The organism is Pelagibacterium lentulum (assembly GCF_003992625.1).
GTDB lineage: Bacteria > Pseudomonadota > Alphaproteobacteria > Rhizobiales > Devosiaceae > Pelagibacterium > Pelagibacterium lentulum.
In genome coordinates, this window is the sequence record NZ_RZMW01000043.1 from 1 (window position 1) to 57671 (window position 57671).

Genomic DNA, 57671 nt, shown 5'->3' on the forward strand with positions numbered 1-57671 from the left:
CCCGCGGGCTTGACCCGCGGGTCTGTGCCCCCCAAAGCACGCGCTGCAAAGAGAGATCCCCGGGTCAAGCCCGGGGACGATAACGGAGGGGATGGAGCAGAACGTGAGGCGTCGGGCTCCTCGGCTTTGCCTCGTCGGTACGGGCAATTCCAAAATCATCAAGCGCCCAAGGTACCTAGCACCGACCTATCCGATCTCGCCCGCAGACTTGACCCGCGGGTCTGTGCCTCAAGCAAGTGCTCTAAAGAAAGATCCCCGGCTCAAGGCCGGGGACGATAGCGGAGGGGATAGTCGAGGTATTGGCGCAACGGCCATGAGAAGCACAGGGCAATGGCACATTTCGCAGCCTCGCCGTCCCGGTGCAAGGACAGGGATGATGGTGGAGGAGATGAGGCACTGGTGCGCGAGACATACCCCGCACACGCCGAAAACCGTTCATTAACCATAAAATCCCGCGGCGCCAAATCCCACGAAACCGATTTAATCCATTAACCGAAATTTTAAGCCTCGGGGGCCAGTGTCGCCTCACACCTCAGGACGAGGTGACGTTATGAGTAAATCCTAGAAGGGGATTATATATGTCTGATGTAGCACTGTCGAAAGCCGTTCGCACGAACCTGCTTTCCCTCCAGAACACCGCTTCCATGATGGCCCAGACCCAGAACCGCCTGGCGACTGGCAACAAGGTCAACTCGGCTCTGGACAATCCTACCAACTTCTTTACCGCTTCCAGCCTTAACGCCCGTGCAGGCGACATCAGCGCCCTGATGGACGATATGGCCAACGGTATTCAGGTGATCGAAGCTGCTGATAACGGCCTCACCGCAATCACCAAGACTCTCGAATCCATGCAGTCCACGCTTCGTCAGGCGCGTCAGGACAAGAGCTTCGAAACGGCTTCGTATGAACTTACAGCAAGCACTGCCGTAGGTGCAGGGCCGGGTGAACTCGAAGGCGGCACTATCTCCTTTGCAGGCGGCGCAACGACTGGCACTGCTGGCACTCCGGTTGACATCGTTTTCGCGCAAGGCGACACGATCGATGATGTCGTAACCGCCATCAATGACGCCGCCAAAGCGGGCGGTACGTTGGAGGGGGCAGTTCGGGCCTCCAACGACAACGGCAAGCTCCGCATCGAAAACCTTTCGACGCAGGACCTCACAATAACTAACACAGGCGGTGGTGACGGTACAATAGACGGCAACTCCGTTCGTGCCGATCTGACAGCACAGTATAATGAACTGCGCGATCAGCTCGACAAACTGGCTGATGACGCATCGTTTAACGGTATCAACCTGTTGCGTGGCGACAATCTGAAGATCACCTTCAACGAACTCGGCACCTCGGATATCGATATCCAGGCCAAGGACGGTGAAGCGATCAACTCGGCAACGCTGGGTATTCAGACCTTCGTAAACGAAGCCGATTTCGATAGCGATTCCACGATCGATACTTTCCTTGCGGAAGTTAAGGGCGCCATCAACTCTGTTCGTTCGCAGTCTTCGGCTTTCGGCTCATCGCTCTCGATCGTTGAAAACCGTCAGAACTTCTCCAAGAACATGATCAACACCCTGCAGACCGGTGCTGCCAACCTCACCCTGGCCGATGCCAATGAGGAAGCTGCAAACCTTCTGGCTCTGCAGACCCGTCAGCAGTTGTCCTCGACCGCTCTGTCGATGGCTTCGCAGGCTGATCAGGCCGTTCTGCGTCTCTTCTAAGAATAAAGAAGAGCAAATACTTGTGGATTGGGGCAGGCCAGAAGGCCTGCCCTTTTCTTTTTCAGGCGAAAGCGCCTAATTTGCAGCGGACCAGACGGGGAGCGAATCATGGCGTTGAAAGTTGAACTCAAGCCCGGCGAGAAGATGATCATCGGCAATTGCGTAATCACCAATTCCGATCAGCGCACAAAGCTGTTTCTCGAAGGCAGCGCCCCGATCCTGCGCGAAAAGGACATCCTGACCCCGGCAACCGCCGATACGCCAGCCAAGTCCGTCTATCTCGCCATTCAGATCATGTATGTGGATCAATCCACCGAAAAACTGCAGCGCAACTATTTTGAACTGGTCAATGACATCATTCGCGCCGCGCCATCGACGCTCCCGTTGATCGATCAGATCAACAACGAGATTTTAACTGGCGATTTATATAAGGCTCTTAAGATCGCCAAGAAACTCATAGAATACGAACGGGGGCTTCTATCAAATGCAGCATCAGGGAGCGCTGGCCTATCAACAGACGGCTAGGCAAACAGCCGGTCCACGAGACCTCGAAGCGAATTTGCTGACGCGGATGGCGATGAACCTGCAGAAGGTGCGCGACAACTGGGGTGAAAGCACACCGGGCGAACTGACCGATATTCTCAATCGCAATCGCCGGGTCTGGAGCTTTTTCATCGCTGCTGTAACCGACGAAAAAAGCCCCCTCCCCGTCCCTGTGCGGGAAAATGTAGCTAATCTGGGTATCTTCATTATGAGCCAGACGTTTGAGATCATGGCAAATCCCAAGCCGGAAATGCTTGATAGCCTGATCAATATCAATCGTCAGATTGCGGCGGGCCTGAGAGGATCTAATTCCGCTGCCGCTTGACTGCCTTTGGCCCGCCCCGGCGGGCCATTTGCATTTTCATGCGGTAGTATCAGCCTGCACGGGAAAGGCCCCGGAGTTCTCACTCCGGGGCCTTTTCTCATCAGTTCTCATCAACAGCGTGCGCCTGACGCTCTAGCTCAAAAAGTTGACCAGCGACAGGCGATTGACCATCGAAGTAACCTGATAGCTCGCTTCCATGCGCGTAGTGAGCGTTAGAATCTGCATGGCCACTTCCTCGGTCGGCGCTTCCTCGACATCGAAAAGCAGATTCTCCAGTTGCGCCTCGAAATGGGCGTGACGCTCTCCGACATTTTTCAGCGTAACGCTGGAAAGCGCCAGTTCCATCGTGATGACTTCAATCGAACCGGGCATGTTGTTATGGGCATCGGACAGCCGGTAACGCACCTTGTCCGCAATGCTTTCATAGCGGGCGATGGTGGCGGCGTTCTTCTGCTCGTTCTGGGCCTTGACGACGGGGTCGTTGGAATCGGGCGCCAGTTTGAAATCGCCGACAACCATCATCGACAGGCCGCGCATGAGTTCAGCCAGTCCGTGTTCATTGCCCTGAACGCCGAAGGCAACGCGCGTCGCCTCATCGACCTGGCCCACCATGCTCTGACGGGGCACATCGCTGGTCTGCCCGTTATACCAACGGATCGTGTCGTCGTAATCGACGTCCATATAATAGGCAGGTGCCCCAAGGTCGACTCGCTGAACGCCGGCATCGGGATCTGAGGTGAAGAAGGCGTTAGTGGCCTGCTCGACCGTCGCGGCCGCAAGTTCGCCCTTGGCAAAGACGTCGATGGATTTCTCGAGTGCCTCTCCAATCGAGTCCGGATCGCCAATCGTGAACTGGCCCAGACCGGCGGGCGTTTCCTCGGTCGCGCGGAGCTTGATCGTATAGGTCTTGTTGGGATCTTGCGGCAGGCTGACCGTGATGGTGACAGAATCCCCGACTTCGACTGCCCCCTGATCGACGGTGAAGGTATAGCCGGTGGCCGCATCGCCCGTGACGGCAATGGAATCGCTCGCTGTGGCGCCAACAAGCTGAATGCCGAAATCCGCATATGGCGAACCGGCCAGTGTTGCCGAATCCGCTCCCGCAGCGACCGTCATACGGCCGAGATTATCGACCTCATGCGCTTGCTTGTATTCATTGAGCACCGCACGGTAGCCGTCCGGGGCCGTCGCATCCATCAGGTCCTTGAAATCGGGCACCGGCTTGGTGTCGCTCTTGTTGCCCGCAAAGATGTATTGCCCGTTAATCTCGGTATTGAGCAGGTCGATGACTTCATTGAACAGGCTCCGCGATTGCTGTTCGATCACCGTCATATTGACGCCATCGGTGCCATACGCGCTCGGAATCGCCAGTCTGCGCGTTTCCGATTCAATCTCGGAAAGCCGCTCAAGCGCATTGACGTGAAAGTCAATGCGGGTCTGAACCGTTTGCGCATTCGCCTGATAGCCCTGCACCTTGCCCAGCCGGGCATGCAGGTTGAGCGCATGAAGCCGCGCCGATCCCATATCGGCGAGGTTGCCATAACGCTTGCCGGTGCCCAACTGGTTGATGAGCCCGTCCAACTGCTTCTGCATATTGCCAAGCATACGGACATTGCTGGAGATCGGATAAAGAGATTTACTATTGATGTTCATGGTTCATCCTACATCCGCAAGAGGGCGTTCATGAGTTCCTGCACGGTGGAAATAACCCGCGCATTGGCCGAATATGCTGTCTGCAATTGCAGCAGCCGCGCCATTTCCTCATCGATATTGACGCCATACTGCTCCTCCATCCGCATCGTGACCGATTCCAGAGAATACATGGCGGAGCTGGATTTGGACTGGGCATTGGCAACGATGCTGCCCTGATGATTGATCATCTGAGAGACGAGATCGCCCACCCGTCCTGACAGGCGCACCCCGCCATTATCGATGTCCGAAACATGGTCGGAGACGAAATTCATCGTCTTGAGATTGTTGAGCAAAAATTGCGGCCGTGCCTGATCGCCCAGCGAGATGTCCGGCCCGTATTGCACCAGCAAGGTCGGATCGGCAATGACATCGGGATTAAGGCGAATGCGCCCGGCAAAGCCCTGTATATCGTTCTCATCATAGGGATTGGCGCCATCGATAAACAGATCGAGCGCCAGATCGTCATCGGCCGGATCGGCCGCAGTGTTCATGGCCAGTGCCAACGCGGACGCAATATCGTCAAGCTGATGCTGCATATCGACAAGCGTCTTGTCGCGAAGTTCGGCCAGGCCGGCAAGCGAGCCTGACGTCAACAGACCCTGACCGACCAGATCCACTTCAAGGCCCGAGGGTGTACGCAACATCAACTGCCCGACGACATCGGGGTCATTTGCCGAAACGGCTCCAGTCGGCACGAACGAGAATTGCGATGCCGTGTAATCGAGCAGCCCGACCCCATTGGGGGTCATGAGCGAAACCGTTCCGTTGTCGCGATAGTTTACGCTGATCTCCATTTTCTCAGAGATGGAGGCGACAAGCCGATCACGCTCGTCAAGCATTGCGAGCCTTGCAGTCGGGTCCTGCACCTGCCCCTTGAGCTGCGTATTGATATTTTCCAGCGACTTAAGCGCCGTGTTGAGTTCGGACACCGAATTGGACATCTGATATTCGACATCCCGGCGCATTTCCTGGACCTGATTGGTCAGCAGGTTGAGCTGTTCAACAAGCGTCTGTGCAGCATTTATGACCCCTGCACGAGCGCCGAGATCATTGGGGTTGGTCGCCATCGCCTGAAGCGCATTCTCGAATTTCGAGTATAGCGTATCGAGCGATTGCGGATCACCGGGACGCCCCAGCTCGATCTGCATCCGATCCAGATAGCTGGCCTTGACCCCGTAAAATCCAACCGAGGAGACCGAAACAAGATGCTGCTTTTCAAGCGCTGAATCGAAGGCGCGCGATACACTCGCCGGACGAACCCCGGCGCTTGCGCCAAAGCTGGTCTCCTGCAGAACGAGGGACTGCCGGTGGTACCCCGGCGTCCCCTGGTTTGCGACATTGCGCGAGACGACATCAATGCCGCGCTGATTGACATTCATGCCTGCAAGGGCATTGGAAAGTGCCGAACTCAGTCCCATAAATCTAACCTCGTCTCACGCGATAGCGGCCGTTGTTACCGGACCATATTCAGGGCTTCGCGGAGCATTTCGTCGGATGTCGAAACGATACGCGTGCTTGCAGCATAGGCCTGCTGCGTTACGATCAGCTTGGTGAATTCGTCAGAAATGTCCGTGTTCGACGCTTCCAGCGCACTACCGGCAATCCCACCTTCAAGCGAGAAGATTGGCTCGCCTGACTGCGTGGTTGCCGCATAGACGCCGCCATCCAAGCGCTTGAGCATGTTGGCTGCGTTAAAATCGGCGGTGACGAGTTGATAGAGATCCACCTGCTCGCCATTGCTGTAGGTCGCAACAACCCGGCCAGCGTCGCTGATTTCAACGCCCAGGAATGAACCAGCAGGGAACCCGTTCTGGAACAATTGAATGTCGGAAGCGCGCCCACTGGTGTTTGCAAATTGTGTCAGACCGCCTGTGCCAAAATTGAGCTCGACATCGCCAAGTGTCGTTCCGTTGACTTCGATGCCGCCCATAGTAATGTTGGCAACTTGATTTGCACCGATAGGGTCGCCATTCAATGTGGCAAGCGTACCGTTGGCGTTGAATGTCGCCACGGCGTCATCGACGGCAAGCCAGCGCTCCGGGTCGCTTGCGGTTTGATAGTAAAGCTGCCAAGTGTCGGGCGCATCGTCAGTTTTTGCCCACCGCAATTCAACCTGCACTGGAGCACCATTGGATGCAAAAGTTGTGATGGCACCGCCATTCAGACTTGCCTCTTTGAATGGCTCCAAGTCCAGACCCGATATATCCGTCAAACCACCGGTATAAAGGCCAACGGCTGGATCTGCAGGCAGATTCAGGCCGTAATTGATACGACTGGTTTCACGAGCAGGAATAACGCCATTATCGATCTTGATGGTTTCCGGCACAGAACCGATTGGATTGCCAGTCGCTCCGATGGGAACGCCCTTGAGATAGTAGCCAGCACCATTGACCAGATACCCCTCGCGGTCCATCTCGAAATCACCACGCCGCGTGTAGAAGTTCGAGCCGCCGATAATCGAATTGCCGTCGCTCATGCCGGTGCGCTCGCCAACCACGAAAAAGCCTGAACCGGTAAGCGCAACATGGGTGCCAGTGGAGGAATTTATGATGTCGCCGCGCACATCGTTGGTCGAACGCGAATACGCAGACACCGCACCGGCGACCTGCCGCCCGACGGCAGCATCCGTGACCATATCGATGAACCCGGTTTCCATCCGCTTGTAACCGGTGGTCTGCGAATTTGCGATATTGCCCGAGATGTTTTCCAAGGCGAATGCCTGGGCGCGCAGCCCGGAAACGGCAGTCGACAATGCCCCATAGATACCCATTACTACTCTCCGTATCGAAATCGGTGCGAAACGCACCTGCTCGACACAAGTAATGCAAACGCAATGCCAACTTTTTATATCATTGAAATATAATGATTTTTCTACATTCGCACGGTAATTTACAGAGGCAACGACAGGCAAGAACGACCGCTCATCCGGCAATTTCTGCCTCGCCAGGCCCCGCGCCTTGTCTCGATTGGGCCAATAGGCTAATGCCAATCGATACTGCTAGAATTGCAAAAATCCGGAGACGACATGCTTTTTGAAAGCGCCAGCCAATATACCGGTCTTGACCGCAAAGCCGTGACTGTTTTCGGCATGGCAGGCGTTGGCAAGACCCGGCTCGGCAATCTGTTGCGCCGGGCTGAATGGTTTCATTTCTCGGTCGATTTCCGTATCGGCACGCGCCATATGGGCGAATACATCGTGGACAATTTCAAGCGCGAGGCCATGAAAGTGCCGTTCCTCGCCGAATTGCTGCGCTCGGATTCGATCTATATTTCGTCCAACATCACGTTCGACAATCTCGACCCGCTTTCAACCTATCTCGGAACGCCGGGCAATCCTGAACTGGGCGGTTTACCTTTCGCTGAATATCAGCGTCGGCAGGAACAGCATCGCATTGCCGAAGTCTATTCCCTGCTCGATGTGCCCTATTTCATCGAACGGGCAAAAGACCTTTATGGCTATGATAATTTCCTTTGCGATACCGGCGGTTCGCTGATCGAAGTCCTTGATCCGCACAATCGAGAGGACCCGGTGGTGAAGGCTCTGACCGAAAACACGGTGCTCCTTTATCTCAAGGGCACCGATGCGGATGCCGACAGGCTTGTCGAGCGTTTCAAGGCACAGCCAAAGCCGATGTATTATCCGCCCGATTTTCTCATTGCCAAATGGGACGAGTTCAAAAGGACCAACGGCATAGCCCACGACGATGATGTCGACCCGAACGCCTTTGCCGTCTGGGGTTTTGAAGCCCTGCTGGAAGACCGCTTGCCCCGCTATCAGGCGCTCGCGGACAATTTCGGCTATGAAGTGCAGGCGACCGATCTTTCATCGGTGCGCGACGACAAGGATTTTGCCGCCCTCATGTGTAGCGCCATCAGCGCCCGAAAACCCTGATCTAACGCTACACACAGGACTTTGAAAAATGCCAATCCGTATTCCAGATCAACTCCCCGCCCGCAAAACGCTCGAAAACGAGGGCGTGGTCGTCATGGACAAGTCCCGCTCCGCGCGGCAGGACATCCGCCCGCTCCAGTTCGGGCTGCTCAACCTGATGCCCAATAAAGAACGGACCGAAACCCAGTTCGCCCGCCTGATTGCGGCCACCCCGCTCCAGATCGATCTTTCGCTGGTGCGCATAACCGATCATGACTCCAAAAACACCCCGGAAGAATATCTCCAGACCTTCTACCAGACCTGGGAAGAAGTGCGTGAACGCAAGTTCGACGGCTTTGTCGTTACCGGCGCGCCGATTGCCAACCTGCCGTTCGAGGATGTGCGCTACTGGCCCGAGATGGTCGAGATCATGGACTGGACGCAGACCAATGTGCATCACACCATGTTCATTTGCTGGGGGGCGCAGGCAGCCCTGCACCACTTCCATGATGTGAAGCGCTTCCGCCGCGACAAGAAAGCGTTCGGCGTTTTCCGCCACCGGGTACTCGACACCCGCTCACCCTATCTGCGGGGCTTTTCCGACGATCTTGCCGTCCCGGTCTCGCGTAATAACGATATTGACCGGTCCAGCGTCAGCAGCGATCTCGAAGTGCTTATCGATAGCGAGGAGGTCGGCATCTGCATGCTCAACGACCGGAAATATCGCGCGCTCTACATGCTCAACCATCTCGAGTATGACAATCGCTCGCTGGCTGACGAGTATGAGCGCGACGTCAAGGCCGGGCTCGATCCGGAACTGCCTGCCAACCTGTTTCCGGGCAACGATCCGTCACAAATGCCGGAAAACCGCTGGCGCAGCCATGCTCATCTGTTGTTCCAGAACTGGATCAACGAGATTTACCAGACCACACCCTATGATCTGGGCAAGGTCGGCACGGGGGAATGGTAGGCACTGCTATCAGACGTGTGCCGCCCTCGCGGGAGCAGGATACACATGCGACCGAGGGGGCGGTGTCAGTCCAGCTTGGCCGCGGCGCGCAAGGCGGCGTTGATCCGCTCTTGCCAGCCCGGTCCATCGTCCTGAAAATGGGCGAGAACATCCCTATCGATACGCAGCGAAACAAGCTCCTTGCCTGTCGGGACTGGATTGGCTTGCGCCTTGGGTGCGTCGGGCTTGGTCGTTGCGGCCTTGAAGAGAGCCTCAGCGCGCTCTTTACCACTGGTTGGTCGACGCGGAGTGTAGGCCATCGTGATCACCGTGCTCGTCAAAAATGAATGGCCCGGCCAGGAGGTGGAATCTCCGACCGGGCCAAAGTCTTCAGTCGGCGAAGACCGAAGACACAACACCGATAGTCCAGCAGCGTCATATCGGCAAGCGATATCGACACCCGCCTTGCAATCTGATGTTCTCCCCCTACTTTGACCTTGCGTAACCGGAGACCAAGACCCCTGTCCAATCTTCCCACCATATTTGTTGATGAGGTCGGCATAACGCTGGGCAACATTGCCGATGCGGCCAGCGGCGCCATTACCCCGACGTTGCGGATCGGGGTGACGGGGCTTTCGCGCGCGGGCAAGACAATCTTCATCACCGCACTGATCCACAACCTGCTCTCGGGCGCCACCCTGCCCGGCTTTCAGGCCATGACGCAAGGCCGGTTGATTGGCGCACAATTGACCGAACATCCCGACAACGCCACCCCGCGCTTTGCCTATGAAAACCACCTGGCAGCCTTGCTCGGCACGCCGCCTACATGGCCGGAAAGCACGCGCCGCATCTCGCAGGTGCGGCTCACTTTGCGCTATCAGTCCGACCGCTGGCTGAAAAACCGTATGGGTCTTTCCACGCTCAATCTCGATATTGTCGATTATCCCGGCGAATGGCTGCTCGACCTGCCGCTCTTGTCAAAATCCTTCCGGCAGTGGAGCGACGAAGCGCTGGATCTGGCCCAGCGGCCTAACCGGGAGGAAGAGGCAACGCCGTTCCTGGAAGCGCTCAAAGCGACAGACACGATGGCGCAGGCCGATGAAACCGCCGCCGAAACCCTTGCGCTGGCCTTCACCCAATATCTGCGCGCGTCCAAGCAGGATGCCCGCGCACTCTCTACGCTACCGCCGGGGCGCTTCCTTATGCCCGGCGATCTCGAAGGCTCCCCCGCCCTGACATTTGCGCCACTGCCAAAGCCCAGCCACGCTCCCCGCTCCAACAGCCTTTATGCCATGCTGGAGCGCCGTTTCGAGGCCTATAAGACCGTCGTGATCCGACCCTTCTTTCGCGATCACTTCGCGCGACTCGACCGGCAGATCGTTCTGGTCGACGCGCTGCGCGCGCTCAATGCGGGGCCGGAAGCCGTATCGGACCTCGAAAACGCCCTCACCTCTGTTCTGGCTTGCTACCGGCAAGGCCGCGTCAATCCGATCTCGCGCATCCTCAACCGCCGGATCGACAAGATCCTCTTTGCCGCGACCAAGGCAGATCTTCTGCATCACACATCGCACGCAAAGCTCGAAGCCATCCTGAACCGGCTGGTTATGAACGCCACGCGCCGCGCTAGATTTGCCGGAGCGCAAACACAGTCTCTGGCCATTGCCGCCATCCGCGCCACCCGCGAAGGTCGTATCAAGGACAATGGCGACACGCTGGACACCATTATCGGAACGCCTGAGCAGGGCCAGGTTCTGGGCGACACAACCTACGATGGGGAAACCGAAATCGCGTTGTTTCCTGGAGACTTACCGGACAGTCCGGAATCATTGTTCAAAACAGATGAATCGACACCTGAGCTTAATTTCCTGCGCTTTCTGCCACCAACCGACCTTCAGCGCTCCGAGACCGGAGAGCCGATTTTCCCCAATATCCGGCTCGACCGTGCCATCGACTATCTGATCGGGGACAAGTTGCAATGAGAAACCCGCGCGCCATCCCGACTTCCAGCCATGGCAAAACCGACAATAACGCCCGCAGCCCCCGTGCGTTTACTTCCGAGTCTGCCGAGCAAATCGATTACGCTTTCGCTGAGGAACTTGAGGCGCCTGCTGAAATCGCACCCGCGCCGAAAAAACGCTTCGGCTTCTGGCGCGCGCTGGCGCTGGGCACGGCCGGGGCGCTGATCTCGCTTGGGCTTGGACTAGCCGCCGAGCGGCTTGTCCGCGATCTTTTCGCAGCCTATGAATGGCTCGGCTGGGTCGGCCTTGTCCTGCTCGCATTGTTTGTCACCGCCCTTGTGGTACTGATCGGGCGCGAGATTTTCGGCCTCTGGCGCCTGCGCACATTGGATCGGCTACGGGCAAAAGCTGCGTTAGCCTATGTCGATGACGACTTGGTGCAGGCTAAAGTAGCAACTGACGAACTTACGAAACTCTATGGCTCTCGAGCGGAACTGGCACGCGCAAGGCAGAGCTTCGAGAACGGCAAGGCGTCGATACTGGATGGCAAAGAGTTGATCGCTTATGCCGAACGCAGCTTCATGGCACCGCTGGATCGTCGCGCCAAGGCACTGACCGCAGCCAGCGCGCGCCGCGTTGCGCTGGTGACGGCGGTGTCGCCACGCGCGCTGATCGATGTGGCCTTTATAACCTATGAAAGCTTCCGCCTCGCCCGGAACCTGGCGGACCTTTACGGAGCGCGACCAGGCTTTTTCGGTTTCATGCGCCTCATCGGCGCCATTATCGCCCATCTCGCTGTAACCGGCGGACTGGTGCTGACCGACGGGGTGGTCGAACAACTGGTGGGCCAGGGCTTGGCCACGAAACTGTCCGCGCGATTGGGAGAAGGGGTCGTAAACGGGCTAATGACCGTAAGGGTGGGTATCGCAGCAATGAGCATCGTACGGCCGCTGCCCTTCAATACGGAAAAATCACCTGTCGTGGGTGACTTCGTTGCTGATCTGGCAAAACTGAATCCAGAAAAAACATAAGTAAAGCAGCGCCTTTCGGCGCTGCCCTGATATGATCGAAATTAATCGATCAAGCCAGCTTCGCGGCACTCTTCAATGGTAATGGACGCCACATCAAGGCCAGCCATCGGGTCAACACCGCCGATATCGGTAGCGTCATCCTGAATGGTTGCATCGTCGGACACATCACCATTTACATTGGTTTCATCAGCAGCCAGCGCTTCACAATGCGCCTGGACTTCCGCCAGGTCCGCATCGGTCACTTCCTGACCGCCAACCATGGTTTGTGCGGCTGCAGCACCGGTCAGAGCAAGACCGAATGCGAGAGCGATCGGGGAAACAAGAGACTTCTTGAACATGGATTTTCTCCGTTTGACTACATGCGACTTGAACGTCGCCGCATAGAGAACTCATCCACCTTTCAAACGGTTGCCGCCCAATATAGGGTTTTTTAAGGGCACGCGCCCCCTTTTCGCCCTATTTTCTCTGAGAACGCTCTACTGTTTCAAGACGATATAGGCAGCAGCACCAGCCATGGCCCCTGCCGCCCCGCGATTAAGCGCCTTGAGCGCGCGTGGGTTGCGCAGGAAGTCACGCGCCTTGGCTGCAAGCGCGATATAGGGAATGACCACCGCATAAAGTACGATGATGGTGACGACCGAAAGCCACAGGAAATCTTCCAGCGTCACCTCGTCGAGCCGCACGACGGTCGGCAGCAAGGCCATGTAAAATATGATGGTTTTGGGATTACCCAGCGTGACGGAATAGCCGGAGAGCAGCGACGCCCATATCCCGTGCCCCTTGCGGGCCTGTACCTTGTCCGGATCGATCCCGGCGCGCCAGAAGCTCCAGGCCAGATAGGCAAGATAGGCCGCGCCAAGGATTTTTATAACGACGAAAATACCTGAAAACGCCGTTGCGATGGCAGCCAGACCGAGAACCGCAAGGACAAGATAAGTCAGATCGCCGAGGACCAGCCCGTTCATGAAAAAGAAGGCCGGGCGGAACCCGCCCCCAAGGGCTTTCCCGACCGCTGCGGCGATGCCGGGCCCCGGAATTGCTGCAGCAATCGCAAGTGCGATGGCATAGGGAAGATATTGGAGAAGAAACATGGAACCGCCCGAGCATACTGTTGAATACCAGAGCTATCACAAGCCTGAAAAATCAGGAACCCGATTCTTGAGGGGCCAGAATCGCCTCCTTTAACGCAAAGTTCAGGGCAGTTTCTGGCCGGAAACTGCCCTTAAAACATGCCTTGCCGCGATATTGTGTGCGACGCTTTACGCAGCCTCTTCCTGCCGCGCGGAATCGGCAAGAGTGACCTTGAGACCATCGAGGTCCTCGGTCATCAAAATCTGACACGACAGGCGCGAGTTGGATCGCACATCGGGAACCGTGTCGAGCATGTCTTCTTCCTCGTCGGTCGGTGCATTGAGGCGGTCTTCCCATTCCTCATCGACAAAGACGTGGCAGGTCGCACACGCGCAGGCGCCACCGCACTCGGCGCGGATATTGAGATTCCAGTCGCGAATGACTTCCATGACCCGCCAGCCTTCGAGGGCTTCGAGTTCATGCACATTGCCGCTCTGGTCGGTGACGATGATCTGCATCAGGCAACCCCAAGCTTTTTCTGTAACTTAGTGGAGGACGTGGTGTACTGGAAGACCACTTTTTCGTCCGGGTGAACGATACGCTTGGCTGCTTGCGCCATCAGCGCACCTTCATGGAAGCCCGAAAGGATGAGCTTGAGCTTACCCGGATACCAATTAATGTCGCCAATGGCAAAGACGCCCGGCTGGCTGGTCTCGAATTTCTCGGTATCGACCTTTATCAGCGCATTGTCGTGCAGGTCCAGGCCCCAATCGGCAACCGGTCCCAGCTTCATGGTCAGCCCGAAAAACGGCAGAAGCCGGGTCGCGGGAATGGCCATATCACCGCCATCGGTCTTCAGATGCACTTCCGAGAGCATGCCATCATTGCCCTCAAGATGGCTAAGCTGGCCGCGCACGAAGTTGATCTTGCCCTCGGCAATGAGCGAACGCATCTTGTTGACGCTGTCGGCGTGGCCACGGAACTGGTCGCGCCTATGCACCAGCGTCAGCGTGCGGGCAAGCGGTTCCAGGTTCAGCGTCCAGTCGAGCGCGGAGTCCCCGCCCCCGACAATAACGATGTCCTGATCGCGAAATTGCTCCATCTTGCGCACGGCGTAAAAGACGGACTTGCCTTCGTAATTCTCGATTTCGGGAACCGGCGGGCGCTTGGGCTGAAACGAACCGCCGCCCGCTGCAACCACGATAACCTTTGCAACGAAGGTTTCGTCGGCATCGGTGGTGACGCGGAAGCTACCGTCAGCGAGCTTTTCGACATTGGTGACCATCTGGCTATAGTGGAACTCGGCCCCGAAAGGCTCGATCTGCTTCATCAGATTGTCGGTCAGGCCCTGCCCGGAAATCTCCGGGAAAGCGGGAATGTCATAGATCGGCTTTTCCGGATAGAGCTCGGCACACTGGCCGCCGGGGCGATCCAGAATATCGATGACATGGCATTTGAGATCGACAAGACCCAGTTCGAACACCGCAAAAAGGCCCACCGGGCCAGCGCCGATAATCACAACATCGGTAACGATTTCATTTCCGCTCATAAACAGGTCCTATCGGAAAATTTTAGGTTAGAACGTGCGCGGTATAGCTGACACGTCCTATCAAGTATAGTTAGTTCCCGGCGCGCCTCAGAAACGGACGCGTGCCGACCGGCACTTCGCGCCCCTCGCCCACCGGCTGGTAATAAAGGGGCACTTCGGCCAGCGCATCCTTTTCAATCGCTGCGCGGGTCGCTTTGTTGGTGACGACGAACGCGTTGATGCCGCACCGGCGCATGAAGGGAATCTGGTCGGTCAGCACGTCGCCCACTGCCCGCAATTCTCCTTCATAGCCGAACCGCTCACGCAAAAGGCGCGCACTGGAATAGCCGCGCCCATCGGTAAAGGCCGGAAAGTTGATGGCAATCGAGGAAAAGCGTGCCAGATCGTCAGCGACGTCTTCGACCCTCTCGCCGGGATTGACTTGCAGTCCTATCGGATGCGGGCTGGCCAGAAACGCCTCGCGGTTCTCGACAAACACAGTGAGGGGCACATGGACATAACGCACCGCGTCGGGCGCATCGCCTTCCGCCCATGGCTTCCACGGATCGGCCTTGAACGAGCCGTCCTTGAACAAGGTGAGATCGGACTGGCTCATTGGTGCTGCGATTTTTCCGTTAAAGTCAAAATGGATTCCACATTCATTCTTGTTGAGGCCGCGCCAACGTCCGGCGCGAGGGTCCTCGCCTTCGGCGACAGCGCTCGTGCAGGGCGCGCAGCCAATCGATTTGTAGCCCTGACGATAAAGCGGGTGTTCGGGCAGGTCGTGCTTCGCCTTATAAGCCTCAATATCCTCGTGTGAAAAGTAGGCCAAAGGATTGACCTTTATCCGATCGTCGTTTGTCAGCTCGAAATGCGGCAGAACGCCGCGTTCGGCTGTCTGGAACCGCTTGCGGCCCGTCACCCAGCCGCCAAAGCCTGCAACGATCTTGTCGAGCGGCTCGGTCTTGCGGATATGGCAGCACGAATCCGGATCGGTTTCCCACAGTGTGCCATCGGGATCGAAGCGTTTGACATCTTCGGGATCGGGATAGAGCGCGGTTACGTTGGTCAGCCCCAACACGCTCTTGAGCGTTTCGACATAATCCAGCGTTTCGGCAAAATGCTTGCCGGTCTCAAGGAAATAGACAGGCAGATCCTTATCGACCAGCGAAACAAGGTGCAGCAGCACCGCCGAATCCGCTCCGAACGATGAAACGAGCGCAATATCGCCCGGCAGCACGTCTTCGACCGCCTGACGCAGAACGCCCTCGGCATCCATTTCGTCATACATGCCGTTAAGCGCAATGATCCCAAGCTGGCGCAGCTTGTCCCGTTTGGGTTCGGCAGAAACGATGGGGCTAGCCATTGCCATGTGTGAACTCCCCGAAAAAAGCACCTGACAGCAAAAGAACACCCCTCACCCCCGGCCCCTCTCCCTCAAGGGGCGAGGGGGGCTCCTGGTGCAGCGCTTGCGTTCGTCTGCCCTTCTCCCCTTGAGGGAGAAGGTGGCCCGGCAAAGCCGGGTCGGATGAGGGGTGACCAGCCCAAATGCAATTCACCAACCTACCCATTGCCATAAAGCGCCTCCTTGAACGGTGCGTCTCCAAGTCGCCGATAGGCTGCAATGAAGGGTTCGTCCTCGGTTTCACGCTTGGCGATATAGGCATCCACAAGCCGTTCGATGGCAGAGGGAACCTCCTCGGCCACGAAACCGGGGCCGAGAATTTTGCCAACGGCCGCGTCTTCGCTGCCGTCACCGCCAACCGTGATCTGGTAAAGCTCGGTGCCTTTCTTTTCGACGCCGAGAATACCGATATGGCCCACATGGTGATGCCCGCAGGCATTGATGCAGCCGGAAATCTTGATCTTGAGCTTGCCGATTTCCTTTTGCCGGTCGGGCGACGCAAAGCGCTTTGAAATATCCTGCGCGATGGGGATCGAGCGGGCATTGGCCAGCGCACAGAAATCCAGACCTGGGCAGGTGATCATGTCGGTAATCTCACCGGCATTGGCATCGGCCAGGCGAGCCTCGACCAGCCCGTCATAGACCGCCCGCAGATCGGTGAGCGCCACATGAGGCAGAACAAGGTTCTGCTCGTGTGTTACACGCAGCTCGTCGAAGCTGTATTGCTCCGCCAGATCTGCAACCGCTTCCATCTGCTCTGCCGTGGCATCGCCCGGCGCGCCACCGATGGGCTTCAACGAGATTGTAACGGACGTATAGCCGGGCCGCGCGTGGGGAAACGTGTTGTTTTCCAGAAACCGAGCATAGGACGGATCGAGAATCTTTTCCCGCTCGATGTCGACGCTGACAACGCCTGTGTCCTTATAGGCTGGCTGCGCGAAATAGTCGGTAATCCGGTCCAGCTCTTGCTGCGGCAATGTCAGAACACCGCCCCGGACTTCGGCAAACTCGGCTTCGACCTGCCCCTTGATGTTTTCAAGACCTTCCTCATGAACAAGAATCTTGATGCGGGCCTTGTACTTGTTATCCCGGCGGCCATAGCGATTGTAAACGCGCATGATGGATTCGAGATAGGCTAGCAGGTGCTCGTGCGGCACGAACCCGTTGATGAGCTTGGCAACCATGGGTGTGCGGCCAAGGCCACCACCGACATAGACCGCCCAGCCCACATCGCCCGAACCATTGGTCTGCGCCATAAGCCCGATGTCGTGGAACTTGATCGCGGCCCGATCCTGCGGCGCGCCGGTGATCGCGATCTTGAACTTGCGCGGCAAGAAGGTGAACTCGGGATGCAGGCTCGACCACTGCCGGATGATTTCGGCAACCGGGCGCGGATCGATGATTTCATCGGCAGCGGCACCGGCGAACTGATCGGTCGTCACGTTGCGTATGCAATTGCCCGAGGTCTGGATGGCGTGCATTTCAACGCTGGCCAGATCGGCGAGAATATCGGGAATGTCGCGCAATTTCGGCCAGTTGTACTGAATGTTCTGGCGCGTGGTGAAATGCCCGTAGCCCCGGTCATACTTGCGCGCGATATGGCCCAGCATCCGCATCTGCTTTGACGAAAGCGTGCCATAAGGCACCGCAACGCGCAGCATATAGGCGTGCAACTGCAGATAAAGACCGTTCATCAGCCGCAGGGGGCGGAACTGGTCTTCAGTCAACTCGCCGGAAATCCGGCGGCGTACCTGGTCTGAAAACTGCGCGACGCGATCATTTACAAACGCGGCATCAAACTCGTCATATCGATACATGGCCATCCTCATCGAGATGCTGGCGGTCAAAACGCGGGGTGGAGGGACCTTCGGCCCGGATACGTGCGCGAACACGGCTCGGACAAATTACCCCGTTTTCGACCGACACATCTTCGGTCTCAAGGCTGATGATCTTGCCGGTTGCCTTCGTGGCAGCCAGGGCCGCATCGAGATCGTCAGCCTCGTCTTTTGCAAAAACCCGCGCTTTTTGCAGGTCTTCGATCCAGTTGCCGGCTGCGTCGAGATATACGACAGCGCCCGAGAGCAGTTCGTTTCCAGTGAGGATTTGCATATTGTCTTTCTACGCTACTCTGAAATGTTCCGGCGCAATCGCTTCGGCTTGCGCCCAATCGCCCGCAGCCACTGCGTGACCGATAAAAATGATCGCCGGGCCATCGGCAAAGGCGATTTCGCCTGCCGCCAACGCACCAATGGTTCCCGCATAAAGTGCCTTGTCGGCGCGTCCGGCATTGACCACGATCCCGACCGGTACCGTTGCAGCAACACCGTGAGCCATGAGATCGGAGGCCACCTGCCCCGCAATCGATTTGCCCATGTATAGCCCCAGCGTCAACCCGGATCGGGCAAGCGAGGCCCAATGGGCCAGATCGGTATTGTCCGCTCCGTGCGCGGTTGCAAAAACAAAGCCGGACGAGACCTTGCGCAGCGTAACCGGCGTTGCCGTATCGGCTGCGGCAGCCAGCGCCGCGGTAACACCCGGCACGATGGCATAATCGATACCGGCCTTGCGCAGTGCCGCGATTTCCTCACCGGCCCGGCCAAAGACCATCGGATCGCCGGATTTGAGCCGCGCGACCTTCTTGCCCTCGCGCGCAAGGCGAACGATGAGCGTATTGATCTGGGCCTGTGAGAACGAGTGATGGCCCTTGGCCTTGCCTACGGAAATTCGATCAGCATCGCGGCGGCCCATTTCAACCACGGCCGGCGGAACGAGTTGATCGTGAACGATCACATCCGCTTCCTGCAAAAGCCGTTGGGCACGCAGGGTCAAAAGGTCCTCGGCACCCGGTCCCGCACCGATGAGCCAGACAACACCTGCGCCCTGCCCCGCTTTCGCATGGGCATCGAGCAGGCGATGGGCTTCGGCTTCGCCCTGCCCGCTCACCAGCGCTGCATCGACGGCGGGCGAGGTGACAAGCGCCTCGTAATAGCGGCGGCGCGCGGTGCCATCGGAAATCAGCTCGGCCACCTTGTCGCGCATGGCGCCGGCAAGCCCGGCCAGAGCGCCAAGCCGGGGGGAAAACATCGCTTCAATGCGCGCACGCACAAGACGCGCAAGCACTGGCGCCGCGCCTTCAGAGGAAATCGCAATCGAGATCGGCGCACGATCGACAATGGCGGGTGTGAAAAAATCGCAGTTCTCGGGGACGTCCACTTCGTTGGCGGGGACACCGGCCTGCCGCGCCAGTTCGAGCGCGCGGGCGCCTTCAAGGCCATGATCGGCAACAAAGAGCAAAGCGGCATCGGCAAGGTCCCGCGCTTCGAGCCGGCGGGAAACGAGTGTTACGTCAAGCGCCGAAAAATCCGCCTCGAAAACATCGGCAAAAATCAGGACGCGTGCGCTGGTCTTGACCGCGAGTCGGGCCTTGGCCAACGCCTCGTCGTCACCACCGACAATGATGATCGATCGGCCAGCGACCTTGAACGAAACCGGGAATGTGTTCAGCCGTGCCACGGGTGCGCCGTCTCCTGACGATTGCTCAATCTAGGGTTTTGCGGATCAAGGCGGGCTACCATCGGCGGCATTTGCCCGTTCCAAGTGGCCTAGAAAATAAGGGTTTTTATGGGAATCAGCAAGGCAGCAAGACAAAGCCGGTGCTTTATTTCCCTCGGCTTTACACCATTAGAACACCGCATGGGGGCCACTGTGCGCAGGCGCAAAAATTTACGCAAAAGCGGCCCAGGCAGGAAACACTACTCTATAAGTCGGGTTAGCCCTGGCGGCTTGGCACGCGCACGACAAGACCGTCGAGATCGTCGCGAATCTTGATCTGGCACGACAGTCGGCTGGTTTCCTGAACATCGAAGGCGAAGTCGAGCATGTCCTCTTCCATCGAGGATGGACCGCCGGTGGTCGAAATCCACTCTTCATCGACATAGACATGGCAGGTAGCGCAGGTACAGGCACCGCCACACTCTGCAACGATGCCGCGCACGCCATTGCGGATAGCCGTTTCCATCAGCGTCGCGCCGATTTCGGCTTCGACCTGCTGACGCGTGCCATCGGGTTCGATGAAGGTGATCTGCGGCATGGATTGTGAGGCTCCGGGCGGGGTATATCGACGTATCGCGACCGATATAGTCGGCGATCGGGCCGCCGACAACCCGAACCGGACGATTCGTGAGGCGGATCAATCCGCGATCAGATTGAGGATATAGGCGCTGACTTCCGAGACGGCCATTGCCATATCGTCAAGCGTTTCAGGATCAACGCGACCAGCTTCGGCCAGTTCGCGCTCGGCTCCGCGCACGATATCGGCAAGCGCAGTTGCCCCGATGCCCACCGAGGCAGAGCGCAGCGTATGCAGGCCGAGCTCGAGTTCGTAATGATCGTGTGTCGCGCGCAGGCGCTCGAAATAGACGTTGACCTGGCGCTCGAACATGCGAAGCACTTCCTGCTCCAGCATCTGGTCGCCCATGGTCTGGCGCGCAAGATGAACAAGGTCAATCGGCCGGTTTGTCCGGTCGACACGGGCGCTCTCAAGAGAGGGAATCGATACGGATTGCGCCATGATTGACCTTTCTGCCAATGCCGGTTTGACTCATACAGCAGGAAGATTAATGTGACGGGTCTAAAGAGAGCCTTAATTGCTGACAGATTCTTGCTTTTCCTTGCAAAATGACACGAGTGAAAAAGTCGTTAACGAATTTTTAATAAAGATTTCAGCAATCGCGCCTTTCGGTGTATAAAGCTGTGTTACGAGCAGGCGGCGGCGTGGATTTCGTGTTTCGATAAGAGACGCGTCATATCAGAGCACGAACCACAACGGATCGCTTAGGATTGGCAGTGTTTTGGGCCAATCCATGATCCGGTACTGACCGCTCAAAAGCGTGGCGGCGCACGAGTAAAGAGTAGTTGAGAGTATGGCGAAAAAATCGACCCCTCCTAAGGACGATCTGGCAGCATTGGCATTTTCCGCTGTCGAGGACGCACTGAAGGAATCGGTTTTCTCGATGGAAGACAAGCCAGCGCGAAAAACCGAATTCCAACCCAAACGGAGCGAAGGCCGCACCTCAAACGAAAGACTGCGCGCTGCCGACAAGATCGCAGCGCAGGCCTCTACCGTTGCCAATGATGACCGTTCTGCCTCACCATCTGTGCTGTTTGCCGTCCAGAACAAGGCTTCAAACGCCCCGCTCTGGGTTGCCATCATTGCCGCCGCACTCTGGATTGCGGGCGTCGGCGCCATCGCATGGCTGCGCTACGGTGCCCAGTTCGGTGCTGGGCTAACCTTTGGCGAATTTGCCCAGACACTCGATTTTGCAGCGCTTGCCGCCATCATCGCGCTGCCGGTTCTGGCAATGTTTTCCATTGCCTTCCTTGTGCGCCGCGCGCAGGACCTGCGCCTTGCCGCCAATTCCATGACGCAGGCCGCCATCCGGCTCAATGAGCCCGAATCCGCTGCCGCCCACAAGATCGCAACCGTTGGCCAGGCCGTGCGCCGCGAGGTTAATGCCATTGGCGACGGGCTCGAACGCGCCCTTTCGCGTGCGAGCGAGCTTGAGGTGATGGTCCACAATGAAGTGACCGCGCTCGAACGCTCTTATTCCGACAACGAAACGCGCATGCGCCAGTTGATCGAGGAGCTGGGCAACCAGCGTGAATCGGTTGTGACCAATTCGGAAAAGATGCGTGAAGCCATAGCCGCGGTTCATGGCAGTGTCGCATCCGATCTCGAAGTTGCCGGTTCCGAACTCACCGAACGCCTGCGCAATGCGGGCACCGAAGTCACCGCTGCGCTCAACGAACGCGGAACCTCGATTGCATCGAGCATCGAAACCGCCACCTCAGCCCTTGAAACGGCGTTTGACAACCGCTCGCGCTCATTTACCGAGCTGGTCGATGGCCGCACGTCCGATCTTCTCATGGCGCTGGACGACAGCGCCAGCCGCCTTGATGGCACATTGAGCGACAGGGCTAACACGCTGACCAGTGCGATCGATGGGACCACAGAGCGTCTCGAAACCACGCTGACATCCAACGCCGAAGCCATCCAGACTGCGCTTTCAGGCCATACCGATCGGGTTGAAAACGCGCTTTCTGAAACCGGCAATCGCCTGTCCGTACTGCTTGATGAACGCAACGTTGCTTTGGGCGAAACCTTGACCTCCGGTGCGGATCGCATCCAGACCGCCTTTACCGAGCGCACAGACGCTCTGACCAGCGCACTCGATTCACGTGCCGAAGCTATCGCCAGCACAGTCGATGCCCGCGTCGATTCTCTGGTCAATGCGCTGGATTCCCATACGGTGTCCATTTCCGCGGCTATCGAAGACCGTGCCGCTTCGCTTACCGATGTGCTGAGGACATCAAGCGACTCGATACTGCTCGACTTCTCCCAGCGCGGCGAGAACCTTTCGACAGCTTTCGCCGAGATGGGCGAAAAGGTCTCCCACGACATCGCCAATCGCTCCGAGGAGGCGCAGGCCGCGCTCTCGCGCATCACCGAACGGTTGGACGAAACCTTCTCGATCCAGACAAACGCGCTCGATAGCCAGATGCAGACGCTTGCCCTGCAACTTGACAGCGCTTTCCAGGACTCTGCCGATCGCAGCCGGGAGACTGTCGAGCGCGCAGGCAATGAAACACTGGCCCAGCTCAATGCCCGCGTGGACGAGATTTCCGTTGTTCTCGACAGCCGCATCAGCGCGGTCGACACGATTGTCGGCGAAAAGGGCGAGAAGCTCATCACCACGCTCGACAGCCATGCCGACCGGTTCCGCGACAGCGCCAGCCATCTGGAAGGCGTTATCGAGGACAAGAGCACTTCGCTCAATGCCGCGCTCGATGGCCGCGCCGATCGCTTTGCCGGTCTTGTCGACGAGAAGGTCAGCCTGCTCAATAGCCTGCTCGACGACCGCAGCACGGCATTCGCGGTCGCAGTCGAACTCGGCTCCTCACAGATCGTCGATGCCATCGAGTCCCGCGTCGACGGCCTCAGCGCCACATTGGGCGCCCGCGCCGAGGAAATCGACGCAAGCCTCCAGGAACGCACCGCAGACCTGGATTCCAGGCTTGAAGCGCGCGCGGCCCAGATCGATAGCACCGTCGCAGAGCGCACTAGCGCACTCGACACGACGCTGGGCGAACGCACAGCCGCGTTCAGCGGCGCTCTTGCCGAGCGCACGGCAGAACTTGAAACAACCTTCGCGGAACGTTCGGCCCAGCTTGAGGGAACAATCAATCAAAGCACAGTTCACCTCGATTCAACTCTAAGCGCACGCACCATTGAACTGGAAGGCGCTCTGACAGAGCGGACCGAGCAACTGGAAGCTGCGCTCAATGCCCGCTCCAACGAACTCGAAAGCAAACTCGGCGAGCGCACGAGCCAGCTTGAGAACACGATTGGATCGCGCACGGAACAGCTCGAGAGCACGCTCGCCGAACGTACCGAGCAGCTCGAAAACGCCATCGGCAGCCGCACCGCTCAACTCGACAATACGATTGCCGCGCGCACAACCCAGATCGACGACGTTCTGGCCGAGCGCACCGGCGCCATGAACTCGATGCTCGACATCACCGCCAGCCAGCTTACCGAAACGCTGAGCGAGCGCACCAGCTTCCTGGGCACAACCATCGATGAGGCTTCCGACCGTCTCGACCGCCGCATCACCGGTTCGGCCAATTATCTGGAAGCGGCGCTGGACGAAAAGGCCGAGCGCCTGAGCGGAACCATTGCCGAGCGCACGGGCGAACTTTCCGCAGCCATGGACACTTCGAGCGAAAACTTCCGCTCGACCGTCGATGCAAGCCTGGTCAACATCACCGAAACGATGGAAAGCCGCACCAATCAGGTATCGTCGCTCATCGAGGGTAAGGTCGCCGAAGTCAATTCCAATATCGGGCGCGAAATCGATACGGCAATTACCAGAATTGCCGACGCGGAAACCGGCATCACCGCCCGCATCGATTCTGCCGCTCAGACCGTTGGACAGAGCGCCCACGAAGCGGCCAGCCTCGTTGAATCGCGGCTCGGCGAAGCGCGCAATGCCATTACCGAAATGGTCGACGATCGCCTCGGCACCCTGCCCGAAGCCATCACCACCCGCGCCGAAATCACTGCCGAGCGCCTAGCTCATCTCAACGAAGCAATCCACGGCACGATTTCCGATTCCATGCGCGATCTCGAAGCGGGTGCCGACCGGATCGAATCCACCCTCACCTCTTCGATCCACAGCGCTATCGGCCAATCGATACGGGATCTCGAAGGCGGCGCGGACCGCATCGAAAACGTGCTCAACGACAAACTGGCCAACATCACAGCTAATATCGCAACCGATGTCGAGCAGACCGCCATGCGCATGGACGCGGTTGTCCGTAAGGCCATGGAAGAGTTCAAGACCGCCGCAGTCCAGATCGAAGACCTTGTGGAAGTCCGCGCCGTTCATACCGCAGACGAACTCGGTCGCAAGGCCGCCGAACTCAACAAGATCGTCGCCCAGCACACCGATGGCTTTGCCGAGCTTATCGATGCCAAGCAGAACCAGCTTACCAATGCGCTGGGCAGCCAGACCAACCTGCTGCGCGCAGCGCTGGAAGCAAATGCCCGGGAGTCCGAAGAAATCATGGCCGAATCCACAAACCGGATTCAACATGAAGTCACCGAATCGCTGCGCAAGCTCAACGATGCCAACCTGCTGCTCCAGCGCGTTCTGGAAAGCTCAACCGGCAATCTCGCGCGTCTGCAAGGCAGCGTAAACGACCAGACGGCAAGCTACTCCCAGGCCGTGCGCGATGCACTCGAAGGCACCGAACAGGCTGGTTCTCTCGTAGGCAACCACGTCAAGGCTTTGCAATCGACCATCGAAACCATGCTGGAGCAGTTCGGCTCGATTTCCGGCCAGTTGCGTAACGAAACCACGACCTTCACCGACGCAGCGGCCAATCTCGCCGAGGTGGGCAACTCGACCGTTGATACTCTGGAAAATCGCCGAGCGGCCATGGATGCCTTGGCAGAAGGCTTTACCGCCCGCACCGAGGAAATCGACACCCGCCTGCGCGGCTTTGCGCAGAACATCGCGGAAACCGTCAACGCGACCGAGCACAGGCTCATTGCCGCCCGCCGGGCCATGGAAGAAGCTCTGTCCTCGACATCGGATGCCGTTACCGGGCAGATCACCCATATCGGCGACCTGGCATCGGGCGAAGGCGAGCGTGCAAGCAACGCACTGCGCCAGACCCAGGCCGAACTGCTCGCCGACATCGAACGCGCCTATGCCGATGCGACACGCCGCTTCACCGACACAGCAGAAGCAATGCGCATGACCGCCTCCCAGCTTGGCAGCGAACTTGAAGCGACCCGCAACGAATTGCAGCGTTCGGTCCTCGACCTGCCGGAAGAAACACGCGCCAGCGCAGCGGCAATGCGCCGCGTCGTGGCAGAACAGATCGAGGCACTTTCCGAACTCAACGCTATCGTTCGGGCCCAGCCCAACACTCACGAAGTGTCAGGCCGCAGCGCTTCGCGCCCTGCACGCACGCAACAGCCCGCGCCCCAGCGCCGTGTTGAGCCGGCTCCAACTCCCGTCCAGCAGCGTTCGGAACCCGTTCGCCGTCCTGAACCGCCGCGTCAACCCGCGATGGCTGAAGCGCCCCAGGCACAGCCGAAATCGCCGTCCGAACGCCTGAATGAAGCGCTGGCACAATCACGGTCTGCCCAGGCTCAAGCCCCCCGCCAGGAAGCACCTGCCGCCGTGCCGACACAGGCACCCAATCCGGCATCTGCACCCCCGCAACCCAGCCCGAACGAAGCAGGCTGGCTGCGCGATGTGCTGCGCAATGCCTCGGCTAATCAGGCCGGCGGCTCGCGCCAGATCAATCTCTCCAGCCTCACCGATGAAATCGCCCGCGCAATCGACGACCGGGCTCTCGCCGACGCCTGGAACCGCTATCAGGATGGACATTCGGGCGCGTTCAACCGCCGTCTCTATACAATCACGGGTCAGGCGACCTTTGACGAGGTGAAGCGCAAGATGGAACGCGATGCCGAATTCGGCCGCACCGCCACCGCCTATATGGGCGAGTTCGAGCAGCTTTTGCGTGAGGAGGCCAAAGGCCCCAACGGCATGGCAGTCACCTTTGAACTGCTCATGTCCAACCGCGGCAAAGTCTATACCATGCTTGCCCATGCGTCGGGCCGGTTGAACTGATCGGGCTTGCATTAACGGATCAAGTGAACGCGGCAGAGATGCCGCGTTTTGCTTTTTCAGGCAACGATCCGCAGGGGCGCAGCAGCGGGATGCAGATTGGCGGCAAACTGGTCTGCGGCGCGATCCCATGTAAAATTAAGGCTGTGCTTGTACGCCGCGAGCCGCGATAGGCCGAGCGCCCGCGTGACCGCTCTGCCCAGATCCTCATCAAGTGCGCCGGAGGCCGGGTCGGTCAGAACATCGCGCGGCCCCATCACCGGGTAGGCGGCAACCGGCACGCCGCAAGCCAGCGCCTCGATCAAGACATTGCCGAACGTATCGGTGCGCGATGGAAAGACAAAGACATCGGCGCTCTGATAAAGCGCGGTAAGGTCTGAGCCGGTTTTCTTGCCCAGAAAGACCGCCTCGGAATAGTTCCGCTCTAGCTGCTCGCGTTGCGGGCCATCGCCCACCACAATCTTGGTGCCAGGCAGATCGAGTTGTAAAAACGCCTCGATATTCTTTTCCACCGCGACACGACCGACATAGAGCATATGCGGGCCGGGCAAACCGGCAAAACAGGATTTCGGACCGGGCGCGAACCGGCTGGTATCGACCCCGCGCGACCACAGTGCCAGACGGGAAAATCCGTGCATCCTGAGATCGTCTATGGCGCTGGGTGTGGGCGCCATGGTGACTGCCGCAGCCTCATGAAACCAGCGCAGATAGGCGTAGCTCCATTCCAGTGGCACCGGCAGCCGCGCAGCCACATATTCAGGGAAACGCGTGTGATAGCTTGTCGAAAAGGTGAGATCCAAGGCCAGGCAGGCATGGCGGGCTGCAAGCCCGAGCGGACCTTCGGTTGCGATGTGGATATAGTCGGGCGCAGCCCTCACTATATGCTCGCTGACAGCCGCACGAGTCGCAAGCGACAGGCGGATTTCAGGGTAAGTGGGCAGCGGCATCGTCCAGAAGGCGTCGGGCGTGAGATAGTGCACATCGTATCCGCGACCGGACAGGTGTTGCCCCACGCGTTCGAGGGATCGCACAACCCCGTTGACTTGCGGGTGCCATGCGTCGGTGACGATCAGTAATCTGACCATTGGACTTATCTCCTAGGATCGGAGCGAAATCTGCTGGGGAATGTCAATTGGGGTTGGTCGGCGCTTGATCCGTCGACGGGGTTGGGCGGGCAATGTCGAGGGCCAGCGGAGCAACTCGAAGCGTCCGTTAAAATCTTCGACAATGGCGGTGCAGCTTTCCACCCAATCCCCACAATTGAGATAGGTGACGCCAAACCGGTCATGGATGATGGCGTGATGAATATGCCCGCAAACGACACCATCGACACCGGCCTGCCGGGCATCATGGCAAAGGGCCTCCTCGAAGCGGCCAATATAGCTTGCGGCGTTCTTGACGTTGCGCTTGGCCCAGCCCGAGAGCGACCAGTATGGCAAACCGAGCCGACGACGGCCCCAGTTTATCAGGCCGTTGGCGCGCAACGACGCGTTATAGGCCCAGTCCCCGATATGAGCGAGCCAGCGCGCATGACGCACGACCACATCGAACTGGTCGCCATGCAGAACCAGATAAGTTTTGCCATCGGCGCCGATATGGATGGCGCGGTCAATGACTTCGACATCGCCAAGCACGGTGCCGATGTGATCGCGCAAAAACTCATCGTGATTGCCAGGCAGATAGACGATTCGCGTGCCAGCCCTGCTCTTCTCGATGAGCATTTGCACCAGCGCGTTGTAGCTTTGCGCCCAGTACCAACTCTTGCGCAGACGCCAGCCATCAACGATGTCGCCGACCAGATAGATCGTCTCGGCTTCGATCTTTGTGAGGCAATCGATAAGAGCATCGATGCGCATGTCGCGCATACCCAGATGCACGTCGGAGATAAAGAGCGTCCGCACGCGGCGGTTGGAAGCACAGGGCTGCATGAGCGTGTCCCGTTGTCCATCGACAGCGAGACAGCTTCTGCCTGATTTGCACAAAACTTTCGTGACAGCGAAAGAGAAGCGACAGATTCAGCGCTTGGTGCGCATGATTATGAGCGAGGCGAAAATCATCGCCGCGCCGACCGCAGCAAGGGCCGCTGCGGCATAAAAACTCTTGATGCCAAAGATCGCCACCAGCGGACCAAAGACCAGCAGCGCAATAACGTTGGAGACCTGACGCAAAACGGTAAAGAAGCTCTGCGCCTGCGCGGCAATCGATTCTCCGGTCCAGTTGGCGATGAAATTGACAACGCCGAGATAAGCCAGCCCGAAGGTGAACATGTGCATGACCTGCAAAATAGCAAGCTGCCAGACCTCGCTCGCGACCGCCACACCCGACCAACGCACCACGGCCAGAAGGCACGCAGCCAAAAGCAGGTGGCGCGCGGAGAAGCGTCGTGCGATCCGCGCGAAAAACAACATGACGATGACTTCGCCCAACGGTGCAATGCCCCACAACAGCCCGATCGCCTCTTCGGGAATGCCGATGCGCAGCCACAATAGCGCACCGAATGCCATCAGAACGAAATGACTGGCCTGCAACAGCGCCGTGCCGATAAGGGGTAGCAAAAACCAGGGACGGAACACCTGCCGCATGGTGGTCGCGGCATCGGCATCCAGAACCGGGCTGCGGTCGGGGCTGTTGTCCGGCGCTCGAAAGAACGGCAAGGACAGCGAGGCCCCTCCACGCATCAGCGACGCGACGATGAAGAGCGGAACGAAAATCGCAATGCCAACCCAGCCAAAAATAAGCCCTGCAAGAGCAGTTGCAATGATATAGCCAACGGTCCCCCAAACGCGGACAAGTGCAAAGTCCGATCCACGCCGTCGCGTCATGCGCATTGCCGCCGCATCGATCACAGGTTCAAGCGCGAGAAAGGGAATGGTTGCAAGCGTCCAGAACAACAGAATGCCCCAGAACTCATCGACAAAACCAAGGCCGAGGGGAACGACTGCGGCAAGGATTGACCCCGCAACAATGACACTGCGCCAGTCCTTGGCCTTGTCGGCAATACGGCCGACGACGAGATTGAGCACGATCATGGCAAAGATCGGCGCCGCATTGATAATGCCGATCTGCTCTTCGGAAATGCCCTTGGAATCCAGCCAGACGGGCAACAGCAGCGAGGCTACGCCTGCGGGCATGAACATGGTCAGATAGTAAAGCCCGGTCCGCGCTTCAGGCGAAGCGAGCCGGGCGGGCATGATCAGGGCCACAGCGAGGAATCCATAACAGAGGAGTTGAAAGCCTTATAAGAGCGAGGCCAGACTGCGATGAATGACGCGCGCTTGCAAGTTCTAATATGTTACATTTCGGCGACCAGCGCCTAAATGTCAGCCGTTTCATCCTTCCGCCGCCGCCATCTGCGGCGCTTGCGCGGGGCTGAAATATCTTTCCAGCGGATCAGCTCGAACGCGCCATCATGGGTTTCGATAATGGCGGTGCAGCTTTCCACCCAATCGCCGGAATTGAGATAATGGATGCCGAATTTATGGTGCATGGCGGCCTGATGGATATGACCGCAAATAACGCCTTCCACCTTGGAGTTCCGCGCTTCGAGCGCGAGGGCCTCCTCAAAGCGCCCCATGAAGCTGACCGCGTTTTTGACTTTGCGCTTGGCCCAGGCCGATAGCGACCAATAGGAAAGCCCGAGCCGCCGCCGCACCCAATTGACCACGACATTGATCTTGAGCGCGAAGTTGTAGGCCCAGTCACCGATATGGGCGAGCCACTTGGCATTGGCGACGACCACATCGAACTGGTCGCCATGGATAACGAGATAGTCTTTGCCGTCGGCAGTCGTGTGAATGGCGCGGTCGACAATTTCGACGCCGCCGAAATAGGTACCCAGATAATCGCGCAGGAACTCGTCATGGTTGCCGGCGAGATAAACGAGCTTGGCGCCCCTGTTGGCCTTGTCGAAAAAGCTCTGGGCAAGCTGATCGTACTCGGGCGGCCAGTACCATTCCTTTTGCAACCGCCAGCCATCGATAAGATCGCCCACGACATAGATCGTATCGGCCTCGTAACGCTCCAGGAACTGGATCAGCTCGGTAACGCGAATAGCGCGCATGCCAAGGTGAACATCACTGATAAAGAGCGCCCTCACATTGTGGACGGCCCCAGTCTGATCCATGAACGCGTTCCGTATTGAACCCTGCTGTCCAGACCCACGCCCGCGCGAATCCGGCTTCTGTTCATGGCACTTTAGGGAGTGCCGGTCAAATCAGGAACAGGATAACCGAAGCCACCATCAACCCGGCCAGAATCCAGCCCAGAAGATTTTCCATATCGGTGCGGCGCAAGAAGGCAATGAGCCCCTGCCCGAATACCATCCAGGTGGTTGCGGAGAACGGCCCAACGGCAATGCATCCGATTGTCAGCGCCGCAAGGGCCAGCATCCGCCCTTCGCCGCCCGGCACGAAAAGCGCAACGAAACTCACCGCCATGGCCCAGGCCTTTGGATTGACCCATTGGAACAGCGCCGCCTCGTAAAAGCGCATCGGACGTTCCGAACCGCTGGCCGCGCCGATCCTGATGCCCAGCATGGTCCATGCCATCCACAGGAAATAGGCGGCGGCGAGATAGCGCATCACGATATTGATCTGCGGATAGGCAACGAACAACTCGCCAAGCCCGAGCCCCACAACGAACACCATGAGCGGGAATCCGAAAATGATCCCCATGGCATGTGGCACCGTTCGGCCAAGTCCAAACTTGGCACTCGAGGTCATCAGCATGAGGTTGTTTGGCCCCGGTGAGAAAAATGCCGAAACTGCCGCCAGAAGAAACGCTGTGACAAGCGCGGTATTCATCGGAAAACATCCATTATATATGTCAGTATTGCTGACCTTTTAGCAGGAAGACATCTGTCTGCCAAGATGTTTGTTATGACAGCGATGGTGGTGTCAGCCACCCGATTTTCGCATGTACCTACAAGGCCGCAGCAATCTTGCGCACGCAGTTCAGGTTCCGCATCGTACCGGCACCAATACGCCGGCTGCCAAGGGCATTGGCAAGCGGCGTGCCAGCAACCTTATCGGCAAAATGCATCCAGGGATCGCCATCGACAACGACGAGCTTCTCGGTTCCTGTAACCTTGCTGGCCAAATAGGCCCGTGCTTGGGCAGTCAGCGGCTCGCGCATGACGCGGACCCCGATCCGCGACGCTTCACTGTCTGGCAGATCGACAAAAGGATTGGCAGCGGCAAGCCTTTGCCAATCCTTGCCACTGCGTACGATAATGTCGATGCGGCGGCCGAACCGCTCGGCAAAAGCCACCTCCAGCATTGCAGTCAGTTTGGGCGCGCTGCGCGCGGCACTATCGAAAATCAGGTTGCCTGTCGAAAGCACCGTTCTTGGATTTGCAAGACCCAGCCCCTCGGCAAACTGCCGGAACGGCTCCATTTTCAACCGCGCGCCGTCATTAAGACTGATCGAGTAAAGCAGCGCGACGAAACGGGTCATCGGACGGGTGGTAGCTGGCGCTTGAGCCGCGCAATGCGCTCATAACTCTGCGCGATGCGGGCGGCAAAATTCGGATCGGCGCGACCCTCTTCCACAAGGATCGCGTGAATCTGGTTGCCGAGGTCAGGGTCGAAATCGGCGGTATTGGAGAACAGCAGAATATCGTTGCCTGCCATCACCGCGCGCACGATGGTTTCGCGCAGGTCGAAATGCGCACGCACGGCACCCATTTGCATATCGTCGCTGATAACCACGCCATCAAAGCCCAACTGACCGCGCAAGACGCCCTCGATCCAGTCCGGCGACAAGGAAGCGGGCAATTGCACCGCTCCGTTTCCTGCGTAATCTTCGTGAAAGATATGCGCGACCATGACCATATCGACCTCGCCCGCAGCCAGCATGAGCCGATAGGGCTCCAGTTCAACGTCCTGCCAGTCGTCGGTTACATCGACAAACCCCTCATGGGTATCGCCGGTGCTGGAACCGTGACCGGGAAAATGCTTGAGCGCCGTCAGTACACCTGCCTGCCGATGCGCTTCGACAAAGGCGGTGCCGAACGCTGCCACGGCCTGGGCCTCTACCCCAAAGGCGCGCTCATATCGCGCGATGATCGGATTGTCGGGATTGATGTTGAGATCGACGACCGGACCGAAATTGACGTTGAACCCCAAAGCCGCCAGCCGCCTGGCAAGGTCGCCATAGATGGCGAACGCTGTATCCGGATCGGTGCGCCCGATCGCTTCGGCTGAGGCAATTTCCTCAAAGCCCACTTCCGCAGTCAGCCTGCGAATCTGTCCTCCCTCCTGATCGAGCGCAATCAGCGGCGCAAGCCAGGGCCTTGCCGCACGCAAGGCGCCATTCATTGCTCGCACATCCGACAGGCTGGAAATGTTGGTCCGCAGGAACATCACGCCACCGATACGGCCCGCTGCCACCTGATCGCGCACAGCGCGGAAATTAGCATCGGAAGTGGATGCGCCCTGAAACCCCATGAGAATCATCTGACCCGCCATCGTTTCAAGGCTTTGGCTCAAAACGCTCCCGGCATTTGCAAGCGAAAGGCAGACGGCAACGATGGACGAGGCAATAAGGCGATACACTGAGAGCTCCGGCGAAACAGTATTTCGGATCAGGCGCAGTTTTGCACAATTCCCGCGCACTGGTGCCCTCTACCTGTCACCGCAATGGGACTTTTTTCAGCCCATTGCCTCCATCGGCATTTTGTCGGCTTCATCCTCATTGAGCTTAGCCACAAGATCGACTGCCGGACACGGCCTGCCGAAGTAGTACCCCTGCCCTATTCGACAGCCCAAAAGGCGCAGGAGCCACGCCTGATCGACGGTTTCTATGCCCTCAGCAATCACCGATTTGTCCAGTGAATCCGCCAGCATCAGCACGGCCCGGATGATCGCTGTGGAAGCGGCGTTGTCCGGCAAACCGCTTACAAAGCTCTGGTCGATCTTGATCTTGTCGATCGGAAGGCGTCCCAAATAGCTGAGCGAGGAATAGCCTGTCCCGAAATCGTCGAGCGCAACGCCGATGCCACACGCGCGCAACTCTTCAAGCTTGGCGGTAAACTGGGACGTTTCGGTAATAAGCAGGCTTTCTGTGATCTCGACCACAAGCCGCTCTGCCGGCAATCCGGATTCTTCCAGCGCCTCACGCACATCGGCAACGATGTCGCCATGCTCAAATTGCAGCGGAGATACGTTGACCGATAGCTGAACCGGCTTGGGCCAACCCCCAACCTCCATGCAGGCCCGGCGCAGCACCCAGCGGCCCAGTTCGATAATGAGCCCGGTTTCTTCTGCCGTGGGAATGAACTGGCCCGGTGGAATATTGCCCATTTCCGGGTGGCTCCAGCGGATCAGCGCCTCGACCCCTATGACCTCGCCGCTATCAAGCGCGACCTGCGGCTGGTAATGGACCGAGAACTCATCGCTATCCAGCGCGCGGCGCAGGGCAACTTCCATCTCCTGCTTGGATTTGATCCGCTGGTTCATCTCCTCATCGAAGACCGCGATGGCATTGCCAGGCAGATCGCTGGCGCGCGAAAGCGCCATCGTAGCGTGCGCGACGAGCGTTTCGGGGTCAAAGAGCGACAACCCGGTATCGGTCATCCCCAGATTTGCGCCGACGATCGCATGGTGCCCATCGAGATCGTAAGGTGCAGTAATGGTAGCCAGTACCTTTTCGGCAAACGCCTGGGCATCATTATCGTCCAGCCGCCCCGGCACGAGAATGCCGAAACTATTGGTTTCAAGCCGACCGATGCAGATTACATCAAGGCTCGTCAGCCGCTTGACCGCCTGCCGCAAAAGCATATCGCCAAAATCATGCCCGAGCGTGTCGTTGACAGTCTTGAGCCGGGTCAGGCCGACAATCATCACCCGAAGGCCGGTCGCGCGTGCATCGGGCGTAGGCAGATTCGACTCGACAATCTTGAGGAAGCGAGGACGCGACACGGCGCCGGTCAGCGTGTCATGTTCGGCAAGAAAGACAAGCCGCCTTTCGACCTGCCTGCGCTCGGTGACATCGCGGAATGTGAGGCAGGCAACCCGCCCTGCACTTTCCGGGCTGACTTCGCCATCCTCAAGGCTGGAAAGCGTCACCACATATTCGATAATGCGTTCACTGCCATCCCCGCCGGTGATTGTGGTGCCGGTTGTGGTATCCACCACCACGCCGTCATCCAGGGCCGCTGCAAGCACGTCCTGAAAGGCCTGGGGCAACACATCGTGCATCAATCGGCCGCGCAAATCTGTACCGACGATGTCTTCGGCAAGTCGGCTGGCCGCGCGGATGATCTGGCTTTTGTCGACAACGACCACACCATCGAAATTGTCAGCAACGACCCGCGCGAGAATACCGCGCATGGAGTCCCGCTCCAGCGAGGTGGCCGACAGCGACCGCGCCTTGAGGTCGAGTTCGTGCAAGAAGGCAGCGAACACAAAGCCGAGTTGGGCCAGATGTACCCCGGCAGTGTTGAGCAGCAAACCGGAATGCAAATGCAGGGCCAGCGCAAGAGTTTCCAGCAACAGCGAATAGGCCATGGCGCCCAGAACGGCAGAGCGGAGCGCGAGGCGTCGCCGCAATACCCAGAACGTCAGCGCCACGCCCATCACCATCAGGATCGTCGGCCAATGACCCGCGTCAACCAGATTGCGCTGCTGCAGGAGCGTTTCGACCGCGAGCAGTTGCACGCTGACGATATCGATAAGTCCATAGCGCGGAGCCAGGGCCATGTCGCCGGGCGCATGCTGGTCCACGCCGATAATGATCTGCTTGCCGGCAATCATGGCGGGTGCGACATCCCCCGACAGCAGGTCTTCAAGGCCAATGCGAGGCACTGTATCGAGGTCAATGCCGTAATCGATCAGAAATGCCGACCCGCGCGCCGCGCCTTGAGGAACAAGCGCCGTCGCCATCGTTTCCAGAACCCAACCATCATAGACGACCGCCGCGCGATAACGCCGTAGCTTGCCATCGGCATCAGGGAAATTGTCAGCAAAGACAGGGGGCGTTACAGTTATGAAGCGCTCGTGGGGTTGCAGCAGGCCCTTGAGGACATAGGTGCCGCCCTCCTGCGTGCCGCCAAGTTGGTAGGCGGTGGTGAGGACCTTGCCGCCCGCCGAACGCAGCGCTTCGCCAAGGGCAAGATCGTCCATCAGGCCGAGCATACTGCTCAGGTTGACCGCGAGCACCACCTTACTGGCGCCGAGATCCAAAAGCACGTCGATCGCTTCGGCATAGTCGCTGCGGGCCCTGGAATTGGCGACAAGATTGGATGCGCTGAGCGCATTTGCCTGCACGAAAACCAAATCGCCGCTCGCGGCCCGCTGCGCCTGCTCGAAGCGCAGATCGCGCAGCGCATCGTCAACAGGTGTCAGCCAACCGGCGAGGAGCCCGATCACGACGATCAGACTGACTGTTCCTGTTATGAACAGGTGTCGAAAATGCGTCACCGGTTCCTATGCCCCCTGCACACAACATGCCGGACATTTGTCTCAACGCCCGTTCTGATGCCGCATTATGGAAACACCTTGTCCCAGAACAAGAATAACCACTTACATTCACCGCACTCAGACAAGCGAGACAAACGTCCTTTGCCCAAGCTGCAGCCTAATGAGTCAATACCTGCTAAAATGTTGATTTACGGCAAGAGCGCCGCAAGCAATTGTCTGGAGACGGGTTTTCCCAACGGGATTAGCAACGCCAGACCGGAATTAATCCATTTCGAAACAATACCTTAAAGGGCAGGAAGTCACCTCCTGCCCTTTGTCGGTGCCACTAACGATTCTTGCGGTTTTCGATAAGATCGTCGACCACTGCCGGGTCTGCCAGTGTCGAGGTATCGCCTAGCGATCCGAAATCGTTTTCTGCGACCTTACGCAGAATGCGGCGCATGATCTTGCCTGAGCGGGTTTTGGGAAGTCCCGGTGCAAACTGGATATGATCGGGCGAGGCGATCGGCCCGATTTCCTTGCGCACCCAGTTGCGCAATTCCACCGCGAGATCGTCGGACGCAGCCTCTCCCGCCATAAGCGTCACATAGCAATAAATGCCCTGCCCTTTCACGTCATGCGGGAAGCCAACCACCGCCGCTTCGGAAACCTTCGGGTGAGCAACGAGCGCGCTTTCGATTTCAGCCGTACCCAACCGGTGGCCGGAAACGTTGAGCACGTCATCGACGCGCCCCGTAATCCAGTAATAGCCGTCCGCATCCCGACGGCAGCCATCGCCTGAGAAATAGAAGCCCTTATATTGCTGGAAATAAGTTTCCTTGAAACGCTGATGATCGCCATAAATCGTACGCATCTGGCCCGGCCAGCTATCGGCGATGGCAAGCACCCCGGCCGCTTCGGTCTCCTCGATCACCTTGCCGCTTTCCGGCTCCAGAACCACTGGCTGTACGCCAAAGAATGGCTTTGTGGCTGAACCGGGCTTGGTCGGGATGGCCCCGGGCAAAGGCGTAATCATGAAACCACCGGTTTCGGTCTGCCACCAGGTATCGACAATGATGCAGCGCTCGCGGCCCACCTGCTTGTGATACCACATCCACGCTTCGGGATTGATCGGTTCGCCAACCGTGCCAAGCAGCCGCAGGCTCGACAGATCGGCACGGGCCACAAACTCGTTTCCGGCACCCATGAGCGCCCGAATGGCTGTCGGCGCGGTATAAAAGATATTGACCTTATGCTTGTCGCAAACGTCCCAGAACCGCCCCGCATCGGGATAGTTCGGCACGCCCTCGAACATCAGCGTGGTCGCGCCATTGGCAAGCGGTCCATAGACGATATAGGAGTGCCCCGTAACCCAACCAACATCCGCCGTACACCAGAACACTTCACCATCGCGATAATCGAAAGTGAGTTCGTGGGTCAGCGAAGCATAGACGAGATAGCCGCCGGTCGTATGCAGCACGCCCTTGGGCTTCCCTGTCGAACCTGACGTATAAAGGATGAAGAGCGGGTCTTCCGCATTCATCGGCTCAGGTTCACAGAACGGCTCGACTCCCGCCGCAGCCTCATGCCACCAGACGTCGCGGCTGCCTTTCATCGCAACCTCACCGCCGGTATTTTCGACCACCAGCACGTTCCGAACGCCCGGACAATCTTCAAGCGCCTTGTCGACATTGGCCTTCAAGGGCACCGTCTTGCCTCCACGCCTGCCTTCATCCGCCGTTATGACCACAGCACTGTCACAGTCATTAATGCGACCGGCAAGTGCATCGGGCGAAAACCCGCCAAAGACAACCGAATGCACCGCGCCAATGCGCGCGCAAGCCAGCATGGCATAAGCTGCAGCCGGGATCATGGGCAGATAGATCGTGACCCGATGGCCTTTCCTGACGCCCAATTGCTTCAGCACATTGGCAAAGCGGCAGACCTCCGCATGAAGCTCGCGATACGTGATATGGCGCGCTTCAGCCTTGGGATCGTCAGGCTCGAAAATGATCGCGACCTGATCGCCCCTTGTTTCGAGATGGCGGTCGATGCAGTTTGCGGAAACATTCAGCTCGCCATCCTCGAACCATTTGATCGAGATATCGGGCCAGGCAAAGCTTGTATTCTTGACCTTGGTATAGGGCTTGATCCAATCGATCCGCTTGCCCTGTTCGCCCCAAAACCCTTCTGGATCGCTGACCGAGCGGGCATACATCTTTTCATATTTGTCAGCGGTCACATAGGTCTTGGCCACCACATCCTCGGACGGGGCAAACACGGACTGCGAACTCATTATGGTTCCTCCCAGATATGCTTCAGTTCGAGCCTCCTTCTAACCTGCTCAAGCAAGCTCGAGCAAGCTGCGAGCCGACGCCACTACCATCGTAATTCCTGGCTGGTTCCTTGGTGACGTTTTTTTAGGCTAAAGAGGAGACAATACCTGCTTTCGGCAAGACGAGAGCAAACGACATGAGCCAGATGACATCGCGGCCCGCACGGTGGAGCGACATCAATTTGGTCCATCGCGAGCTGATGGAACTCATCGATTCCATGCCTTACTACAACAATCGCTTCAAAACCTACGAGAAGGCACGGCTGGACAAATCCTTCCTGCGCACCCTTGTCGAAATCGATCCATGGCATGTCCTGCTTCTGGAAATGGACGGCCAGACCGGTGGCTTTCTGATCTCGGGGCCTTCCAATGGCACCATATTCCAATACTGGTCTGCCATTTTCCCGCAGTTCCGAGGCACTCCGCTCGGCCGGTTCGGCATGGAGGCTTTCATCTCCCATTGGGACAATTCGCGCTTCCACAAGGCCTCGACCTACACACGGCCCGACAATCGCCCCGCCCTCGCACTTCTCAAGCGCTACGGCTACAAGCAGGTCGCTCACCTCGAACAGCATATCTTTGGCGAAGATTATCTCGTCATGGAACGCAAATTGAACAAAAGCGATCCCGAATATGACAATGGCATGAGCCTGTCGTTTGCAGCACGGATGAAACTGCGCCTGCGCGGAATACTCGATTAGCCCGCTGGCGCGATGCGGAACCGGTTGAAGATCGAAACGTCGACCTTGGCATGCCGCCATGCGGTGAGCCAAAGCGAAACCGACCACAGACTGATGGCGATCAGCGCCGAAATCGCTGCACCCATAAGGCCATAGCCGGGCACAAGCACAAAATTACCAATGACAAGGGCGATGATGCCCAGCGCCACCGAGGGCAGGCTGGCAGCGGGTTTATCATGAATCGAAAGCACAAGCGAAGCCGGGCCGAACATCGCGCGCACCACAAGCGCAAGGCATAGAATACTCATAGGCACGGCACCGGCGCTAAATTCTTCACCGAACAACATCAGAAGATAACGGCCGAACAGCAGGACACCGATAAACAGCGAGGCGGCCAAAAGCGTTGCGACGAAATTGGCTTCCCCAACCCGTTTTTCAAAGGCGCGCCGATCATCGTTTGCATCCGCCTCGAACATATCGGGCAGCGTCATGGCATAGACCGCCACGACACCGAACGACACCAATGCGAATATGCGAGTGCTGACACCGAAGATCGCCAGATCGGTCCGATCCAGCAACCCGGCAAGGAGTAGCAGGTTGATGTCAAAGAAATAGTCCGACGCCAGTGTAATCAGCACCCAGGGCGCAGCGAAACGCCACCATTTGCGCGCTTCATGCGGGCGCAGATCGTCCTGCGCCGGAACCTGCTTTGCAGCGTGGACAACCAACCCGAAATGCACCAGAACCAGCCCCACCATAAAGGCCGAGAACAACCAGAGCATGGCTTCGAGTTCCGGCCCCTGCGCGACACCTGCAATGATTGCAAAGGCGGAAATCAAAAGCATTGGCCGAAACACCATATCGGGCACATAGCCGGCCAAGGGGCGTTTGAGTCCCACAAGAATGGTACAACTGATAAAAGTCAGGGCCGTGGAAACTGCGACGAGGCTTGTGGGAACCCAAAGCGCGAGTAGATGCTCGCCCGGCGCGCCCATCAAAAACGTGACCGGCCAGCCAAAAAGCGTTATAGCCACGCCGATGGCCACAACATGACCATAGGCCCGCAAGAGGAATCGGCGCAGATGCCGCCCCTCCCCATTTGCCCGGTATTCTGCGGCAAAATAAGTACCCACGGTCTGGAACCCTAAAGGCATCACGACCGCGAGCAGATTTGCCGATGCAATCACCAGAAGATAATCGCCCAGCGCTTCCGCGCCCCAGACACGCGCGATCGCTGCCTGAACGATGAAAATGAAGCCGGCCCCACCGACCCGCATGCCGAACATTATGGCCGATTTCGACGCAAGACGCCTGACAATGGACATTGCGCGAACCGCTCCTTATGCCCGGCGCAGCTTACGCATGATCTTGCGCTTAAGATGCTCCATACCATCGCGCGTTTTGGTTGCAAATGCGCGGGCTTCATAGGCTAACGCGCCCCAGAATCTCGCGCGCAGACTGATGGCATAATTGGCCATGGGGGGTATCGGTGCGATGTAGCCACCCTCGCCCACCATGCCGGACTTGAACTGGTGCAACCCCTGAAAACCATCCGTCCCGCCAAGGTCATAAACCTTGGCTTCAGTATTGTCGCGCAGCCAGCGGATGATGTGCCAATGCAAAAAGTATCCCGCACGCAGGTCGAGCGCATCGTCATTGGTCGCGCCGTAAAGATAGGCCGCGGTATGCCCTGCTGTGAAAATCACAGCGCCGGCAACGGTTTCACCCTCATGTGTAACGAAAAACAATTCTGGCCGCGCCGTGCCGCCGGGCATTGCCAGAAAGCTGTCCAATGAATCGATGGCAGAATAATCGGGGAACTGTTTGCGATCGCTCATAGCGTTGTAGAGCACCATGAACCGATCGAGCTGTTCTGGCCCGGCACGCTCGAAGCTCAGCCCGGCCTTGAACGATTTGCGCAGGTGATAGCGCCATTTTTGGCCAAAGCGCGCCATGCGGGTTTCATCATCAAGCCGGACATCGACCACGTAGCGGTTCGGAAACCTGACACCCTGCCCCTTTACGTACCCCTTGGCCATAAGGCGCTGGAAATCGGCATTGGTATCGCCCGGCGCGGTCTTTGCCATAATGGTAACCATCATACCGCGCTCTTTTGCATAGGCCTGCGTGATGTGATCGACCATCTGACCCATCAACCGGTCAGCACCTGAATCCGCGTTATCAGCCAGAATCGGACCCCATTTTGTCAGCGCAATCGACGCGAGTCCCAACGGCAACGGCTGGATCATGACAAGCGCACCGCCCACCGTCTGCCCGTCGCGTGAAAATATCAGCGGCTCAAGCACAACGCCTGGCCAGCGCGCTTGCGCGTAAGCACAAAGCTGCTCCTGGCAGATACCGTCAAATGCCGACGCACGGCGATCCCAGGCATCGGGCGCGATGATTTCAACTTGCAAAGGCTCTACGGCTGCGGCACCGGCAGCCACATGCGCGGTCAGAATGCGCGTATTGACGGCAATGTTGGAAGCAAGGCTCATTGGTCTCTCGGGCACTTTGGAAAAGCCAGTTTCAGCCCAGACTAAGCGTACAGGCTTCCCAAATACTTTCATTGCGCCGATACAGCCACTACAAATCGCCCGATGGTGAACCAATTGCTAAGTAATTCCATAAAATGCAGTGAGAGCGTGTCCAGCAAAAGTGGAAACAGTTTTGCGGTTCGGACAAGCAACAAAACAAAGACTTAGAGCCGGGTTTTGATCCCATCAAAACCTGAACGGCTCTAACTGCTCACACCGCTTCAATGCGCGTTACGCATCTTCGCGCATCGCGACAAGTTTTTCATCCAGTTACCGGAAATGACTTGGAAAATGGTGGGTGTACAAGGACTCGAACCTTGGACCCGCTGATTAAGAGTTATTCGACACTTGTATCACTCAGTTTCTCTGCGTGTCAAGAATCGCCAATTTACGGGCGTTTCTGATAACTAAAGTGTCCGTTAGCATTGCCAAGTTTCGCTTGGTTTCCTATCTTGGTGGCGACATGGTGGCGACACGGAGTTATAAATGCCAGTTATTAAACTCGGACGACGGTCTGTAGGCGGGTTAGAGCGCGGAGTATACTACGATTCAGACCTGAAGGGATTCGGTCTCCGCATCAATGCGTCAAAAACTGGCACCTGGTTCATTGAGTATCGACCGGGCGCCGGCGGTCGGACCATCGCGAAGAAGCGCGTGACCATCGGGCATCTAGATCGCCTTTCTCCCGAACAAGCACGGGAGGCAGCAGCCAAAGCGCTTGCGTCCGTCGAGCTAGGCGCCGATCCTGCTAGTGCCAAAGCTGAAGAGCGTGCCGCGTTGCCTTTCAGGAAAACTGTCGCCGAATACATCGACAAACACGTGCGTACCAAGCGAAAAGAACGAACGGCTCAGTACTACGATTACATTCTCCGTCTTCATATTGATCCGCAGATCGGCTCAAAAAGAACCAACGCCATCACCCGCGCCGACGTCAGTGTGATGCATGGCGCAATCGCCAAATCCAGTGGCAAGTTTGTTGCTAACCGGGCTCTCGCGATCACATCTGCTGTTTTTAACTGGCTCGATCCCGACGCGCCAAATCCAGCAAGAGGAATTGAGCGATTCAAAGAAGATGGCCGAGAACGCTTTTTGACCAACGAGGAAATCGCCGCGATCGGTGAAGCAATGACCGAGGCGGAAACGATCGGCCTGCCTTATCGGCAAGGCGAGTCGAAGCACTCTCCCAAGGCAACCACGCGCCGTCCACCCTTGCCGATTCATGCGACGAATGCGCTGCGGCTGCTCATGCTAACTGGTAGCAGAATTAGCGAGATACTGAACCTCGAATGGTCCCAAGTTGATATGCAACGGGGCCTGCTCTTTCTACCAGATTCAAAAACTGGCCGAAAAACCGTTGTGCTTTCAGAGGCTGCAATCGAGGTTTTGAGAAACACGCCGAGGGTCGGACGATTTGTCATTGCCGGCGAGAGTGCTGGCGAAAAGGATGAGAAACCGCGCTCGGACCTAAAGAAGCCTTGGGCTGCAATATGCGAGCGTGCCAACCTAGATGGTGTGCGACTTCACGATCTACGTCACACGTTTGCATCTGTCGGCGCGGGCTCTGGTCTTGGACTGCCGGTCATAGGCAAGCTGTTGGGGCATGCACGAGCGGCGACTACCGAACGGTACGCCCATTTGGCAACGGACGCATCGAAGCGCGCTGCGGACTCCATTGCCGGACAGATTGCGACGGCGTTGAAAGGGAGTACCAATGGCTAAGCTTCCGAAGCCATTTGATGTCGAAGAGTTCTGGATCCGCAATCTGTTACACCGCGGCCGGCGTGAAGACGCAATTGCGAAGCTGCAAGCAGCAATAGACAGCGGCAACGCTGGCGCGGAAACGCTTGAGTTAGCCGAGTATTTGCGCACGGCGGGACGAGGACGGCAACCATTTGGGGTGAAGCATCTTTGGATTGAGATCGGTGCGCTCTACGAGCAAATGAAAGACGATGGCATTCCGCGTAGCGAGCGTTTCCAGGCTCTGCGCCGTGCGTATCCGGCAAATGACGAAAGCGACTATCGAAAGATGATCGGCAAATACCGCCGAGCAATTGCTATCTACCACAACATCATTAAACAGAATCCATAACCGGATTTAAACCCTCACGACACCCGCTAGCGAATGTGTCTCAATAAAACTCCCGACAACAGGAGTTTATGATGGCCAACATTCGCACCCGCGCCGCCGCCGAGTATCTCGGCCTATCAAAATCTACACTGGACAAGTTTCGCTGCTTTGGCGGCGGGCCTGCTTACGCCAAGCTTGGCCGCGCTGTGGTCTATAATACCGACGATCTCGACGCGTGGCTCAAGGAACGGCAACGCACCTCCTCATGGGGGCCCGCCAACGACAATAGCGCGGCACACCAAGCCGCCTGAACACAAGGAAATCAAAATGCAGATACAGAACCTGCGCCCGATGACGGGCGCGGGAAGCGCTTTGGCACGCTTTGACATCGAGCTTTCGCCGCAGGTGAAGTTGCTCGATTGGACGCTGAAAAGAGGCGGTCGAGTATTTCCACCTTCGCCGCGAAATGGCTCACCGGCTGCCGTCCTGGCGCCGGAACTTATCGCCGAAATCACCCGTCTCGCGTTGGAGGGCGTTGGCCTACATGAAAAATCCCGATAACTCTATTCTCGAACGCGCCCGTGACCTTTGGGGTGGCACGATCAGCCATCCGTGGCTAAAGGGCGCCGTAATTGCCGGTTCTCCTGCAGATATGTTCCTCACTATGGGTGGTGGCGTGTCGGTGCAGCCTATGGACGGGACGCCCAAGAGGGACTTGCAGACGTTTGTTCGGATGTCGCTCGGCCTCACAAACTCGTCGGCACCTACGGCTGCCAACGACAACGCACCAGTTGATCTATGGGCGGAACGAGAGAAGCCGTCCTTGCCGCGAGGTGTTCTCCCCGCCGTTATAGACGACTTCGCTTTCGACATGGCTGAGCAGATGGGTGCTGATGTCGGCGGGCTGGCTATGGCCGCGATAACGGTCTGTGCAGCGGCAATCCCTGACGCAATTACGCTGCAGGTCAAAAAACACGATACCGGCTGGCGAGAGGCCGCGCGTTTATGGACGGCGGTCGTTGGCGCACCCTCGACGAAAAAATCTCCAATAATCTCAACCGCGGCGCGGCCACTGCGCGCCGTCGATGATGGACTTGTTCGGAGCTATATCGACGCACTCGGGCAGTGGGGTGCGCTCGAAAAAGCGCAGCAACGCGAAAAGCCGAAACCACGACAGGCTCGTGCCCGTATTGAGGATGCCACGATCGAGGCAACCCAGGAAGTGCTCAAAGACAATCCTGATGGCGTCCTGCTCATCCGTGATGAGTTGTCAGCGTGGTTCGGGTCGATGGAAAAATACGGATCATCGAAGGCGTCGATGGCAGATCGTTCGTTTTGGCTGGAAAGCTTTAACGGAGGATCATACGCGATCAACCGGGTTGGTCGTGGCGTGTGCCTGATTCCGAATCTTTCCATATCGTTGTTGGGCGGCATCCAGCCCGAACCGATGCGTCGAATTGCAAACGACATGCACGATGACGGGTTACTGCAGCGCTTCCTGCCAGTAGTGCTGTCGCCGGCCGGTGTGGGTCATGATCGCGCAGTCGGCCCGTCCGTTGGCACTTATGGCGACACCGTACGGCGCTTGCGGCGTATGTCCGCGCCTGGCTTGGGGGGTGTTGGCCGGCTGGTCTATTCAGAAGACGCTCAGGCCATCCGTGTCGAGATGGAAGAGCGGCACCACGCGATGGTGCGAGCTTGGGAGGAAATCAATCGAAAGTTTGCCGGTCATCTTGGGAAATATGACAGCTTTTTTAATCGGCTTTGTATCGTTTTTCATTGCATCGAGGCCAATTCGGACGTTGCCCCAAACGAGATTTCCGCCGACGTCGCACGCCGCGTGGCTTCATTCCTTCACGACTTCATTTTTCGGCACGGCCTCGCTTTTTACAGCAACATACTGGGCCTCACCGATGACCACGACGCTCTTTTGGCTACCGCTGGTTATATCTTGAGCCGTCCGACAATGAAGGTGATTAGCGCTCGCGACGTGCGACGCGGCGACCGAATTATGCGGACGCTCGACACCCGCCAAGCGGAGGCAATTCTTGAGAGGTTAGACTCGTTGGGTTGGCTGACTGCCAAACCTAGAGAGAGAAACGAGACTTCGACACATTACCAAGTGTCACCGCTTGTCCGCGAGTTGTTTGAAGACCGTGCCGAAGTGGAATTGGAACGGCGCGCTCGCGTAAGAGCAACAATCGCCCAGTCTTCAGGACGGCGGACAAGTGGTGACAAGTAAAACCTAATAGACCTGAACTTGTCACCACTTGTCCATTGGGCGCGCGAGATAAAAATAATAATAGTCTTTCTCTCTTTTAGAGGGGCAGCCTGTTTTGTTCTTTTCTCGCACGCGCAAGGGCGGAGTGGTGACAAGTAATATTATCAACTTAGAGGAGCCTGAAAGAATGAACCGAATGCTACATTTAGAACCCTTCGACGCCCAGACCGAAAAAGGCCGGCAGGTGCGTGTAGTCGGTATTACCGATCGTCCCGGCGCCGAGCCGCAATTCGTTGCGCTCGACGTCGACGACGACGACAAGATCCGCCCCGTTCTTTTGGATTTTGTTGAGCCGTGCGGGACGAGCCGATGAACCGGCGCGCAAGGCTGTACGTCGGATCGCCGGACTTCATCGACGCCAACCTTGAAAACCGAGCCGGTCGCGGTCGTCGGCTGTCGTGGCGAGAGTTTTTCAAACTCCGGCCAGATCGCAAACCCGCGAATGATAACGCCAAGGCCGAGAAAAGTTGACGATCTGATCGAGAATCGAAAAAGGCAAATTATGCCACCACTCCCTTGCCGCCCGGAGGAACTATGACCGTTACCAATCCAATCGAACTTCATCCAGATCATGCCGCGGTTTCCACGCCGCTGCCCGTGCCAGCCAATGACAATCATCGTTGGTCATGGCCAGCCTATAGCCGCCTCAAGGCCGGTCGGCTCATGCGAACGCCAGAGGACAACGTTGTCGCCCTGTGCGCGCTAGTCAGGCTGCGGCGCGATCTTGAAGCTATTGGTGGCTGTGCGTCGTGGACAACCGATACCCCCGACGCGACAATAAATGAAGACGTGCAAATCGGGTATGGCGCAGACCTCAAGCGTGAGAAGCCAACCGCCGAGCATCTGATCGCGTTGTATATCGCAGGCACGCTGGAATTCCTCCCGACACGTGACGGTGAATTGGTGCCGCACAAATCCGACAACGGCGACGTTTATCAGATCGAGGACAGGTTGCGCGGCCCTCGTGGGCCGGAGTTGCCGGAGTATCCTGATGAAGTCGAGGCCGAACTTAATGGCCGTTATTCCGGCGCGGAGTGGCCATCGGCGCCCAACGCTGCAAAATCAGCTCGACATGTATTTGTCGGCGCCATGATGAAGGCGGCACCAGAGACCCGCACATGGCACTCTCCCGAATCCGGAATGATCAATACAATCTTCGCCGAGAAGACGGTAGTTCACTTGCAGGACGCCCTGCCGAAGGCACTGTGGCGGGTCCTCGAGTCGTCGGTAGATGGTGCGACTGCCGAGGAAATCGGACAAGATCGCGGGCACAGCGCAAAATATGCTCAGACGGTCGGCGCAGAACTGCAGCGCGTCGCCCTTGAGGCACTGGTCGATGCCTATGCCAAATACGATGCGCGGGGCAATGCCACCTAATTCAGCGTTGGTAGCCTTTACTTGATGAAGGGCGCAAAGCGCCTTTTCTAGCGGCGAACCCTGGGCGGCACCTTGGGTTCGCCGTTTTGCTTTCGCCATTTAATCCCCAATTCCACCAGAAAGAGGTGACGACATGCGCCGTTCAGCGCTTGGCGACGTATTGGCACGTCGCCTCAATATCGATCCCGGCCGGGTTGAGCGCCTTGGCCAACGTGCCGCCGACGCCGGATTGCTGCCAGTTACGGAAGGATCGCGTAGGTATCCGCCCGATTTATCGGTAAGCGAGGCGGTCAACTTGCTGCTTGCCGTCCTGACTGACTACGGACTCGGCAAGGTTTCGGCCCAGGTCGAAACGTTTTCCGCTCTTTCCGACAGCCACACCACCTTGCACGCCGCCCTTGCCGGCCTGCTTTCTCATGGTCCCGCGCTGCAGGGCGCCGTGTCCGGCTCCCTTGTGATCCGGCTCGAGCCAGCAAGCGCCGCCCTAACCTTGGCCGGCATTCACTCTCGGTATGGCCCAGAACCGCCAAAAAGCGCCGCCGGCAAACACGTCATCGTACCCGGCCAGGCACTCGCGGCAATCGGATTGGAATTTCAAGGCCACACACCGGCACAAGCAGATGAGTTGGTCGCACTGGCCCGTATTACCGCGTCGGCGAGCGTTGGCCATGCGATGCACCCATTTCCAACAGGATGAATATGACATTCAAACCACTAGCCACAATTGAGGGCAGCGAGTTGTTCGCGCTACCCGATGACACCGAGCAACTGGCAGAGCTTTCTGCTTTCGCCGGAAAGCACTTTGGCTACACCGGCCAAACGCCCCGAAACGCACCAGAACGGGTGAACTTGTGGCGCGCCATCAACACCGAGTTTGCCGTGCTCACGGCCCTCGGCGCCCTAGCCGAACCGGAAAATCCCGGCACGGTCGAAATCACCCGAATCTCAAACGCCGCACGCTCCAAGGCTCGCGCTCAATGCGAAGCGCTGCTTGAGCGCGGCTATCAACCTTAAATAAGGACTGTCTTATGACCACTGCAAACCAACTTACGGCCATCGCTGAGGCCGTCGAGACCATCAAAGGCGAGTATAACAGCCGCCTTAGGGAGCTCGAAATGCGCGCAGCGCGTGAGCCAGACAATGACAATCGCGTTCCGGTTAGCAAATCCCTCGGCTCGCAGGTCGCGGCATCTCAGGATATCAAGGATCTCACGTCCTCATTTCGAGGTAAGGCCGTCGTCCGCCTGACCGGCGAACGCGCCGACATCACCAGCGCCCCTGCCACGGTCGGTAACAACACTTCTGGCACAACGTCCCTTGTCCAGTCTGACCGCCGCCCTGGTATCGTCACGCCACCCGAGCGCAAGTTCACTGTGCGCGATCTGTTGCGCCAGACCACCACGACGTCGAGCCTCATTGAGTGGCCAGAAGAAACCGACTTCACCAACGAGGCCGCACCGGTCGAAGAAAACCCGGACGATCCCAAGCCGCAGTCGGATCTCGAATTCGAAATGCGCTCGGCCCCCGTGAGAACCTTGGCCCACATCTTCAAGGGCAGCCGCCAAATCCTCGATGATGCGCCAGCACTGATTTCGTACATCGATCGGCGAGGCACTTACGGCCTGAAACTGGTAGAAGAAAACCAGTTGCTCAACGGTAATGGCGTTGGTCAGAACGTTCTGGGCATTGTGCCGCAGGCGAGTGCCTATGATACCAGCCGGACCGGAACGGGCGACGATGAGCTTTCGATCCTGAACCATGCTATCGCTCAGAGCGAAGAGTCGGACTACGACCCGGACGGCATCGTGCTTTCAGTTCGCGACTGGCGCCGCCTGCTCGACGTGCGTGGCACCGACGGCCATTTCCTATCCAACGGCGCGTTCGGAACGACCGCGCGTCGGGTCTGGAACTTGCCGGTTGTGCCGTCGCGTGCACTCGCACCGGGCCAATTCCTTGTAGGCTCTTTCGAAATGGCGGCCGAGATATTCGACCGGCAAGAGGTCGAGTTCATGTTGTCCACTGAGAACGAGGACGACTTTGTCCGCAACCGTTGGACGGGCCGTATTGAAGAGCGCTTGGCCCTTGCTGTTTACCATCCGCGTTCGTTCATCATCGGCGACTTCGAACCGGCTGCCAGTTAGTCCCGGTGGTTCCGATTGGCGCAAACCTTAAACAACCCGCGCCAATCGGACTCCGCGTAGTCCAAGGAAATTCAATGAAATATCAACACGTTCTATCCGCGTTCGCCGCGGAACCGTGGGCTATGGAGCGCTCGAAGCTTTCGGTCATTGCCGATTTTCTGGCGTTCAAAGCTGCGGGCGGTGAAGTTGCGGCCGACGAAATGGCAGCGCGGATTACCAAGAAGCAGGACGGGGAGATTGCACGGCGCGAGGGTGCCGTTGCGGTCATTCCGATTCACGGCGTCTTGGCGCCAAAAATGGACATGATGACCGAGATTTCGGGCGGAACGTCCTACATGGGCATTCAGCGCGCACTACACGCCGCACTAGCCGACGAAGACGTCAAGGCTGTTGTGTTGGACATCGATAGCCCAGGCGGCGCTGTACCCGGCGCGCAGGAGCTTGGCGACGAAATCCGCGCCTTGCGCGGCGGCGACAAACCGATCATTGCGCAGGTCAACCACCTTGCGGCCAGTGCTGCATATTGGATTGCCAGCCAAGCGGACGAGGTCGTGGTGAGCCCGAGCGCTCGCGCAGGTTCGATCGGCGTCTATACGGTGCATGAGGATATTTCGGCTGCACTCGAAAAGGCGGGCGTTAAGCGCACGTATATTTCAGCCGGCGATTTTAAAACAGAAGGCAACGAGACGGAGCCGCTGAGCGAGGACGCATTGGCGTTCATCGAGGAGCGTGTTTCGCGGTCTTATGGTCGATTTGTTGCCGCTGTCGCCGAAGGGCGGGGCGTTTCGACTGCCAAAGTCGAAAAGGACTACGGCCAAGGTCGCGTGTTCTTCGCCGAAGAGCTTGTCGAGAAGGGCATGGCCGATCGTATCGGCACGCTTGGCGAGACACTTGCGCGGTTTGGCGCAAACCAGTCGCCAGAACCAATTCGAAAACTGCGTGCGGCAAACAGTCAGCGCGCCGAAGATGCAAGCGTCGATACGGTTCTATTGGCCAAAGTCGAGGCCGCGCTTGGGATTTCGTGATAGCGGACACAGAACATGGCGGCGGGAATGACGGCAAACCCTTGTCGTAGCTAACCAGCGGGCCGCCAATCCTTTCGACCGCTGATTTGCACAGGGACCGGTTGGACAGCGATATCCACTTTTGCAATTGCATCTGCGCTGGCAACCCACTTCGCCCGTCAGCTCCGGCTGGCGGGCTTTTCGTCTAGGAGGAAGGCACCCCCAGGGGGCTTCGAAAGTCCAAAAACTTTTTGTGCCAGGGACCGGCGGGGGGCCAACGCGTGCATTCCCACAATTGAAAATATGGGGGGGTAGGCAAGAAACTTGCGCCGTCTCGGATCCTCTAATCTGCTTTCCGCTGCCCGCTCGTAATCTGCTTCGCCTTTACGGCTGCAAGTCGAGCAGGGCGGACAAACAGCCGATCTAACAAATCTTGCGTGAGGTCCTCGAGCGCCTCAGCTTCGTCTGCTGTATATGGATCGACATCATGAGTGGCGTCATTGCCGTCCAAGGCCGCGACATCTGCCAATTCAACAATGTCAGGTTCGAGAATTTTCATCTCGCCAAGTGACTTGATGCGCACCCGCAGTGCTTGAGCGGGTTGTTTACCTTCAAGCCGATCGTCATGACTATAGATGTGCTTCGTCGCCACATCGAGAGTCTTTCGGTACATTGCGCCAGCCGCCTCGTACCACATCATTTGGCGACACTCGTTTGCTTCGCGGAACAGGTCGGCGATACGAGACGGAACATGCTCTGAAATTTCTATGGCAGTTGTTGCGATTCGAACTGGATGCTTTCCTATTATTCCACTGTTGCCACGCCCTAGGCGACCATCATAGTCCATCGGCGCCGCAGACCCCGGAGCGTCCCACTCGTAGATGGACGATCGTCCACAGGCCATGCAAAATCCCATAATCTCCCAATCGAAAGTGCCATATTTTGATTGGCCGGTTACTTGGTGCTGAACACTTTTCGTCCCGCATCTCACACAGTCGCTGATAAACATCGTCATTTGTCGCCCCTCCTGTTTGCCCCCTATCAAACCAGAGTCGCGCGCTCGAACCCATCCCAAATACACACCTCGCTTCGGCGGGGTTTTTCTTTGCCTGGAGCAAACCATGACACCCCTAGAAATCGCTGGCGCACACATCGACGTCGCCATACTCGACCTATTGAACACCGGATTTAAGACTGAAGATGTTTCAGGCGCCCTCACAGCGGCCGCCCTTGCCATCCTGGTCCTGACAGAGGGCCGGGAAGCCACAGCCCAACATCTCGTCGACATTGCCGCGCGCCTGCAGGTTGAAAGCTCATGAGCAGCACCGACATGGAGCGCCTTGTCGTTCAACTAGACGCCAAGATCACCGGCCTGCAGAACGGCGTGAACAAGGCAATGGGGCTTACGCGTAACATGAGCCGGAACATGGAGCGCAATAACAAGCAGGTTGCGACGTCGTTCCGAAACATGGCCAGCTCCATTGCGCTGGTGCATGGGCCTCTAGGTGGCATTGCCAGCCGGTTTAGCGCGACGGCATCGATTTTCAGCCGCACCAATCTGCTTATGGGTGCCACGGTTATTGGTATTGGTGGCGTGACATTCGCGTTCACCAAAATGCTCGGCGTGGCCCGTGAGGCAATCTCCGAGTTCGACAAACTTGGCAAGTCGGCCCGCACGGTCGGACTGGACACCGACCTCTACCAGTCGCTTGGATTCGCTGCGCTTGAGGAGGGTGTCGACGGACTAGACGGCGCGCTTGAGCAGTTCACGGTGCGCGTTGGTGCGCTGCGGAACGGCCAAGGCGAGTTGGCAACGTTTCTGGACAAGACCAACAAGTCGCTGCTTGAGCAATTGCAGCTCGCCACCACGCAAGAGGAGCGCCTGCGCCTGATAGCCGACGCCGTGGCTAATGCCACCAGCGCTGAGGAAAAGGCAACCATAGCACGGGCGGCGTTTGGTCGTTCTGGCATGGATATGGTCCGCATTCTCAAAGACGGCGCAGACGGTCTGGACGACTTCACTAAGCGCGCTCGCGAAATGGGAATTGTTGTCGATCGGGAAGTTATTGCCCGCGCTGAGGAAATGAATAACGAACTGGGTGTGGCCAACAGAATAATTCGGCATGATTTGATGGTGGCATTCGTTGACTTGGCGCCCGTCGTTATCGAAGCCGCAAGGGCGATCGGTACAGTTGCGCGTGCCATCCGCGACACGGTCGACGCCGCCAAACTGATGAGCGGCAATCTGGACCTTGTGGGCACGGACAACCTTGTTGCGCGTCAACGGGTGCTTGGACAGGAATCCATTGAGTTGGGGAACCAACTCGAAGCATTGCAGTCCAGAAGCCAGTACATGTCTGGCATCGCTGCTGAGGTTCACCAGGCGTCGATCGATCATATCCGCGCGCAACTCGACGCGAACTACGCGCAACAGGCCGAAATCGAGGCCATCCTTACCGGCCGTCGCGCGTCCATAACGGTAACGGCAAACCCGCAAGACACTCAAACCACAGTGCCCGTCGGAAGCGGCGGCTCCAAGTCTTCGGCATTCATGTCGGCGATGGAAGCTATTTCCAATCGCATCGATATGATTAAGGCCGAGACGGAAGCATTGAGAGAAGCCGGCCCGCTTATTTCAGAAATCCAAATCCCGAGGAGGGCCGCAGAATGAGCTGCTATTTCGCAATACGATTTGACGACCGCATCGAAATGATGACCGACGGCGCAGTGTTCAACATAGAAGGCCGGTTTGTCCGCGACAAGAACAAGTCTGGAGTGGCGTTATTCGCGCCAGTTGCCGTTGCGGGTGTTGGCGAAGAGCCCGACATCGAAGTAATGACGGAAGTGGTGCTAACCGCGGCGTTCTTTCTGAGTTCGGTCGACGAGATGATCGAAGTGCTGGGCGAGGAATTGCCTAAGTTCGAGCCAACAATCGGCGCAAGCGCGATCGTGATTGCATGCATATCAGAAACACGCGGGCCGCTGATCCTCACATACAAAAACACCGAGGACCGCCTGGTCAATCGTGGCGACAGCCACGCTTTTGGTCCGGGCCTCGATATCGACGAAATGTTGGCCACGGGTGTGGATTTCTCATTCCCAGACGGTCTGCGGTCGGACGGTGTGCAGCTCTTGAAAGCCATGCGGGCCAAGCCCTGCGAGCAGTTTGCCGGGCTGCCATTGGGCCACTACGTTGGCGGTCACATCGATTGGACTGTTGTGGACCGCAACGGCGCCCGTGTGGAGCGGGTGCTCGATTGGGATGATGTGCCGGGCCAGCCGATTGAGGTGGGCGAACGCGAGAGCTTGCTAAGCTCCCGATGTCATGCGCGCAGGACCCCTTCTGTCGAATCCATGCGGGAAGCTCAGCGGCGCGATGTCGAGGTGACGTCGATGCTGCTTGAGGGCGTCATGCGCAAACACAGCAATAAGGACTAGAACATGGCACTTCTAACGATGCCCTCTGACTACGCAATGGGCACCATAACTCTTGAGAATGGCTCTGACGAGTTCTCTGGCGCAGATACCGCATGGCAACTTATTGGACTACGCGAAGGTGATCTTCTCATCGACGTTGAGGGAGCAACCGAGTTCTGGGCGATTATTGGCGAGATCACGAGCAATGTTGGGGGGCGTCTTACGCGGCCGTGGGCTGGCCCGACCCTTACCGATGCCGCCTATCGTATGCGCTTTACCAGTGACGGTGTGCGTTCTACAGCCCAAGCTGCCATGCTGCGCCAGCAACTCGGCAACGGCAATTTGCAGGCGATGGCGGGGCTCAACGGTGCGGCAAACCTTTTGCCGATGTTTACGGCGCCGGGGGTTCTGACGCTGGTCGCAAAGACTGAACTTGTTAGCGGCGCGAATTATGACATTCAGGTAGCGGATGTACCGGCCCGCGCTTTATACGATGATATGGAGCAGCCTTTTGCTGTGCTGGCCTCCGATGTGGGGAACACCTTCGGACCGGAAAATGCCGGGCGTTCGGCGATCTTTTCCAAGAATAGCAATGCCAGCGGCGATTGGTCTGACCCTGCGTATGTGACCGGGGCAGGATATAGCCTTTCGATTGGCGTTGTTGATGCAGTCCCGTTCGGCGAGTCGCCCAATGTCACGCTGACGCCTGGCGCAGGTGGTGGCGCGCTGAACTTCGAGATTCCGGCTGGCATGATCGTAGAGCCGGGGTCGATCACAACGCTTGCGGCAGATCAGGACGCTGTGTGGGACTGGGTGCCCATCACAGGCGGTTATCAGGTCAACCTCTCGATACCTCGCGGCCCTGCCGGCGATATCGACGGCGTGACGCCATTCTGGCAAACCCGGATCACCAACGATGCCGATGCAGAAGCGGCCCGAACGGGTTTGGGTGCGGTTGGTGGACCGGCATCGGCGGTTGATGACCACATAGCGCTGTTCGATGGGACGACTGGCAAGTTAATCAAAGACAGTGGGTTGAAGCCAGAAGATATTGGTTCGGTTGATGCACTGTTTGAAGAAGATTTACAGAAATCACCGGCTGAACAGGCTGTTGCACGTACCAATATTGGGTTGAATGCCAATGAGCTGATCTGGTTCTCGAAAGCCATTGGCGAGTACTATTCCCATGACGGCACAGTGGGTGCCGCAATCCCGCCTGCTGATCCCGGCGATGGGCTTGGTGTCTGGATTGAGCTAACAGCGGGCCTAACGGGCAGCGGTCAATTTAACGAGGGGAAACTTACAAGCGAGAGCGTTACAGGTTCGGCACCGCTTGTTAATGCGACGGCGGTTGTTGCTTGGGGCGGCAGCCCGATGAATGGTCAGACTATCCGTCTCTTGAACACAGAAGAACGTTATCTCATGCCGCGTTCTGCATCAATTGGCAATGTTGCAAACGATCAAGTCCAGCAAATGACCGGAACCCTGTCACGTGCGGGAAGTAATCGTGTAATCTTCAATGGGGGGAGTGGGGTATTCGATCTCCCATCGGGATCTGATAACTTCATCCCTGCTAGTGCCGGGTCGGCATCCACTTGGAGCGGCAACGTCACATTCGACAGCGCTGGCAGTTCGCGTTCCGGAAATCACACCAACGTCAAACGACAGTATGTCAAAGTGTATCGGAGGATCGCATGACAATTCATTTTGCAATGAATGGGGGCATTGGAACGGATAAAGAACTGCCGGAAAATGCTATTGAGATTAGCGCAGAGCAATACCAAGCAGCTCTTGTCGGCATTCAATCCGGGAAAGAAGTGTTTCTCGAAGGCAATAGCTTTATTCTTCGTGACCAAGCACCGTCCAAAGAACACGCTTGGGAAAATGGTGAATGGGTTGCGCCGCCTGAACCAGAACCACCTATCCCTGACCCAAACTCGCCCTATGCACTCTACAAATCCAACTTCATCGAGCGCATGACGCCCGAGGAGGCCGAGAAGTTCGAGCAGGAGCTGAATGCCTCAGAACTCGCCAAGCTGCGCCTGATGTATCACGCGGTTGAGTATTTCGTCTCTGACGATCCGCTGTTTGCTGTTTTGCATTGGGAGCTAACGCAGGCGTTTGGCGAAGATCGGGCGGATGAGCTATTGGTTAGGCCAGAGTAAATAGGACCGGGCCGCCTGTTGGGGAGGGGCCTAGACGACGGCCCGGTTCAAGCCGCTGACAGGACGTGGCGGCCACGGGAATAGTTGCAGGGAAAATGGGTGACATCAAAAAGAAGCGGGTGACGTTTGGTCTACTAGAGATCGCAAGTCGTGCTCCGTAGCATGGTAATCTCGCTAGAGTCAGTCGTCTTCAGAACGATCCACGGTTAGACTATCGTAAAGCAGTTGCTGGCTCTTATCTGCGCTCGGATGCCAGATACGCCAGTGGCTGAAAACAACTCCGTGCTGCCGACAAATAGTGATCTCACCGCTGTCAACATCGGCACAAACCATGCCATTAGAGCCGGTAGATGCCACGATAAAGTAATGCTGATCCACAAGTATTAGATCGCCGACCATTGGTGTGCGCCGATAATCAGAGGTTGCGGTTGGCAGAACTGCCTCAAGTTGAGCTTCGGGAAGCGAGATGATTGAGCTGGGCGCGTCTCGGACATAGGTTCTAATCCCGTCGATGACGAGACAGCCGAGGCTGCCGTTCCTGCGTAATCCTATTAAACCAAGTATCGGTTGGCCGTCATCATATACAAGTGCCAGGTCTCCTTTATGGTCGTCGTGGGATTCGGTGAGAGTATGATTGCATATTGCCTTCATCGGGGAACTTCCGTTCGCAGTTAATATGGCTTCCACGAAGTTTCACTGAGTCCCGAACGAATGTCCATTTCTGCTGCCAAATGATTTTGCGCGCCACACTTCCGTTTCAGTCAGTTTACCCGCCGGTTCCAAGCACTAATGGCCTCTTCAGGGGTGACCTCTTGATACACTCCGATTTCGCATCCTGAGCAGACAATCGAAGCGAGGTGCCACTCGCAACTATTACCGGGCGGGCTGGTGTTGTGATAAATTCTGGCAGTGCCCCCGCAAAAAGGACATGGCTTAAGGTCTGGCGCATCGTTCTGATCTGATCCAGTCATTTGGCACCCCTCGCCTTAGGCTTCTTTGCGAGAAACTCCTTTGCGCGCTGGTGAATCTCGCGCTCTGACTTCAGCGTCGACTTCACGGTCTCTACCGATCGGGTCGGTTCCACCCGCATCCCCTGCCAAATTGCCAGTAGGTCGGAATCGCTAAAGAGGACTGTCCGCCCGGCAACGGAACAATGACCCGTTCGGCGAGCCAAGCGTGCGAGTGCGTTCTTGCTCAGCCGAAGGCGCTCTGCCGCCTCTTCGAGCGTATATATCGTTTCGAGGACTGGGGGTGTCATGATTCACCCTTCAGCGCCACGCCAAGCCCGCTGGCAGTAGCACCCTCGTCAAGAAACTGGACGCCGGCTAATTCTAGGGCGGTTCGGATGGTGGCGACCGTGTCGGCCTTGAGCTCTTCGCCCCGCTCCAGTCTGCTTATCGTATTTGAAGAAACGCCGGCCATTCTGGCCAGGTCACGCACCCCAATTCCCAAGGCTGCGCGAGCCATCTTGATCTGCTTCGGCACCACCGAATACCCCACCGATAACAAAATCGCGACATAGTTGCGATTTTAATTGACTAATGCTTGTTAACCCTATAATCGAAACAGTGTAGCGAATTTCTCCCACTGAACAACAGATCATTTAGGGCCACTCAAAACATGATTAACAACAGTTCGCGCAGTGCGCACAAAGAAAGTGACCAGCCGAACCCGAAAGCCGGCAGGGTTATCGAGCACCATCTCGCCGAACTCCACATGTTCGGACAAGCACCGCAGATTGTCTGGGTAGCGACGGATAGCGCTCAGGCTGAGAAAAAAGCGGCCTGACGTGTCGCCGTGGCGACAGGGTGGCGACGCAGCCCAAACCGCAAAGCCGCCCATTGTGGCGGCTTTCGTCTATCCGATTGATTCTACTAGAGGTTTTTGGTGGGTGTACAAGGACTCGAACCTTGGACCCGCTGATTAAGAGTCAGCTGCTCTACCAACTGAGCTATACACCCAAACCCAATCG

General features: G+C 57.7%; 54 protein-coding genes and 1 tRNA gene. 25 read left to right on the top strand and 30 right to left on the bottom strand.

Features of this window, described 5'->3' with window-relative positions:
• Positions 1-578 precede the first annotated feature (578 nt).
• The 3 genes from EO133_RS16940 (at position 579) to flaF (ending at position 2586) form a co-directional block, all read left to right on the top strand.
• Positions 579-1718, top strand: a complete 1140-nt coding sequence (locus EO133_RS16940; RefSeq protein ID WP_127073845.1) for a flagellin N-terminal helical domain-containing protein — start codon at positions 579-581, stop codon at positions 1716-1718.
• 108 nt (positions 1719-1826) lie between these two features.
• Positions 1827-2243 carry a flagellar biosynthesis repressor FlbT gene (gene flbT, locus EO133_RS16945; protein WP_127073846.1) on the top strand — a complete coding sequence of 139 codons (417 nt, stop codon included), beginning with the start codon at positions 1827-1829 and terminating at the stop codon, positions 2241-2243.
• On the top strand, positions 2203-2586 hold the full coding sequence (gene flaF / locus EO133_RS16950; protein ID WP_127073847.1) for a flagellar biosynthesis regulator FlaF: 384 nt from the start codon (positions 2203-2205) through the stop codon (positions 2584-2586). The genes flbT and flaF overlap by 41 nt, the downstream gene beginning before the upstream one ends.
• 132 nt (positions 2587-2718) lie before the next feature.
• Here flaF and EO133_RS16955 read toward each other — a convergent pair whose 3' ends face one another.
• From EO133_RS16955 to EO133_RS16965, 3 genes are read right to left on the bottom strand one after another with little or no spacing between them, the layout of a single operon-like run.
• Positions 2719-4239: a flagellin N-terminal helical domain-containing protein gene (locus EO133_RS16955; protein ID WP_127073848.1), complete on the bottom strand. Its 1521-nt coding sequence runs from the start codon at positions 4237-4239 to the stop codon at positions 2719-2721.
• 8 nt (positions 4240-4247) lie between these two features.
• Complete coding sequence (gene flgK, locus EO133_RS16960; RefSeq protein WP_127073849.1) at positions 4248-5696, bottom strand: flagellar hook-associated protein FlgK; 1449 nt, start codon at positions 5694-5696, stop codon at positions 4248-4250.
• Positions 5697-5731: 35 nt separating this feature from the next.
• A complete protein-coding gene (locus EO133_RS16965; protein WP_127073850.1) occupies positions 5732-7048 on the bottom strand; it encodes a flagellar hook protein FlgE in 1317 nt (438 codons plus the stop codon).
• 255 nt (positions 7049-7303) lie between these two features.
• Between EO133_RS16965 and EO133_RS16970 the strand changes: the two genes are divergently transcribed.
• Complete coding sequence (locus EO133_RS16970) at positions 7304-8170, top strand: ATPase (protein ID WP_127073851.1); 867 nt, start codon at positions 7304-7306, stop codon at positions 8168-8170.
• A 28-nt stretch (positions 8171-8198) separates the two neighbouring features.
• The gene (locus EO133_RS16975) at positions 8199-9119 is read left to right on the top strand and encodes a homoserine O-succinyltransferase (protein WP_127073852.1); all 921 of its coding nucleotides are present in this window, start codon (positions 8199-8201) and stop codon (positions 9117-9119) included.
• A 65-nt stretch (positions 9120-9184) separates the two neighbouring features.
• Here EO133_RS16975 and EO133_RS16980 read toward each other — a convergent pair whose 3' ends face one another.
• Positions 9185-9418, bottom strand: a complete 234-nt coding sequence (locus tag EO133_RS16980; protein ID WP_127073853.1) for a BrnA antitoxin family protein — start codon at positions 9416-9418, stop codon at positions 9185-9187.
• 201 nt (positions 9419-9619) lie between these two features.
• Between EO133_RS16980 and EO133_RS16985 the strand changes: the two genes are divergently transcribed.
• Entirely contained in the window at positions 9620-11077 is a 1458-nt protein-coding gene (locus tag EO133_RS16985; protein ID WP_127074032.1) for a YcjX family GTP-binding protein, read from the top strand.
• A complete protein-coding gene (locus tag EO133_RS16990; RefSeq protein WP_127073854.1) occupies positions 11074-12087 on the top strand; it encodes a YcjF family protein in 1014 nt (337 codons plus the stop codon). The genes EO133_RS16985 and EO133_RS16990 overlap by 4 nt, the downstream gene beginning before the upstream one ends.
• A gap of 41 nt (positions 12088-12128) precedes the next feature.
• On the opposite strand, the gene EO133_RS16995 is transcribed toward EO133_RS16990, so the two are convergent.
• From EO133_RS16995 to EO133_RS20440, 10 genes are all read right to left on the bottom strand, one after another.
• Positions 12129-12425 (bottom strand): hypothetical protein, encoded by a 297-nt coding sequence (locus tag EO133_RS16995; protein ID WP_127073855.1) that lies wholly within the window; start codon positions 12423-12425, stop codon positions 12129-12131.
• A gap of 138 nt (positions 12426-12563) precedes the next feature.
• Positions 12564-13178, bottom strand: coding sequence for a LysE family translocator (locus EO133_RS17000; protein WP_127073856.1), 615 nt, complete (start codon positions 13176-13178; stop codon positions 12564-12566).
• Between the two features lie 168 nt (positions 13179-13346).
• Positions 13347-13676 (bottom strand): 2Fe-2S iron-sulfur cluster-binding protein, encoded by a 330-nt coding sequence (locus EO133_RS17005; protein ID WP_127073857.1) that lies wholly within the window; start codon positions 13674-13676, stop codon positions 13347-13349.
• A complete protein-coding gene (locus EO133_RS17010; RefSeq protein WP_127073858.1) occupies positions 13676-14707 on the bottom strand; it encodes an NAD(P)/FAD-dependent oxidoreductase in 1032 nt (343 codons plus the stop codon). Before EO133_RS17010 ends, EO133_RS17005 begins: the two co-directional genes overlap by 1 nt.
• Before the next feature lie 70 nt (positions 14708-14777).
• Positions 14778-16058 carry a phosphoadenylyl-sulfate reductase gene (locus EO133_RS17015; protein ID WP_127073859.1) on the bottom strand — a complete coding sequence of 427 codons (1281 nt, stop codon included), beginning with the start codon at positions 16056-16058 and terminating at the stop codon, positions 14778-14780.
• 191 nt (positions 16059-16249) lie between these two features.
• Positions 16250-17908 carry a nitrite/sulfite reductase gene (locus EO133_RS17020; RefSeq protein ID WP_127073860.1) on the bottom strand — a complete coding sequence of 553 codons (1659 nt, stop codon included), beginning with the start codon at positions 17906-17908 and terminating at the stop codon, positions 16250-16252.
• A complete protein-coding gene (locus tag EO133_RS17025; protein WP_127073861.1) occupies positions 17895-18200 on the bottom strand; it encodes a DUF2849 domain-containing protein in 306 nt (101 codons plus the stop codon). The genes EO133_RS17020 and EO133_RS17025 overlap by 14 nt, the downstream gene beginning before the upstream one ends.
• 9 nt (positions 18201-18209) lie before the next feature.
• Complete coding sequence (gene cysG, locus EO133_RS17030) at positions 18210-19604, bottom strand: siroheme synthase CysG (RefSeq protein ID WP_127073862.1); 1395 nt, start codon at positions 19602-19604, stop codon at positions 18210-18212.
• Between the two features lie 256 nt (positions 19605-19860).
• Complete coding sequence (locus EO133_RS17035) at positions 19861-20181, bottom strand: 2Fe-2S iron-sulfur cluster-binding protein (protein WP_127073863.1); 321 nt, start codon at positions 20179-20181, stop codon at positions 19861-19863.
• Positions 20182-20280: 99 nt separating this feature from the next.
• Positions 20281-20661, bottom strand: coding sequence for an Hpt domain-containing protein (locus EO133_RS20440; RefSeq protein WP_188681872.1), 381 nt, complete (start codon positions 20659-20661; stop codon positions 20281-20283).
• A gap of 352 nt (positions 20662-21013) precedes the next feature.
• Between EO133_RS20440 and EO133_RS17045 the strand changes: the two genes are divergently transcribed.
• Complete coding sequence (locus EO133_RS17045; RefSeq protein ID WP_127073864.1) at positions 21014-26299, top strand: apolipoprotein A-IV repeat region-like domain-containing protein; 5286 nt, start codon at positions 21014-21016, stop codon at positions 26297-26299.
• Between the two features lie 56 nt (positions 26300-26355).
• Here the strand turns inward: EO133_RS17045 and EO133_RS17050 are convergent, their stop codons facing one another.
• The 9 genes from EO133_RS17050 to acs form a co-directional block, all read right to left on the bottom strand.
• Positions 26356-27381 (bottom strand): glycosyltransferase family 4 protein, encoded by a 1026-nt coding sequence (locus EO133_RS17050; RefSeq protein WP_127073865.1) that lies wholly within the window; start codon positions 27379-27381, stop codon positions 26356-26358.
• Positions 27382-27393: 12 nt separating this feature from the next.
• Positions 27394-28224 carry a UDP-2,3-diacylglucosamine diphosphatase gene (locus tag EO133_RS17055; protein ID WP_127073866.1) on the bottom strand — a complete coding sequence of 277 codons (831 nt, stop codon included), beginning with the start codon at positions 28222-28224 and terminating at the stop codon, positions 27394-27396.
• Between the two features lie 87 nt (positions 28225-28311).
• Positions 28312-29499, bottom strand: a complete 1188-nt coding sequence (locus EO133_RS17060) for an MFS transporter (RefSeq protein ID WP_127073867.1) — start codon at positions 29497-29499, stop codon at positions 28312-28314.
• Positions 29500-29609: 110 nt separating this feature from the next.
• Positions 29610-30419, bottom strand: a complete 810-nt coding sequence (locus EO133_RS17065) for a UDP-2,3-diacylglucosamine diphosphatase (RefSeq protein ID WP_127073868.1) — start codon at positions 30417-30419, stop codon at positions 29610-29612.
• Between the two features lie 85 nt (positions 30420-30504).
• On the bottom strand, positions 30505-31098 hold the full coding sequence (locus EO133_RS17070) for a LysE family translocator (RefSeq protein ID WP_127073869.1): 594 nt from the start codon (positions 31096-31098) through the stop codon (positions 30505-30507).
• A gap of 118 nt (positions 31099-31216) precedes the next feature.
• Positions 31217-31750, bottom strand: coding sequence for a DUF1697 domain-containing protein (locus EO133_RS17075; protein ID WP_127073870.1), 534 nt, complete (start codon positions 31748-31750; stop codon positions 31217-31219).
• Positions 31747-32850, bottom strand: coding sequence for a glycoside hydrolase family 3 protein (locus EO133_RS17080; protein WP_127073871.1), 1104 nt, complete (start codon positions 32848-32850; stop codon positions 31747-31749). The genes EO133_RS17075 and EO133_RS17080 overlap by 4 nt, the downstream gene beginning before the upstream one ends.
• A 96-nt stretch (positions 32851-32946) precedes the next feature.
• Entirely contained in the window at positions 32947-35715 is a 2769-nt protein-coding gene (locus tag EO133_RS17085) for an EAL domain-containing protein (RefSeq protein WP_127073872.1), read from the bottom strand.
• A 325-nt stretch (positions 35716-36040) separates the two neighbouring features.
• Complete coding sequence (acs, locus tag EO133_RS17090; protein WP_127073873.1) at positions 36041-37990, bottom strand: acetate--CoA ligase; 1950 nt, start codon at positions 37988-37990, stop codon at positions 36041-36043.
• Between the two features lie 176 nt (positions 37991-38166).
• Here acs and EO133_RS17095 point away from each other — a divergent pair, with 176 nt between their 5' ends.
• Positions 38167-38730 carry a GNAT family N-acetyltransferase gene (locus EO133_RS17095; protein WP_127073874.1) on the top strand — a complete coding sequence of 188 codons (564 nt, stop codon included), beginning with the start codon at positions 38167-38169 and terminating at the stop codon, positions 38728-38730.
• Here EO133_RS17095 and EO133_RS17100 read toward each other — a convergent pair.
• Together EO133_RS17100 and EO133_RS17105 are read right to left on the bottom strand one after the other, a co-directional pair.
• A complete protein-coding gene (locus tag EO133_RS17100; RefSeq protein WP_127073875.1) occupies positions 38727-40034 on the bottom strand; it encodes a lipopolysaccharide biosynthesis protein in 1308 nt (435 codons plus the stop codon). The genes EO133_RS17095 and EO133_RS17100 overlap by 4 nt on opposite strands.
• Before the next feature lie 15 nt (positions 40035-40049).
• A complete protein-coding gene (locus EO133_RS17105) occupies positions 40050-41207 on the bottom strand; it encodes a lipid II:glycine glycyltransferase FemX (RefSeq protein WP_164735068.1) in 1158 nt (385 codons plus the stop codon).
• Between the two features lie 525 nt (positions 41208-41732).
• Between EO133_RS17105 and EO133_RS17110 the strand changes: the two genes are divergently transcribed.
• From EO133_RS17110 to EO133_RS17155, 11 genes are all read left to right on the top strand, one after another.
• Positions 41733-42965 carry a tyrosine-type recombinase/integrase gene (locus EO133_RS17110; protein ID WP_127073877.1) on the top strand — a complete coding sequence of 411 codons (1233 nt, stop codon included), beginning with the start codon at positions 41733-41735 and terminating at the stop codon, positions 42963-42965.
• Entirely contained in the window at positions 42958-43335 is a 378-nt protein-coding gene (locus EO133_RS17115) for a hypothetical protein (RefSeq protein WP_127073878.1), read from the top strand. The genes EO133_RS17110 and EO133_RS17115 overlap by 8 nt, the downstream gene beginning before the upstream one ends.
• Before the next feature lie 71 nt (positions 43336-43406).
• Entirely contained in the window at positions 43407-43625 is a 219-nt protein-coding gene (locus EO133_RS17120; protein WP_127073879.1) for a helix-turn-helix transcriptional regulator, read from the top strand.
• A 16-nt stretch (positions 43626-43641) separates the two neighbouring features.
• On the top strand, positions 43642-43875 hold the full coding sequence (locus EO133_RS20325) for a hypothetical protein (RefSeq protein WP_164735069.1): 234 nt from the start codon (positions 43642-43644) through the stop codon (positions 43873-43875).
• Complete coding sequence (locus tag EO133_RS17125; RefSeq protein WP_164735070.1) at positions 43859-45556, top strand: DUF3987 domain-containing protein; 1698 nt, start codon at positions 43859-43861, stop codon at positions 45554-45556. The genes EO133_RS20325 and EO133_RS17125 overlap by 17 nt, the downstream gene beginning before the upstream one ends.
• A 166-nt stretch (positions 45557-45722) precedes the next feature.
• A complete protein-coding gene (locus tag EO133_RS17130) occupies positions 45723-45908 on the top strand; it encodes a hypothetical protein (protein WP_127073881.1) in 186 nt (61 codons plus the stop codon).
• A 221-nt stretch (positions 45909-46129) separates the two neighbouring features.
• Positions 46130-46972 (top strand): hypothetical protein, encoded by an 843-nt coding sequence (locus tag EO133_RS17135; RefSeq protein ID WP_127073882.1) that lies wholly within the window; start codon positions 46130-46132, stop codon positions 46970-46972.
• A 133-nt stretch (positions 46973-47105) separates the two neighbouring features.
• Complete coding sequence (locus EO133_RS17140; RefSeq protein WP_127073883.1) at positions 47106-47669, top strand: hypothetical protein; 564 nt, start codon at positions 47106-47108, stop codon at positions 47667-47669.
• 2 nt (positions 47670-47671) lie between these two features.
• A complete protein-coding gene (locus EO133_RS17145) occupies positions 47672-47986 on the top strand; it encodes a hypothetical protein (RefSeq protein ID WP_127073884.1) in 315 nt (104 codons plus the stop codon).
• A gap of 14 nt (positions 47987-48000) precedes the next feature.
• Positions 48001-49113 (top strand): phage major capsid protein, encoded by a 1113-nt coding sequence (locus EO133_RS17150; protein WP_127073885.1) that lies wholly within the window; start codon positions 48001-48003, stop codon positions 49111-49113.
• A 74-nt stretch (positions 49114-49187) separates the two neighbouring features.
• Positions 49188-50138: a S49 family peptidase gene (locus EO133_RS17155; protein WP_127073886.1), complete on the top strand. Its 951-nt coding sequence runs from the start codon at positions 49188-49190 to the stop codon at positions 50136-50138.
• Positions 50139-50460: 322 nt separating this feature from the next.
• On the opposite strand, the gene EO133_RS17160 is transcribed toward EO133_RS17155, so the two are convergent.
• Complete coding sequence (locus EO133_RS17160; RefSeq protein ID WP_164735071.1) at positions 50461-51132, bottom strand: DUF4145 domain-containing protein; 672 nt, start codon at positions 51130-51132, stop codon at positions 50461-50463.
• Positions 51133-51238: 106 nt separating this feature from the next.
• On the opposite strand from EO133_RS17160, the gene EO133_RS20330 reads away from it, so the two are divergent.
• The 5 genes from EO133_RS20330 to EO133_RS17180 are packed head-to-tail and all read left to right on the top strand — an operon-like array spanning position 51239 to position 55699.
• On the top strand, positions 51239-51436 hold the full coding sequence (locus EO133_RS20330) for a hypothetical protein (RefSeq protein WP_164735072.1): 198 nt from the start codon (positions 51239-51241) through the stop codon (positions 51434-51436).
• A complete protein-coding gene (locus tag EO133_RS17165; protein WP_127073888.1) occupies positions 51433-52788 on the top strand; it encodes a hypothetical protein in 1356 nt (451 codons plus the stop codon). Before EO133_RS20330 ends, EO133_RS17165 begins: the two co-directional genes overlap by 4 nt.
• Entirely contained in the window at positions 52785-53555 is a 771-nt protein-coding gene (locus EO133_RS17170) for a hypothetical protein (protein ID WP_127073889.1), read from the top strand. Before EO133_RS17165 ends, EO133_RS17170 begins: the two co-directional genes overlap by 4 nt.
• Positions 53556-53558: 3 nt before the next feature.
• Positions 53559-55232, top strand: coding sequence for a hypothetical protein (locus EO133_RS17175; protein WP_127073890.1), 1674 nt, complete (start codon positions 53559-53561; stop codon positions 55230-55232).
• Complete coding sequence (locus EO133_RS17180; protein WP_127073891.1) at positions 55229-55699, top strand: hypothetical protein; 471 nt, start codon at positions 55229-55231, stop codon at positions 55697-55699. Before EO133_RS17175 ends, EO133_RS17180 begins: the two co-directional genes overlap by 4 nt.
• Positions 55700-55879: 180 nt before the next feature.
• Here EO133_RS17180 and EO133_RS17185 read toward each other — a convergent pair whose 3' ends face one another.
• The 4 genes from EO133_RS17185 to EO133_RS17200 all read right to left on the bottom strand — a co-directional run bounded on the left by EO133_RS17185 (position 55880) and on the right by EO133_RS17200 (position 57660).
• Positions 55880-56350: a hypothetical protein gene (locus EO133_RS17185; RefSeq protein ID WP_127073892.1), complete on the bottom strand. Its 471-nt coding sequence runs from the start codon at positions 56348-56350 to the stop codon at positions 55880-55882.
• Positions 56351-56460: 110 nt separating this feature from the next.
• Positions 56461-56670: a Lar family restriction alleviation protein gene (locus EO133_RS20865; RefSeq protein ID WP_127073893.1), complete on the bottom strand. Its 210-nt coding sequence runs from the start codon at positions 56668-56670 to the stop codon at positions 56461-56463.
• A 283-nt stretch (positions 56671-56953) separates the two neighbouring features.
• Positions 56954-57184: a helix-turn-helix transcriptional regulator gene (locus EO133_RS17195; RefSeq protein WP_371870914.1), complete on the bottom strand. Its 231-nt coding sequence runs from the start codon at positions 57182-57184 to the stop codon at positions 56954-56956.
• A gap of 400 nt (positions 57185-57584) precedes the next feature.
• Positions 57585-57660, bottom strand: a tRNA-Lys gene (locus EO133_RS17200).
• Positions 57661-57671: the final 11 nt, after the last annotated feature.

Coding starts and splice junctions, on each gene's coding strand:
- EO133_RS16940 (WP_127073845.1), top strand. CDS start 579: ATGTCTGATGTAGCACTGTCGAAAGCCGTTCGCACGAACCTGCTTTCC.
- flbT (WP_127073846.1), top strand. CDS start 1,827: ATGGCGTTGAAAGTTGAACTCAAGCCCGGCGAGAAGATGATCATCGGC.
- flaF (WP_127073847.1), top strand. CDS start 2,203: ATGCAGCATCAGGGAGCGCTGGCCTATCAACAGACGGCTAGGCAAACA.
- EO133_RS16955 (WP_127073848.1), bottom strand. CDS start 4,239: ATGAACATCAATAGTAAATCTCTTTATCCGATCTCCAGCAATGTCCGT.
- flgK (WP_127073849.1), bottom strand. CDS start 5,696: ATGGGACTGAGTTCGGCACTTTCCAATGCCCTTGCAGGCATGAATGTC.
- EO133_RS16965 (WP_127073850.1), bottom strand. CDS start 7,048: ATGGGTATCTATGGGGCATTGTCGACTGCCGTTTCCGGGCTGCGCGCC.
- EO133_RS16970 (WP_127073851.1), top strand. CDS start 7,304: ATGCTTTTTGAAAGCGCCAGCCAATATACCGGTCTTGACCGCAAAGCC.
- EO133_RS16975 (WP_127073852.1), top strand. CDS start 8,199: ATGCCAATCCGTATTCCAGATCAACTCCCCGCCCGCAAAACGCTCGAA.
- EO133_RS16980 (WP_127073853.1), bottom strand. CDS start 9,418: ATGGCCTACACTCCGCGTCGACCAACCAGTGGTAAAGAGCGCGCTGAG.
- EO133_RS16990 (WP_127073854.1), top strand. CDS start 11,074: ATGAGAAACCCGCGCGCCATCCCGACTTCCAGCCATGGCAAAACCGAC.
- EO133_RS16995 (WP_127073855.1), bottom strand. CDS start 12,425: ATGTTCAAGAAGTCTCTTGTTTCCCCGATCGCTCTCGCATTCGGTCTT.
- EO133_RS17000 (WP_127073856.1), bottom strand. CDS start 13,178: ATGTTTCTTCTCCAATATCTTCCCTATGCCATCGCACTTGCGATTGCT.
- EO133_RS17005 (WP_127073857.1), bottom strand. CDS start 13,676: ATGCAGATCATCGTCACCGACCAGAGCGGCAATGTGCATGAACTCGAA.
- EO133_RS17010 (WP_127073858.1), bottom strand. CDS start 14,707: ATGAGCGGAAATGAAATCGTTACCGATGTTGTGATTATCGGCGCTGGC.
- EO133_RS17015 (WP_127073859.1), bottom strand. CDS start 16,058: ATGGCAATGGCTAGCCCCATCGTTTCTGCCGAACCCAAACGGGACAAG.
- EO133_RS17020 (WP_127073860.1), bottom strand. CDS start 17,908: ATGTATCGATATGACGAGTTTGATGCCGCGTTTGTAAATGATCGCGTC.
- EO133_RS17025 (WP_127073861.1), bottom strand. CDS start 18,200: ATGCAAATCCTCACTGGAAACGAACTGCTCTCGGGCGCTGTCGTATAT.
- EO133_RS17035 (WP_127073863.1), bottom strand. CDS start 20,181: ATGCCGCAGATCACCTTCATCGAACCCGATGGCACGCGTCAGCAGGTC.
- EO133_RS20440 (WP_188681872.1), bottom strand. CDS start 20,661: ATGGCGCAATCCGTATCGATTCCCTCTCTTGAGAGCGCCCGTGTCGAC.
- EO133_RS17045 (WP_127073864.1), top strand. CDS start 21,014: ATGGCGAAAAAATCGACCCCTCCTAAGGACGATCTGGCAGCATTGGCA.
- EO133_RS17050 (WP_127073865.1), bottom strand. CDS start 27,381: ATGGTCAGATTACTGATCGTCACCGACGCATGGCACCCGCAAGTCAAC.
- EO133_RS17055 (WP_127073866.1), bottom strand. CDS start 28,224: ATGCAGCCCTGTGCTTCCAACCGCCGCGTGCGGACGCTCTTTATCTCC.
- EO133_RS17065 (WP_127073868.1), bottom strand. CDS start 30,419: ATGGATCAGACTGGGGCCGTCCACAATGTGAGGGCGCTCTTTATCAGT.
- EO133_RS17070 (WP_127073869.1), bottom strand. CDS start 31,098: ATGAATACCGCGCTTGTCACAGCGTTTCTTCTGGCGGCAGTTTCGGCA.
- EO133_RS17075 (WP_127073870.1), bottom strand. CDS start 31,750: ATGACCCGTTTCGTCGCGCTGCTTTACTCGATCAGTCTTAATGACGGC.
- acs (WP_127073873.1), bottom strand. CDS start 37,990: ATGAGTTCGCAGTCCGTGTTTGCCCCGTCCGAGGATGTGGTGGCCAAG.
- EO133_RS17095 (WP_127073874.1), top strand. CDS start 38,167: ATGAGCCAGATGACATCGCGGCCCGCACGGTGGAGCGACATCAATTTG.
- EO133_RS17100 (WP_127073875.1), bottom strand. CDS start 40,034: ATGTCCATTGTCAGGCGTCTTGCGTCGAAATCGGCCATAATGTTCGGC.
- EO133_RS17105 (WP_164735068.1), bottom strand. CDS start 41,207: ATGAGCCTTGCTTCCAACATTGCCGTCAATACGCGCATTCTGACCGCG.
- EO133_RS17110 (WP_127073877.1), top strand. CDS start 41,733: ATGCCAGTTATTAAACTCGGACGACGGTCTGTAGGCGGGTTAGAGCGC.
- EO133_RS17115 (WP_127073878.1), top strand. CDS start 42,958: ATGGCTAAGCTTCCGAAGCCATTTGATGTCGAAGAGTTCTGGATCCGC.
- EO133_RS17120 (WP_127073879.1), top strand. CDS start 43,407: ATGGCCAACATTCGCACCCGCGCCGCCGCCGAGTATCTCGGCCTATCA.
- EO133_RS20325 (WP_164735069.1), top strand. CDS start 43,642: ATGCAGATACAGAACCTGCGCCCGATGACGGGCGCGGGAAGCGCTTTG.
- EO133_RS17125 (WP_164735070.1), top strand. CDS start 43,859: ATGAAAAATCCCGATAACTCTATTCTCGAACGCGCCCGTGACCTTTGG.
- EO133_RS17130 (WP_127073881.1), top strand. CDS start 45,723: ATGAACCGAATGCTACATTTAGAACCCTTCGACGCCCAGACCGAAAAA.
- EO133_RS17135 (WP_127073882.1), top strand. CDS start 46,130: ATGACCGTTACCAATCCAATCGAACTTCATCCAGATCATGCCGCGGTT.
- EO133_RS17140 (WP_127073883.1), top strand. CDS start 47,106: ATGCGCCGTTCAGCGCTTGGCGACGTATTGGCACGTCGCCTCAATATC.
- EO133_RS17145 (WP_127073884.1), top strand. CDS start 47,672: ATGACATTCAAACCACTAGCCACAATTGAGGGCAGCGAGTTGTTCGCG.
- EO133_RS17150 (WP_127073885.1), top strand. CDS start 48,001: ATGACCACTGCAAACCAACTTACGGCCATCGCTGAGGCCGTCGAGACC.
- EO133_RS17155 (WP_127073886.1), top strand. CDS start 49,188: ATGAAATATCAACACGTTCTATCCGCGTTCGCCGCGGAACCGTGGGCT.
- EO133_RS17160 (WP_164735071.1), bottom strand. CDS start 51,132: ATGACGATGTTTATCAGCGACTGTGTGAGATGCGGGACGAAAAGTGTT.
- EO133_RS20330 (WP_164735072.1), top strand. CDS start 51,239: ATGACACCCCTAGAAATCGCTGGCGCACACATCGACGTCGCCATACTC.
- EO133_RS17165 (WP_127073888.1), top strand. CDS start 51,433: ATGAGCAGCACCGACATGGAGCGCCTTGTCGTTCAACTAGACGCCAAG.
- EO133_RS17170 (WP_127073889.1), top strand. CDS start 52,785: ATGAGCTGCTATTTCGCAATACGATTTGACGACCGCATCGAAATGATG.
- EO133_RS17175 (WP_127073890.1), top strand. CDS start 53,559: ATGGCACTTCTAACGATGCCCTCTGACTACGCAATGGGCACCATAACT.
- EO133_RS17180 (WP_127073891.1), top strand. CDS start 55,229: ATGACAATTCATTTTGCAATGAATGGGGGCATTGGAACGGATAAAGAA.
- EO133_RS17185 (WP_127073892.1), bottom strand. CDS start 56,350: ATGAAGGCAATATGCAATCATACTCTCACCGAATCCCACGACGACCAT.
- EO133_RS20865 (WP_127073893.1), bottom strand. CDS start 56,670: ATGACTGGATCAGATCAGAACGATGCGCCAGACCTTAAGCCATGTCCT.